This window comes from Bacillus cereus (assembly GCF_002577405.1).
Classification (GTDB): domain Bacteria; phylum Bacillota; class Bacilli; order Bacillales; family Bacillaceae_G; genus Bacillus_A; species Bacillus_A cereus_AU.
Genome location: NZ_NULR01000002.1, coordinates 115343 through 173013 on the forward strand (window position 1 = coordinate 115343; position 57671 = coordinate 173013).

The following is a 57671-nucleotide window of genomic DNA, read 5'->3' on the forward strand; positions in this document are numbered from 1 at the left end:
TTTTTTGATAGAATTGTTTCAGTAAATGCAAAAGCACCATTCTTTATCATTCAACAAGCACTACCACGTTTACGTGACAATAGCCGAATTATTAATATTTCATCAGCTGCAACACGCATTTCTTTACCTGATTTTGTTGCGTATAGTATGACGAAAGGCGCTATTAATACAATGACTTTTACGTTAGCAAAACAGCTCGGCGCACGAGGAATTACTGTGAATGCAATTCTTCCAGGCTTTATCAAAACAGATATGAACGCAGAACTCTTAAGCGATCCAATGATGAAACAGTATGCTACTAACATTTCCGCTTTCAATCGATTAGGTGAAGTAGAAGATATTGCCGATACCGCTGCATTTCTTGCTTCCCCTGATAGTCGCTGGGTTACTGGACAATTGATTGATGTGAGCGGAGGATCATGTTTATAAAAAACATATATTTTCAAATCTTTTTTATTGCGCAATAAAATAATTTATATAATACTATATAAAACATATATATTTAGGGGGATTACAGCAATGTCCGAAAAAACATACGAACTCGCAACCTTCGCAGGCGGTTGCTTTTGGTGCATGGTAAAACCATTTGATGAACTTCCTGGTATCCAAAAAGTTATTTCTGGCTATGCAGGCGGTCATATAGAAAATCCAACATACGAACAAGTAAAAGCTGGAACATCTGGACACTTAGAAGTTGTACAAATTACATTTGATCCTTCTATTTTCCCGTATGAAAAATTATTAGATTTATATTGGCCACAAATCGATCCAACTGATGATGACGGACAATTCTTTGATCGTGGTCCATCATACCGCACAGCTATTTTCTATCATAACGAAACACAAAAAGAGCTTGCAGAAAAATCGAAGCAAACTCTTTCAGAAAGCGGTATGTTTAAAGATCCTATCGTAACTGAAATTCGTCCTGCTGCACCTTTTTATGAGGCGGAGGACTATCACCAACATTTCTATAAAAAGAATCCAGAGAAATATGCTGCCGAGCAAAAAGAATCTGGCCGTGAAGATTTTATTAAAGAAAATTGGCAAAAAAAATAATAAAAACGCATCGTGCTTTCTTTTAAAAGTTCGATGCGTTTTTATTTCTCAAAAAAATACCATACAATTAAAAGTACAATTGCTGTTAATGTCCAAAGTACTATCTCGTTTTTCACTCTATTCTTTTTATTAGTCATTTCATTCTCTCCTTATAGCCATTAAACATATTCAAGATTTCTTTTGTTTGATTGTCCACTTGATGAATGTAAATAAATCCTTACTTATTCTTATAAGAAGGCCACCTATTATTCCGATTGCAATTGAAATTACTAACATCTGCCCAAAACTAAGAGAAGTTGTGTATGTTATGTAGAGAACGATACATACAAGTGAAAAATCTGGTAAAAAAAGCAAAATCTTTTTAAACATTTCTTCTCCTCTCCTAACTAGGTCGTCTACTGTAGCTTTGAAATAAAATTTGTTCAAAAATGTAACATATACCCTCATTTAATGAAAAAAGAATAAGAACCCATTTTGAAAAAGAATTCTTATTCAGCAGATATAAGCTTGATCATTTTATACATATCTTATTCCATAATTACTCTTGAAATAGAATAATATTACTGACGATTTATTGGAATTCACATATTTTTATTCCCCATCAACAACTATGTAAAAGAACAAAATGGTTGGATCATCCAGTCGTTAAAAACTAATTACCCGACAGTCGGATACCTCGCCAGCTCCCTACATCACATTGGCCATATTCATTATTACCCACTGCTACAACCGTTCCGTCTGATTTAAGACCGACTGTATGAGCACAACCCGCCGCTATCGCTACAATATCGCACCAATCACTTACATTACATTGGCCATACTCATTCCAACCCGTTGCTACAACCGTTCCGTCTGATTTAAGACCGATTGTATGATTCGTGCCAACCGCTATCGCCACAATACCGCGCCAGCCACTTACGTCGCATTGGTCATGTTTATTATTACCCACTGCCGTTACCGTGCCGTTTGGTTTAAGACCAACTGTATGAAGATAACCAGCCGCTATCGCCACAATATCGCGCCAGTCACTTACATTGCATTGGTTATACCGATTATTACCTACTGCTGTCACATTGCCGTCCAATTTAAGACCGACTGTATGCCAGTCACCCGCTGCGACCGCTACAATATCACGCCAGCTGTTTACATTGCATTCTCCTTCTTTGTTTCGCCCCACCGCTACTACCGTTCCATCCGATTTAAGGCCAATGGTACGACGCCACCCCGCCGCAACTGATTCAATATTATCCCATTCGTTTACATCACATTGGTCATGCTTATTCCAGCCCACTGCTATCACAGTACTGTCAGATTTTAGACCGATTGTATGAGCATTACCCGTGTTAGTCGCCATATGAACATTACCCGCTGTGACCGCTACAATATCACGCCAGCCACTTACATTGCATTCTCCTTCTTTATTTCGCCCCACCGCTACTACCGTTCCATCCGATTTAAGGCCAACAGTATGACAACGACCCGCCGCTATCATATCTTTAGGACACCGCTTCACTTTTAACACCACTTCTTTCAATAAAATGTAATCCATGTTTTGCTTTCTTGCGCATAAACAGCTGTATCATAATAGGTATTTTTATCAAATTTCATTATAAATGATCTGACTTTTTATAAATATATCTCTATAAAAAACCTATTACTATTTCTTCAAAAAATAAAAACCTCTAGCTTAAGCACTAGAGATTTTCTATTTATTTCTTCAATCTCTCAATAAAATCGTTCAATTTATCAAGCGATTTCATATTATGATTACAAGCTACACCATCTTTACAAATATAGTTTCCTTTTTTAACGAAAGTTCCTGGTACATCACCTTTAATTTCAACTAAAAACATTCCTACTTCTTCATGCCCGTGACATAATGAACAAATGCTTTTTTTATTTAAACTTTGAAATGTTCCTTGCAGACCAACAAACTTATTTTCATCATTTTTCGCTATAATAAATTTCCTGCTTGATCCTTTGTCAATCCAGCTTAAATAAGATAATTCTTTCATATCTAGTTCTTCCATATCAGGAAGCTTTAATTTTTTCGCCTTAGGAAATAATTTTTTTAACGTTTGTGCTGTAACTTCCTGAAACGGAATTACATACGGATTTATTTTCAGTAAAAACGATTCTGCATCTTCTCTATTTTTAACTGTTAATACCGTATCAATTAACTCTTTCTGTTCATCCGTTAAATTCTCAAATACATGTATTATTTTTTCAATTGCAAGTGATTTTAACGCTTGAATTACTCCTCTATCATTTGCCGTCGCATGTCCATTTGCTAAAATATAAGCTTGTGACTTTATAAAATTATATTGATCACTTCTAATAAAAGCTTCCATCTTTATCACTCCATACAAATTGTTGATCTAGTTTTATTGTATACAATGATTAAGTTTTTTGATATGTAAAAGATAACTTAGAAATGAAAATTACATACACTGATTATTTTCTACCGATTCATTTCCTGACAAAATAATCCATCATCTGCTTTCCATTCCGCATATAGTACATCCTCAAATTTAGTAATCCCTTTTTTCTTTATTTGTTTATAAAGCCACCCTTCATCAAAACCTGCTTCTCTCAAATTATCCTTAACAACTATCCCATCACTAATTAATGAAATCGGTAAGTATACAGGCTTATGTTTTAAACTTAAATCATTTATAGTGGGAGATTCGTATTTACTTTTTTTCAGAACACTTATGTTTCCATTAGGTTCCAAAACCATATATTCAACTTCTCGGATTGAAAATATATCTTTTTGTTGTCTTAGCATTTGTTGTAATTGGTTAATATCCAAATGATTTGAACTTAGTTGTTCCCGGTCAATATATCCGTTACGGATAATGATTGAAGGTGATCCTTCAAAAAAGCTTCTCGTTCCTCTAAATTTTTGCGTTATTACTTCTATTGCATAAATTAACACTACCCATACAAGTACTGCATATAAAATAGACCATATTTTTATTTCCGGATCATATATAGTATTTCCAACAAGTTCTCCAAGAACAATAGCAGAAATAAAATCAAAAGGCGTTAGCTGCGATATTTGTGTTTTCCCTAATATTTTAGTAGCAATCAATAGAATAAAAAAACCAAAAAACAGTTCTATCGTTATTTGTCCAAGATGATTCATAGTTGTTCACCTTTCTGTAATATGAAATATAACGTTTTAATCCCCATTCATACTTCTATACGATTCATTTTTGCTATTATCATGCCCATTCCTCCCCCATATATCCAATACGTACAAAACAAAAAGAGCCTGATTCAAAATAATATATGAACCAAACTCTTTTACTTTTGTTTATTTAGAATACACAATCTTTTTAATCGTTTCTCCAGAAAGAAAATATTCTTCTGCAAGTTGCTGAATGGCAGTTCCACTTTTAAAAGCATCTTTTATTGCTTTATTTCTTTCATCCAGATGTTTTCTTCCACCAGATCGCGTACCCCATTTATAATGTTGCGTTTCTTGTTTTGGAATGTAAATTGTTTCACCTTGTATATACTTTTGAATTTCAGCAATTAAACTTTCCGGTAAAACAGTCGCAGCTTTTACGTATTTCATTTCTGCTCGCCCCTTATTTTTTATGGTTCATTTCAATAAGGTGCAAAGCCAAATATAAAAAATGATACGAGCTCATTTTGGCGATTAATCGTATATTACTTGTCTACCTCACACAAAGTATCGCCATTTCCATACTTGGCTTTGCATGAGACGTTGCAGTGTCTGGCAATTGAATTGTAATCGCCATATAAACACCTCCTAATATACCTTTTGATTTCATTTTATTATATGATAAATTCCCACTACTTGCATCTTCATACTTTTTGAAGCAACAATTTACGCAGTTTGATATAATACTTTTTAGTTCAATCAAAAAGTATAGTGAGGTTGCATTATGAAGAAGAAATTAATCATTACAATAGTTACACTATTCATTATTACTATAACATTATTCGGAACATACAAATTAATGAACGCAAGAAGCTTTCAATTATTTGGTGAGCTGACAAATCGCATTGAAACGAACGAAAAGATAGTTGCCTTAACTTTTGATGATGGTCCTACAAAAAATATCGAACAAATATTACCGCTTTTAGGTAAGTACAATGCGAAAGCTACTTTCTTTGTTATCGGAAACGAATTAGAAAATAATTTATCATTAGGTAAAGCGATTGTTCAATCTGGACATCAACTTGGAAATCATACATATTCTCATAATAGAATGGTTTTCAAAACACCTTCTTTTATTAAAGAAGAAATAGAAAAAACGAATTCATTAATCCGTCAAACAGGATTTACAGACGAAATTGATTTTAGGCCACCTAACGGTAAGAAGCTAATAGGGCTACCATACTATTTAAATCAAAATAATATCGAAACGATTACATGGGACCTTGAACCTGATACTTTTTATAAATCTGCCGCTGATAAAATTGACTACGTCAATAAGAATATAAAACCTGGTTCTATTATTTTATTGCACTCTATGTATGGTGAATCTAATGAAAATTTACAGACCATTGAAGGTATTTTAGACTCTTTATCTAAAAAGGGTTATCAATTCGTAACAGTAAACGAATTGCAAAAAAGAGCAAAATAAAAAGGTAGCGTATCATACCACGATACGCTACCTTTCTTATTAAATAATTCCAAGTACATTTAGGAATACGATAATAATCGCAATTGGTGCAATATAGCGAAGTAAGAATAACCATAATACGAATAATTTATAGCCTTTATTTTTACTTATACCAAGCTCTTTCATTAATACATCTTTCTTCATTTTTAAAGGAACAAAGATGGAAACTAATAAAACTCCAAGTGGCATTAGTATGTTACTAACCGTATAATCTGCTAAATCAAAAATTGTTTTTCCAAATGGTTTCACATCGCTTAACAAACCGAATGATAATGCTGATGGTACCCCAACAACGAAGATTAATAATCCAACGATTAAAGCCATTTTTTCACGTTTCCCTTTACCTTTTGCAGTTAAAGATGCAACGCTAATTTCTAACATCGAAATTGCTGATGTAATAGTAGCAAAGAAGAATAGTAATAAGAAAACGATGAAGAATAATTTTCCGAACGCCATTTTACTGAAAATAGCTGGCAATACGATAAATAATAGCCCCGGCCCTTGAGATGGTTCCATTCCAAATGCGAATACAACTGGGAAGATCGCAAGTCCTGCAAGTAATGTAATAACAAGCGTTAAAGCTACGATTGAAAATGCCGAACGTGGTAAACTTTCTTCTTTCGGTAAGTATGAGCTATACGTTACCATTACTGCTACACCAACTGATAGTGAGAAGAACGATTGCCCCATTGCATATAAAATAATTTCTGACGTTACATTTGAGAAATCAGGTTGTAAGAAGAAACGAACTCCTTCTCCAGCACCGTCTAATGTAAGTGCACGAACGATTAATACAAAGAATAAAACGAATAGTGCTGGCATGAAATATTTATTTACTTTTTCAACACCATTTTGTACACCTTTACTTACGATAAAAATAGTAATAAGGATGAATAATAGCTGTGATCCAACTGCTAAATATGGATTGGAAATGATTTCACCAAACGTAGCTTCGTATGCCCCATTTCCTTCCCATAGTCTACCTGTAATTGCATTCCATAAATATAATAAAATCCAACCTCCTACAACGCTGTAGAAAGAAAGTAATATGAAACAAGTTACAATCCCCAATTTACCTAACCACGGCCATAACGTTTTAGGAGCAATCTCTCTGTACGCATCAACGGCCTCTTTTTGTGTACTTCTTCCAATAACGAATTCAGCTAATAATAGCGGTAATCCAATTAATAATGTGAAACCGATGAAAATAAGGAAGAACGCACCGCCCCCTCCAATGCCGGCCATATATGGGAATTTCCAAATCGCCCCAAGACCAATTGCTGAACCTGCTGCAGCTAATACGAAACCTAATTTCGATGTCCATTGCTGTGAATTCATCTTTTTATCTCCTCTCTTTTTCTATTTCTTTTTTCGTTATAATCTGTCTATGTTCATATCGTTCTATTACCACCCCGATCTAATACAACCACTTCCCTTCAACTAAAAAACGCCCCTACGTAAATACGTAGGGACGACAAAAATATCGCGGTACCACCCTAGTTATGAAGATACAACAAAAGTAAGACCTAAATAAAAAACGCCCCTACGCAAATACGTAGGGACGATAAAATATCGCGGTACCACCCTAGTTATGAAGCCACAACAAAGTTAGGACCTAAATAAAAAACGTCCCTACGTAAATACGTAGGGACGATATATATCGCGGTACCACCCTAGTTGTGAACAAAATCTTCACCACTTTATTTGATAACGGTATGCACTACCGTCTTTCATTTCCTCACGATGTGAGATTTATGAAAGATGCTCCAGGACGAACTTCATGAATAATCTATATACTGATTCACACCAACCATCAGCTCTCTGAAATAGGGAGATTTTCACTACTATACCCTTTCATTGCTCAAATATTATTTTCCGAATTGATTACTATCATTTTTATCATACATTAAAAATAGTGTCAACTGATATTTTGAATTTTTATGTAGTACATTCTATTTAATAATTCAAAATATGACTTTTAAATGAATAGTATTAGAACATTTATGGTTTATACTGTATTAACTTCTCTAACAGGTTTATAGTAGTATACGATAAATGCAAGGTAGCATGAGTAGGAGGAACAAATTTTGTCTACGTCAAAAGTTTTAAAAGGTACCGCTTTATTAAGCGGTGCCACAATGATTTCACGAATTTTAGGTTTTATATACTTCTTTCCTTTTCAATTATTGGTTGGAACGCAAGGGGTTGCTTTATATGGGTACGCATACTCTTGGTACGGTATTTTATTAAGCTTTTCAACAGCTGGTATTCCTATTGCCGTCTCCAAATTTGTTGCAAAACATAACGCGCTTGGTGATTATAGTACAAGTAAAAAATTGTATAACTCGAGCGTAAAATTGATGCTGTTTATGGGCTTTTTAGGATTTTTAATTTTATTTATTGGAGCACCATACATATCACAATTTATTATTCGCTCGAAAACGCCAGATCCACAATTTATCGCCGACGTAACACTTACGATGCGAGCATTAAGTTTCGCGCTTATTATCGTACCAGCTATGAGTGTTACACGTGGTTATTTCCAAGGTTTTCAACATATGAAACCGAGTGCTGTTTCTCAAGTCGTAGAACAAATCGCACGTGTCGTTTTCATTTTAGTTGGTAGCTTCATCGTCTCAAAAATATTAGGAGGTTCCGTAGCCTCTTCTGTTGCAGTTGCTACGTTTGGCGCTGTTATCGGGGCACTTGCCAGCGTCTCTATTTTAATGCTGTACTGGAAAAAGTATAACGGATTAAAGCCTCCCGAAAGTGAATTAAAGTCAAGGGCATCCGATATTCCATTAAAAAATATTTATATGGAATTACTTCGATATGCAATCCCAATTGTATTTGTCGGTATTGCAATTCCGCTCTATACGTTAGTAGATCAATATACCGTAGCTGATGTCCTTAGAGCGATGGGAGAGCCTTTAGAAACAGCGAATGCAGTTTTCGCTTATATAACGAACTATGCACAAAAATTGATTATGATTCCAGCTTCACTTGCAACTGGATTCTCGTTAACGATCATTCCGGCTATAACGAAATCTTACACAAGCGGGAAACTAGAAGAATTACAAGATCAAATTTCAAAGATATTCCAAGTATTGTTATTCTTCACTATCCCAGCCGCATTTGGTCTTGCTAGTATCGCTTACGATGCATTCCGCATGGTTTATGTAAATCCTGAAATTGCACTTGGTGGATCACAATATTTAATTTCATTTGCACCGTCTGCTATATTAAGTGCGATTTTCACAGTTTCAGCAGCTATATTACAAGGAATTGATTATCAAAGAAAAACAATGATTGCATTCTCAGCCGGTATTCTCGTTAAGATTTTAGTGAACACACCGCTCTTACATTTATTCGGTGGACATGGTGCTGTACTTGGAACAATTCTTGGATATCTCGTTTCAAATATTATTATGCTGTACTGCATCGTTAAGTTTGCGAAATTTAAAATTGGCGAAACAGCAAAAACAGTACTTCTTATTACAATTTACTCCGCAGCAATGTCTGCTGTTGTAATCGCATTAAGAATATTTATAAGTTGGATTATTCCTGGCCAATCTTATATAGAATCACTAATTATTGTATTTATATGCGCCGCAGCAGGAGGACTTGTTTATCTATTATTCGTATTAACGAGTGGACTTGCTTCGCATATTCTCGGTAATCGTATTCAACGTTTACCTGTATTAGGAAAGTTAGTAAAATAAAAAGAAGAGATGTNNACATCTCTTCTTTTTATTTTGCATATTGAATATGTTTTTGTTGCTCAGCAATATTTAGTTCTGGAGCATGGTGTTCTACTAAATGTAATGCCTCTTTTATTAACATTTCTAACTCCTGCACACTATACTCCGGTTTCTCTATCAACGTATTCGCCATACGCTCATATAAGTTTTCAGGCTTAATACTCATTCGTTCCACATTATGCGGCATCCATTTAAATGCAGGATGATGCACGTACATTCGGTTCATTCCAAACAAGACACCAAATATATTCCTTTGCACTTCACAAATAACATCATAAAGCATAAGCCAATCTTTTCGTTTCAAAAGTGCCTCTCGATTATGCCAACGATTGCTTAACCAAAGATTTTCTGAAATCATCCGTTTCGCTAGTTCTTCTGGATACACCGCCACTCTATCTTTTAATTCATTCACTTTCTTTTCTCCATACAAACTCACACCATCATGAACGGATGATACAATACATTGTTTCTCATAATTTATATCATAATGTTCTACAACTTCTGAAATAACCTTTTCTACGGTCACTGTTAAAAAATTACTGATCTCTAGTTTAATTCCTTCTTTCGTCAAATACGTTTCCGACCATTCTTCTTCTTCGTAAGGATGATATGACAAAATAGTGCCACCAATATAGTTAATAGGCCCTTTACGATCCTCATCCTCTGGCGGCGCTGACCATAAAATATGTAATTCGATATCTGAATGTTCATCTTCTAACTTTCTAGCTACTGAACCTGCTAAAATAATGGATTCGATTTTCGAGTTTTGTCTATAAATCTCTGAAATTTCAATCGCTTTCTCTTTTAATCCCATTTCATTCCCCCCTAATACCGCAGTACTCTCCTCGTTTTTCATTTATCTATTTCGATATTGCATATTATATTACCTTTTCAAATTCACACTTAATCAAATTTCTACCCAATAACGCTGAACAATTTCGCCGGTATGAGAAGAAACTACTTCATTCTCTAACACACCGTCAACCTTTTGAATCGTTTTAGCAGAACCAATATTAGACTTATCACAAGTTATTAACACTTTCTGCAATCCTAATTTTTGCGCCTCAGCCAATGAGAGTTGCAGTTGCCTCGTAGCGTAACCTTGGCGACGTTTATTCGGATGGACACTATAACCGATATGACCACTTTCCAGCAATAATTCTGGATTTAATCGATGTCTAATATTCACAAAGCCTATAAGTTCCCCATTTTCAAAACTTAAAAATTGACTAGATGGCACTCGATTGGGTGGTAAGTTTTCACCTTCTTCTTGCGTACACACCTTTTCAAACCATTCATCAAGAGTATCAAAATTCTGTAAAGAGCAGCTGCCGTGTGGTTGTTCATTCACATGTAAAAATGCCTCTCGGTACTCCATAATTTTTTTGCTATATTCATGTGTTGGTTTTAATAGTTTCATCGTGCTTCCCCTCTCTTAATAACCTACAACAAACCCCTTAATAGCTCTATTTCACCATTAAGGGGTTTCTATCATTTTCTATCATTTTCATTCAAATAATCCCATACTCAAATAACGCTCACCTGTATCAGGTGCAATACATAAAACTTTTTTACCAGCGCCTAATCGTTTTGCAATCATAATTGCTGCGTAAACAGAGGCCCCTGAAGACGGCCCAACTAATAACCCCTCTTGTCTAGCTAAGTTTCTCATTGTCGTTAAAGCCTCTTCGTCTGCAATTTGAATAATTTCGTTATACACTTCTGTATTTAAGTTTTTCGGGATAAAACCAGGGCTTGTTCCTACTAATTTATGAGGACCTGGAACACCGCCAGATAAAACGGGTGATCCTTTCGGTTCTACTACCGCAATATATAAGTTTGGTAGTTTCTCTTTTAACGTTTCACCGGTTCCTGTAATTGTCCCACCAGTTCCCGCCGTTGCTACAAATGCATCAAGCTCTCCATCCATCTGTTCATAAATTTCGCGCGCAGTCGTATAACGATGAATATTCGGATTAGCTGGGTTTTCAAATTGTTGCGGAATGAAACTATTCGGTATTTGTTTTTGTAGTTCTAACGCCTTCGCAATTGCTCCTGGCATTCTTTGTTCTGCCGGTGTTAAAACTACTTCTGCTCCGTATGCCTTTAATAAATTTATCCGTTCTTTTGACATATTATCTGGCATGATTAAAATCGCTTTATACCCTTTAGCAGCTGCATTCATTGCTAAACCTATTCCTGTATTTCCACTTGTTGGTTCAATAATTGTATCTCCTGGTTTGATAAGACCATTCTCCTCAGCAACGTGCAGTAAATTATATGCAGCACGATCTTTCACACTACGCGATGGATTAAACATTTCCAGTTTTACATACACATCTGCTGCGTCTTTTGGAATAAATTTAGATAATCTGACGACAGGTGTATCTCCTATTAATTCTGTAACATTTTCACATAATTTCATAGCGCATCCTCTATTCTATCGTTTTCTTATCACTTGGTAGTAACCAAGAAGTAAGTCCAATTAATGGTAGACAACTACATAGTAACATAATGAATTGTAGACTATATATGTCCGCCAATTTGCCAAGAACTACAGATCCTAAAGCTCCGAGTCCAAACGCAAGCCCTACAATTAATCCAGAAACCATTCCTACTTTTCCAGGAACAAGCTCTTGCGCATATACAACAATTACACTAAAACTACTTGAACTAATAAAACCGATACATAAAAATAACGGTACTACCCACACGAGCGAAACGTGAGGTAGTAAAAGTGCAAGCGGTGCCGAACCTAGCATTGAAAATACAATAATTTTTTTCTTTCCAAATCGATCTGCTAGCGGTCCACCAAAGAAAGTTCCTAATACACCGGCAATCATAAAAGCGAAAACGAAATACTGTGCATTTTTTATAGATAAACCGTAATGCTCAATTAAATAAAATTGATAAAAATTCCCGATACCCGCACCGTACCAAGAACGTACAAAAGTTAAAAAAACAAGAAGTATAATAACAAATTTAATGTGCGTACTTACAATTGCATTTTTCGCCTCAAGTGCAGCCCTCTTTTTCCTTCTTACAGCGCCAGTCGCTAATTCATTTTTATACCAATTTGAAACAAAAAGTAACAATACAATTCCTACCGCTGCGAAAGCAGTAAAACCTAGAGAACCAATTTGACCTAGTGAAACGAAAATGAGCGCTGTAAAAATAGGTGCTAGCGAATTCCCAGTATTTCCGCCCACTTGATAAATCGCTTGTGCTAAGCCACGTTTGGCACCTGCCGCCATATAAGCAACTCGGGCACCTTCTGGATGAAAGACTGCAGAACCTAATCCAATAAATAAAACAGAAATAATAACAATAATAAAATTCGGGGCAAACGCGAGCCCAATCATCCCAAGCATACTCGAAAACATACCGAGCGGTAACAAAAATGGTGACGGCTTTTTATCTGAGTACATACCAAAAACCGGTTGCATAATCGATGACGTCATATTTAACGCGAACGCAATCCACCCTACTTGCATATAGGATAAATTCATCGTTTTTTCCAAAATAGGAAACAACGCTGGCACAACCGCTTGCATCGAATCATTCAAAAAATGTCCGAAACTAATCGCAAACAATATTCGATATATCGTCGGTGTTTCTACTGTATTTTTTTGTGAAACTGCCTGCATATATGAATCGCTCCTTCCTGTACAAAATATATATTTATTACAGTAGGTGTAATAAATTCTGACTTTTGAAACATTTCTATTCTATACTGGTTTCATTTCTTTTTCCAGAAATACAACTTCATACAAAAATATATTTTTTCTATATGCTTTATCGGATTTATTTGTAGAAATTTTCTATATTTTCTTTTATACTAAATCAAAGATGAAGGGAAGGATGACAACTATGCAGAAAAAAACAAAAGGAATCGTTGCACTCTCTATTACATTATCTATGTTTTTGACAGCATGTGGTCAAAAACAAGAGGCAACAACTACTGGAGAAAAGAAAAAGGAATCTTCAAAACAAGTATTAAACATTGTAGAATCTGGGGAAATTTCTACACTTGATTCCTCTATCGCAACCGATGGGTTTTCTTACGCTGCTTTAAACAACGTAATGGAAGGATTATATATGCCTGGACCAGATAACAAACCCGTGCCAGGAGCAGCTGAATCATACAAACTGAGCGAAGACGGAAAAACATATACATTTACATTACACGATTCAAAATGGTCAAATGGTGATCCAGTTACTGCTCACGATTTTGAATATGCATGGAAACGTGCCGTAAATCCAGAAACTGCTTCTGAATACGCACATATTATGTTTGATATTAAAAACGCTGAAAAAATAAATAAAAAAGAATTACCAATCGACTCATTTGGTGTAAAAGCAATTGATGATAAAACGTTAGAAGTGCAGTTAGAGCATCCTGTACCATACTTTTTAGGTTTAATGGGATTCGCAACATTTTATCCTCAAAATCAAAAGGTTGTAGAAGCACAAGGGAAAAATTACGGACTTGAAGCTGCAAATGTAGTTTATAACGGACCGTTCCAATTAAGTGAATGGAAACATGATACAAGTTACAAAATGACGAAAAATCCGAACTACTGGGATAATAAAAATGTAAAATTGAATGAAATCAATGTAAATATCGTAAAAGATACTTCAACAGCTGTTAATTTATTCGAAAGTAAACAAGTAGACCGTATCACAATTAATTCAGAGTTTGTTGATAAATATCAAAAGGATCCGAGTTTAAAGAAAATGGAGCGCCCTTCTGTGACATTTTTCCGATTTAGTCAAAAGAATCCTTTATTAGCAAACAAAAACGCTCGAAAAGCTATTTCGCTTGCTTTTGATAAACAAGGAATCGCAACAACGATTTTAAATAATGGCTCTATACCTGCGAATGCATTTGTTCCAAAAGGATTCGTAAAAGGACCTGACAATAAAGATTTTCGCACGACAAGCAATGTAAAAGTAGAAACAAATGTGAAAGAAGCAAAAAAACTATGGGAAACTGCGAAAAAAGAAACTAATTTACAAAACGCTTCTCTTTCAATCATTACAACAGACGAGTCTAACGATAAAAAAATTAGTGAGTTTTTAAAAGGTGAACTTGAGAAAAACTTACCTGGATTAAAAATCACATTGCAACCACTTCCCGTAAAAGCATTCTTAGATCGTGAAGAAAATGGTGACTTTGAAATTTCACTTTCTACATGGGGACCAGACTATCCTGATCCTACAACATTTTTAAATATGTTTGTCACAGACGGACCGTTTAATAAGATGAGCTATTCAAACAAACAATACGACGAATTAATTGAGAAAACGAGTTCCACTTTAGCAACTGACTTACCAGCACGTTGGAAAGCGTTCCAAGATGCAGAGAAAATATTACTTGAAGATGATGCAGCTATCGCTCCAATCTTCCAATCAGGGCTTGTATATTTAGAACGCCCAACAGTAAAAGGTGTTGTTATTCGTCCATTTGCAGGAATTTATTCTTATAAGTGGGCCTCTATTAAAGAATAAGAAAAAGGCGATCCTAAAACAGATTAGGACCGCCTTTTCTATTAAATAGCAAAACGCTTATACTTTTCGTAATCACTCGTCTTACATTCTAGTTCAATTTTTGTACCTTCGTTTTCATAACTCGTAGACAAAACGTGCGCATGATTGTTGAAATACGAAACTACCTGTCCTTGATCATACGGAATTAACATTTCACACTTCGTATACTCTTTATAGATGTGTGAGCGAATCATTTCTACAAGCTCTTCAATTCCAACATGTTTCTTCGCAGATAAATACACGCGATCTTCTTGTACTTTCGGAATTTCAACATCTACCATATCTGATTTGTTATAGGCATAAATCGTCGGGATATTTTCTACTCCAATTTTCTTTAACGTTTCATTAGTAATATCAATTAACTGTTCATAATTTGGATTTGCATAATCTACAACGTGAATAAGTAAGTCTGCTTCCGCCACTTCTTCTAGCGTTGAACGGAATGCTTTCACAAGATGATGTGGCAATTTGCTTACAAATCCAACTGTATCTGTTAATAAAAACGATTTATTATCTGGCAAATCAATATTTCGCACAGATGTTTCTAACGTCGCGAATAACATATCTTTTTCAAATACTTGTTTTTCTACAGTACCATTAAAGATTTCAAGCATCGCATTCATCGTTGTTGATTTCCCTGCGTTTGTATATCCAACTAATGAAACAACAGGAATTTCATTTTTCTTTCGTTGCTTTCGCTGCGTTTGACGCTGGGCAACAAGCGCTTCTAAATCTTTATTTAAAACTGAAATTTGTTCTTCAATTTTACGACGGTCTAACTCTAATTTCTTCTCACCGACACCTTTATTTTTTGTACCAACGCCCCCACTCTGTCTTCCTAACGATTCACGAAGACCGATTAAGCGAGGCATCATGTACTGGAGATGAGCCACTTCTACTTGCAACTGCGCTTCTTTCGTTTTCGCACGTTGCGCAAAAATATCTAAAATTAAAATGGTACGATCAATAACTTTACAATCTAAATCTTCTTCTAAATTTCGGATTTGTGAAGGAGATAATTCATCATTAAAGATGACCATATTCGCATCTATTTCATTTACATAAGCTGCTACTTCTTCAATCTTTCCTTTTCCAATATAATGCGATGGATTTACTCGTTGTAAATTTTGCGTCACTTGCCCCATTACCTCTACATCACAAGCTTCTGCAAGATTTGTTAATTCTTCCATCGAATACGCAAAATCATCTTCATTACCTAAATTTACTCCAACTAAAACTGCTCTTTGTAATAATTCTTCCATATATTTATTCCTCCATTTCGATTACGCAAAATAAAAAACACAGGTCACTGCCTGTGTTTTCGTAAACGGATAAGGGTTCACCAAAGAAATAGAAGAAAGCTATGCTTTCATCCTATCTCATAGTCAAAAGTCCCAAGATAATATACGTATCCACAACAAGTGTGCACCTATACGATCCCATTCTATTAATAAAGGCAAAACAAAAAGAGGGCGTATTCGTCCCTCCCTCTTTTTCACATATAAGCTTAATAAAGGGTTCCTTTAAAATAGGCAGACCAATCCCGTTCACTCTGTACACAGACAGAGCCTTTGAGCGCTATTCAATTATTGGCACAAAGTATTGAGACGTAATCTGATTAAGATCAAAGGAAGCCCCTCCGTTCATTTTAAGTTACATAAAGTGTAGCATAAGTAATTTGCTTTCACAAGGTTTAACAACCTATATCACGCGAAAGAAAATCTTTATATTTTTACTTTAATCGTCATTTTTTGCGAGATCTTCTCACAATAAAAATAACAAAAGCAATGATCAATAACAGACCAATGGAAATGATAGAAACCTGCCACCAACTTAAACCGCCCACCATTTCACCTTTTAAATCCACTTTCTTCGTTGGAATAGACTCTTTTGCAATATGACCTAAAGCCACTTTGTCCACTTCTGCCTCATCTAACCTTTTCGTACCACTGCAACTATGTGTGAATAATTGTTTCTTTTCCCCTCTTTGAGAAGAAAACACTAAATATTCTCCTCCTTCTATAAAGTGATACACACAATCACCACCGTTTGTATATACAATAATTTGCGAAGAACTTGTCCCTTTCCAAATTTTCTTCACTTCAAATAATACTTCAGTTCCAATTCCCTCTTTCCTACCGACTTCAATTACTTTCCCCTCAAACACTACATCGTTTTTTTGAAATGCATCTTCTGCTGATACGTTAATACAATCACAAGCATAAGACTTATTTTGAAAAACAGTAAGAATAAAGCTACAAATAACGACAACAGGCAACATATGCAAAATTCTTTTCAAGGGGCTCAAATCCCTTCAGTATCAATTTTAAAAGCTCCCATATATTATTTTCACATCATTCATCAATTTCCTCTGTAGCAATTAAAATATTGTCGTTTCAATAAAATAAAGATCTGTATTGATATTAGTATCAAATTATAAAGATTAAGGGGATGTTCCTATGAATTCTAAATCACTTATTACCGCAATCGGTACTTATGTTCCAGATCAAATATTGTCTAATCACGATTTAGAAAAGATAGTCCATACAAATGATGAATAGATTGTACAAAGAACCGGAATGAAGGACCGAAATTTTCTTTTATACAACTAACATTACGGTAAATGAAATCATATCAACGATTTTCTGAATATATCTATCACAACTCACAATATATCAACGATTCCAGTTAAACTATTAGTTAATCGCAAAGAAGCTGCATTCAAAGATTGGTTACCTCTCTTTGAATGCAGCTTCTTTTATCTTAATTTTATTTACCTGTCCGAGACCATATCACAACAGGAATTAGCAATAATGTCAATACTCCTCCAGCTAATGACAATGCGGCATAACTGGAATTTGCTACTATCATGCCTGACATCGCTCCGCCTGAAGCTCCGGCTAGTGCAATAAAAACATCTATCTTCCCTTGTGTTTTTGCACGAGTAGAAGGAGTTGTGGAATCAACGATTTGTGCCGTACCACTAATCAATCCGAGGTTCCAGCCTAAGCCAAGCAAAGAAAGAGCAACGATTAATAGTATTAAAGAATCACTCGGTGCTATCGCAGCTATGACACCCGCTGCAAGTAAAATTACTCCACCAGCTATGCTCATCGTAGTTCGGCCAATTTTATCAATTAACATTCCTGTAACGAGAGATGGAAGGTACATTGCTCCTACATGAAAACCAATTACAAGACCTACTGCACTTAATCCATGGCCGTGGTGTCCCATATGAATTGGTGTCATTGTCATAATCGCAACCATCACTATTTGTGTAAGTATCATTACGATTGCTCCAACAGTAACACCCCGTTTATTTTCTATCATTTCTTCTGTTACTGGTTGCCCTTTATATGTATGTTCTTGTTTATATGTTTCTATCATGTTAGCAATAATTAACGGATCTGGACGAAGCATAACAAATAGGACAAGACCAGCAAGTATAAATGCTGCTGCCGATAATATAAATGGACCAGCAAGTTCAGGAATTCCAATTGAATGAGCAAACTCTCCCATTACTCCTACTAAGTTTGGACCTGCTACTGCACCGAAAGTCGTCATAACCATCGTAATACTAACAGCAGTTGCTCGTTGCTTCTTATTCGCTAAATCTGTACCTGCATAACGAGCTTGTAGATTTGTAGCTGTACCTGCACCATATATAAGTAAAGAAATAAGTAAAAGAATAATACTATTTGTTAAAGCAGCCAATACAACTCCAATTGCCCCAAGTCCACCTACTATAAATCCTGTTGCAAGTCCAATCCGGCGTCCATATCGCTGCGAAAGTTTCCCTACTATGAATGCAGCTAACGCAGATCCTAATGTAAACATGGCAGTCGGCAATCCTGCATATGCATCTGTTCCAAGCATTTGCTGCGCAAGAAGTGCACCTACCGTAATTCCAGCAGCTAAACCTGCCCCGCCGAACATTTGCGAAATACTTACGATTATTAATGTTCGTTTGTATAGTTTTTGTTGCTCTTCTTCTGTATACATACGATTGCTTATTAAAGCACTCGCTTTATCTAGCATTTCCTCACCCTCCTTTTGAAATTAAGCCCCTTTGTTAATGTACTATGTTTAACGTTACATATTCAATGTCATTTTTCATTCGTTCCTTTATATCTAAAAAACTAAAAATCTTTATCCATAGAAGAACCACAAGCCCCTATAAACTTAACACTACTAGAAAGATACAAAATTTAAAGACTTTCATCGGAATTGATTTTGTTGGTTTTTATAATAAAAGGCATTATAGTCATAAGTTTAATGAACTAAATCCAGATTATAACTCCATACTAGTGTAAATAAAAAGACTATCCGATAATTTGGTTTGACCAACTTATCGGATAGCTCTCCTTCATACATTACATAAAAGTCTTTTACTATTTAACTCCTACATCTTGCATAGATTCCACATTCTTTTTCTCGCCCTCTTTTATTTCATAATAATAAGTAGGTAATTCTATGTTATGCTCTATGAAATAATCCTCAATCAATGAAATAATTACTTTCAATGTCTTCAAACGAGCATATAATTTATCATTACTCGCGATAATATTCCATTTCGCATTTGACTTATTTGTTTTTTCAAACATGTCTTCCATTGCTTCAACATACTCGTCCCATTTTTCACGATTACGCCAATCTTCATCTGTAATTTTCCATCTTTTAAGAGGGTTGTTCTCTCTTTCTTTAAATCTCTTCAACTGTTCGTCTTTACTAATATGATAGAAAAACTTCCCTATTATGTAATGGTCATCTGTTAATAATTTTTCGAAATCATTAATTTCATCATACGCTCTCGTCCACTCTTCCTTTGTAGCAAAACCTTCCACGCGTTCAACTAATACACGACCGTACCATGAACGATCAAAAATAGTAATTTGCCCGTACTGAGGAAGTTTCCTCCAAAAACGCTGCAAATAATGGTAGCGTTTTTCATGAGGGGCAGGTGCTCCAATTGGAGTTACTCGGAAACCGCGTGGATCAAGATGCTCCGTCACTCGCTTAATTGCTCCACCTTTTCCAGCTGCATCCCAGCCTTCCATAACGAACATAACCGCAATTTTTTCTTCTTTTAAAATTTGCTGTAATGCTAATAAGCGTCTTTGATATTTTTCGAGTTTCTTATTGTACTTAAATTTCGATTCAATTTTTTTCGTTAAATCTACTTTAGCAAGATGTCCATTTTCCATAAAACAAATCCCCCTTGTTGTATGACAATAATATTTTAACATATTTTTGGTAATTTTTTCATATCCTAAAAAGCTGTGTAGAAAAATCTCTACACAGCTTCTTTCTCTAACTCTACATCTACTTCGATGTTCTCTTGTCTATTCCTTACAGCTTTCATAAAGAAAATAACCGTTAAAACAACTGTAATAATCGCACCTACAATATACGAAGTGTCTAACGGCATATTAAAGCCAATTTTTGCGTTTAAAATATAAATTACTGTCATGAGCGTCATAAATATTGCTGGAATTAATGAAACAATATACTGATTTCCTTTTCGTTGAACAAATTCTATCTCTCTAGCTAACTTATTTAAAGCATTTGATGACATATACCGTTGTAACTTTTTAGAAAACCATTGTAGTTCATCAGAAATCGATAAATTCATACTAAAAACGCCATCCTTTCTGTATATTTCTACAAATAGAATAGCGTTCTGTTTATTATATAGATACTAAATTATCTTAGCTCGATAGCGTTCCTTCAACAAGATAAAAATTTTAATCCCCTACATTTAATTAATTATAAGCATCTAACTTATTTCCTCTGTTTTTGATTTACATGTTACTCAATTCATATCACTACAATTCTTACATTTTTTTGTGTGCCAACATGTCCATTTAATACAGTATTTTATCTTTCATTAAGTTTATCTTTATCCAGTTGCAGCCAATCGTCAAATAGTTGATTATCCTTTAGTTTTAGATAATGCTTCAAAAATGTCACAAACTCTTGTGTATCAACTTCTTTATATTGGTAGGTTTCATAATATTGTTTTAATAAGTATTCAGCTGTCTTCTGTCCTCCATTTTTGTTAAAAACATTCCACAATCCACTTGCTGACTGACCATAGATGTAATTACTTTGCTCTTCTAACGGATATTTGTCCAATGGAAGATTCGATGGTCTTCTTTTCATATTTGGCAACAAATCTTGATGAAACATTTCATTTATGTTTCTGTTTTCTTGAGCTGAGAAAAACAGTCTTGTTGCCAACACCGCCAATCCTTCATCTAACCATGCATGATAGTAAGGATCACTACTTATTACTCCATAAAACCATTGATGAGCTATTTCGTGTACAATATAGTTTTCTAATACTTTAGTCGGTTGCGAAACGGATCCAACTGTTACAATTCCTGGATACTCCATTCCTTTTTCATCCAAGATAATATCCAATTGTTTAGACGGATACTTCCCTATAACTTGCTGAAAATAAGCTAAGGCTTTCGATGCGAACAAACTGGCTTCATTAAGGAGTTCTGGCTTATCTTCAACACTAAACACTCGTATGTTTACGCCGTTTTCTTCTTTTTCAATCATATGTGGTTCTTTCAAAACTGCCACAAACATTTCCTTCACATTCTTTACATACATTACGTTTGTATTATTAATAGGAAATGTATCACTTTCACTTGAAGTAACTACTGTATAATCTGGTGGCACTTTTAATTTAAGTGAGAAGTCACTAAACGAGGTATGATAAAACTCACCCTTGGCACGATATGCTTGTTTATTCCAGTCCTTCTGGAACGTTGGAACCATTGGATACCATTGAGCCAAGTAATAATTTTCACGGTTTTTTGAAAAACGATTCCCATGTTCGGGTAAACGAAAATCATAGGACACTCTAACATTTATGACGTTTCCAGGTGACACCTTTTCATTTAACGGTACAGTCAGAGTATCATCTGTGAGGTTGAAGGGATTGTTTTTTCCATTAACAGATAATTCCTTCATACGAACAGTTGCAGGCTTTTCCAATTGAGGGGCATATTCCTTCGTAAAAATATTAGGGATAAAATAAAACAAGAGTTTACACCAATCTTTGTCAGATTGATTTTGGATTGAAATTGAAGCTTCTACATTAAAAAGGCCATCTGTATTCATTTCAAGCTGAAGATCATATGCACTTTTGCTACCTGGCTTTATATCTTGTGGGATAAACTCCTTTACATTCTCTTTAACGGGAACTTTTCTAGAATACTTGCTCCATATTCCGTAAATACAAATCATAAAAACGAGAGAAGAACAAATAACAATTTGAATTCTTAATGTATTTCTTTTCATATTACCTCCTTACATAAACTGTAATTTGATGGACATATTCGTCTATGACCATCTCTTTCCCTTGTATCTAGAGCATTCTTTTCAATTTCTGTTTACGTCAAATCTAATTAACAGAGATATAGACCAAAACACACATATTTACACTATTTTGATTTATATACAAACTACATTTTAATGTTTTGGGGTATTTGCTTTTCTTAGGTTGTTAGGCATGTATATTCACCCCTAAAAAGAGAACAATAACAAATACATCCAGTACAGAATGGGAGTTCTCTAAAGATGAAACGAAAAATAGTCTCTCTCCTTACGTTTATTTGTGTGGCACTACCAATGCACGCCAGTGCCTACACATTTCAGTCACTACCAATTGCATCGCAGTCTAAACAATGGTATGTCGAAATTGATAAATCTCATAACTCAAACAAACAAGCAATCCAGCCAAAACAAGGTGTATATGATACGTATAGTTTACTCGTAAAAAACATCGGTCATGATGTATCAAACGTATCAGTAGAAATACTGGATAGCAGCCCTACCTCTAAAGCTACCTTTAAGCCTACTACACCTAATGAAAACATTTCTAAAAGTCATACAAGCTTTGACTACATGGTATTCCCATTAGATTTTAATAGCCATAATTTTAAAGTCGTGATTACTTGGGAAGAAAAGAATTTCTCTTACAACGGCCATCCGGTAAATGAAGGTAAAAAGATAAAGCAAACATTTGTATTTAATGAAGACTAAGCCCTAATTTCTTTAAGGCTTAGTCTTTCCTTTTGAAACCAGTTTGTATCGCTTCCGTCACTTTTTTTGTGATCTCCAATTCTGTTGCTTCCATACTAATTTTCTTGTACCAAATATGTACAGACGATTTTTCATTATAAAGATGTTTTATTAATATGAGTTGATTATATACTGGCCTATTTTCTATATGGGTAGCGATATAGACTGTAAAATTTTTCGCCTCAAAGACCTTTCCTTGCAAAATATATTTACTTTCTAATTGCCTTACTACTATATCTTCCAAGTTTTCTATAGTCATGCATGTCGCCCTCTTTTCCCATATAATTAATCAAATCGACGAATACTCGGTACAGACAATGCTATTCCAATTGTTAAGATTACTAAAATAGCTAGTGTTATAATAGTTATCTCACCACCTATGACAGTAGCTAACCAACCTACAACTACGTATCCTAATGGCAATAGAGCAAAAGAACCTAACATATCAAGGCTTGCCACTCTTCCGAATGCTTCTTCTGGTACAAGTTCCTGTAAACTCGTTTCCCAAATGAGTCCAAATATCATCATGCCGAATCCTTCAATTGCCATTAACACTATTAAAGCAGGTGCCCAAGAAATGAATGGCATAATTAATAAAGCAATGCCACTAATTAAAACACCTCCATAAGCCAGTAATCCTCTCTTCTGCCACCGCTCTTTCCCACCAAATATTAATGCAGCAATTACAGCTCCACCACCTGAAAATGCCATACCAAGTCCATACACGTAAGCTTCAAAATGATGATGAACATTAAATAACCATGGAATTAATACGACGATAATGCCGGCATAACAAATATTTATAAAAGAAAAAACTAAAATTGTAATCCACAGCCACGGATGACTTTTTAAAACTACAACACCTTCCATAAATTCTTGTTTGTAATCGATCTTACTCTTTTCAATCGATTTTACTTTCTTAAATTTAATTTCTTTTAAAAATAATAAACATAAAAATGATAATAAGTACGTTACTGCATCTAATCCGAAACCTATCCCTGCAGACGCAACCGATACTATTAGCCCACCAAGCGCTGGTCCAATTAATCGTATGCCTTGATTACTCATTTGAGTGAGTGCGTTAGCTGCATTTCGAATTTCTGGTACAAATACTTTTGCTCGTACAGCTGAATATGCCGGCTGAAATATCCCTTCCATAAGCCCATATACCGCAACAAGCACATATAATAGTGTAATTGTTAACACGTCCATAAATATAAATGTTGCAATTAATAGCATTAAGACGCAACGAATGATGTCTGTAAATAACATCAATTTCACCCGGTCAATCCGATCTACTACTAATCCAGCAAACGGCAAAGCAAGTATATTAGGAAGCATGTACATTGCCATAGTCATCCCCATTACAATTGTTGAACCAGTTAATGAATACACAACAACTGGTAGAATAACCATCGTTATGGAACTACCTAAGGTCGAAAGTAATTGGCCAATCCATAAAAATTTAAAGTGTCGCGATGCTTTAACCGGTAATAATAATTTCCCCACATACCCCAAACTTTTCTCTCTTTGTACTTCTCCTTGCACCTCTCTCACCTCTTTTCAAATTAAAATACAGAATATTCTTTTTAATTATATATGAAACTAGTAACCTTATGGTAAAATTATCAAAATCATATAGGAGAATATAAATAAAAGAGGTGTTTNNAAACACCTCTTTTATTTATAATTTTAAGTTTTTCTTCAATGTCCAATATTTTTCTGGAGCATTTTCAAGTGAGAATTCTACCCAACCGTTTGGATCTTCACGATATACATTTACTTTTGTACCATTTTCTAATTTTCCAACTTCATTTTGTGTCACATTTGGTACACTCTTAATTGGATTGTTAAACGGGAATGGAACTTGATAGTAAGATCCTACCGATTGAACAGTAGCTTTTGCATCTTTTGCATAATCTGTATAAGGAATTGCTTCACTTAATACTTCTACATTTAATGTATTAGGGTTTTTCGGTAGTCGTTTTGCATTTTTGTAATCTGCTTTATTAAAAGGCTTAATGCGTTCCATGATGTTAGCGATTTTTCCAGCCCATTCTGTATCCGTTGAATACATAACATTCATTGCTGGCAATGTGTAACCTTTGAAATATCTTGCACCATCTTCTAAGTAGTTCTTTTTTACATAATCAGCGTTATATGAAATACTTAGTCCGTAAGACGGTAAATATTTTGCATATGCAAATGGATCACGATCATATGCTCTTAAACCAAATAAATTATGTTTACGATATGCAATTTCTGATTTACCGTAACCAGATTCTAAGATTGCATGTGCAGCTAAGTATAGTGCGTTCACACCATACTCATTTTGCGCTTTAATAAAGTCTTGTCCAATTCCAACTAACGGGCTATCTGGATGGAATCTTTGAATATAATTATCAATCTCTTGCGCAGTTACATTAGATGGTAACGTTACATCTAGATTGATATACGATGCCATAGCGTTATATAAAAATTGTGCATATTCTTCACGTGTTACAATACCAGATGGATTAAATGCACCTGCTCCATTACCTGACGCAATGCCGTTAGATTCTAATGCACTGATTGCATCATTTGCCCAATGCTTGCTCGGTACATCATTAAACGTATGTTGAGCCTTTACTTTCAATTTATAAGCATTCTGGATAATTACTGCCATTTCAGCACGAGTTAAAGATTCTTTCGGTCTAAATGTTCCCTTACCATCACCTACAAAAATCCCCATATCTGTTAAAGCTAAAATTTCTTTTTGAAACATTGTTGTTCCTTCACTAATATCAGAATATGGGTTTTTATATTCGCTTTTTTCTTCCGGTTTTAATGCACGATACATTAATGCTGCCACTTGTTCACGAGTTACAACATCCCCAAATCCAAACTTACCATTATCATATCCTGCAATAACTCCGTTTGACGTTAAATTAGTAACTGCTTCAAATGACCAATGATCTTTCGGAACGTCTGGAAATTCTTTTGTAGATGCAAACGAAGTTGCTGGAGCCATCACTACTTGAAGTGCGACTGTCACTGCTAACACATTAGAAATAACTTTTTTCATAAATTTTTTAACACGTTATGTATATGTTTGCCCCGTGTTAACTTGCCTCCCTTTATCATATAATTTTCCCTATCAAACTAACAAACTCTTAATTAGTCAACAGTAAAAGTATACGTGATAAAAATAAACTAATCTACCATTATTTTATTTATAATCGGCATAATACGATATATCTTTTTATTCCGATACAAAATTACACAAACTTATATAAATTGAAACTTTAATCAGTCCTCACCAATCGGGCTTTTACGGGCTGCCCGGCAAATAGCCGATAAAAAGCCCACCTCTATATAGACGATGGGCTCAGCAATCAATATTGTTATTTCGTTAAACGAGATTTTGAAACATCAAAACCTTTCCACTCATAATAATCTAAAATACCCGCATAAATTGCCTCAGCAGCTATTTGTCTTCCAGATTCTGAAGCTAACTTCTCATAATCCGCGCTGTTATCTAAAAATGCTAGCTCAGTTAGTACTGCAGGCATCTCATTTTCTCTTAATACATAAAGATCTCCTTCTTTCACACCACGATCTCTTGTATCTAGAGCTTTAACTAATCTTTTTTGTATTTTATCAGCTAACATATAACTATCCTTTTCACGCTCAGTTAATTCTTTCTTTTCAGATCCTTTATAATAAAAAGTTTCCGTTCCATATCCATCATGTTTTTGAGAAGCATTTGCATGAATACTTACAAAAACATCTCCATTATGCTCTTTCGCGAAATTCACACGATTTTTAAGGTCTTCTCCTTGATTTTCACCAAGACGAATATCTGTTTCACGTGTTAACATCACACGGAATGGAGTATTTTTCTCTAGTAAACTTTGTAATCTTTTAGATGTATCTAATACAATATCACTTTCATGTAATCCTTGTGTTGCCTTCCCAGGATCTGTTCCTCCATGACCTGGATCAATAATGATCACCTGTTCTACTAGAGGATTACCTATTTTAAGTGAATCCGTCTTTGCAATAAACTGCGCAGCTTCTGCTTTCGTTACAGTTTTATTAGGTAACCAAGCTGTACTAGTTACACCTTGTGAAATATTCAATTCTACTAAAATGTTAGCTTTATCTTTCCCCCAACTATCATTTAAATCAGCAAATTTTGTTTGTAATGGCTGTTTTACTTTTGCATCTAATTTATATGCTTCAACAAGCATCGATGCCATTGAAACGCGGTCGATTTTTCCGTTTGGTTCGAATACGCCTGCTCTTTTACCTTTAACAACGCCAGCTTTTTCTACAGCTGCGATGTATGGGGTGTACCATTCGTTTTGAGAGTCACCAAAAGATGGTTTAGCATCTTTATCGAATGGTAAATTTAAGATTTGAGCCATCATTGTTGCTGCTTCTGCACGAGTGATTTCTTTTCCAGGCTCGAACATTCCTGCACCATTACCTTTAACTGCACCTTTCTCTACTAAATAGTAAATAGAATCTTCTGCCCAATATTTAGCTGGGACATCTGGAAATGTTTTTGTTTGTGCGAAACTGCTAGATGAATAAGATAATATACTAGCTGCTAATACTCCTGCTGCAATTATTCTATTTTTCATAGAATATATTCCCCTCTCAAGTACAATATTTTTTTTTATAACAGAGTAATTATAGTTCTGAAAATTAGTAATAGTCAAATGAAATTTGTATAATTTTGTATTATTATTGTATTTTTTGGAACAGATAACTATAGTTAAACTATAAAATAATCATTACCCATACATAAAAAAGCTTGGAATTTCTCCAAGCTTTTCTTACTTCTCCTCTATTTTCTTAATCTCATAATCAATTTCTAAAAACTTAACTCCGAATATCCACATTTTATGGTGAGCAGTTAGCAGTTGACCCTTTCTCTCTTTAATAATAAAAGTCTCTGCTAGTGGTAAACGTATTGTAAAGTAGCGAGTGTGTAAATAAATCCCTTCATCACCCTTACTATTTTCTCTTAACTTACTAGTAATGATTAAATCATTACTATCATTACATAATTTCAAAATACCCGTCATATTCGAATATGGTAAAGGCAATGCAATATTCATATATGTCTCGTTCTTATGTGTATGCTTTGAATAAAGAGCTAAAAAAATAGACTCTCCTGCTTCATTTTTTCTTAACCAAGCCCTTACGTTCTCTCTTCCATCTTTTTCATCTATTACACCAACGATAGAGCTATGCATCGTTTCCCACTTGCCGCCCATTCCTAAATGTATTTGTCCTACACGCTTACTCATTTTCTCATAGCAAAGTGCAAACGGACGGAACCAACGAGCCCATTTAATATTCGATTGTAACTGGTACTCTGTTGTATTTTCATAAAAGCGAATAATACCCATAGGAACCTTCGTCGCGTCAAATACTTCACTATGAAAATCATTCATTTTGTCAACTAGACCATCGTATTCCTTACTATTCACTAAATTTCTACTATGTAAAAATGCCCCACCAATCGTCACTTTTCCTCTTAATTGACTCATTGGTTTTCCGTAGTATTTATAATTCGGAACACTCTTTTCAATCATCCAGCCAACAAATGCTGGTAACGCTACTCCAATCCCATTTACAACACCGTGAATCCAAACCATTTGAGCAATTGTAATCGTCATTACTTGTTTCAAATTTCCGTATGAGTATATAAGTGAGAACATAATTGTTACCATGAGCGTACTAGACGAAATAATTAAGAGAACCTTTGCAGTGATAGAATTAAATTTCACTTTCCAAACGTAAATGCCATATCCATAAATAGCACATAAATATATGAACACTGCAAAAAATTCAAATATCCTTGAATATGTAATTCCTATCGCAACTGTCATAGGTGAAATAACTATGATAAACATAATTGCATCATATACTTTACTTCTCTTTTCTCTTTTCCTTCTTACTAAACCAGCTGATAAGGGCAATAGAAACGCCGAATAATGAAAGTGGGCAGCTGTGAGTAAAACAATATCAGAACTAAACTGCATAATCGAAATGTTTGCTACTGAAGCAAAAAACCAAAAACCACCAAGAAACAAATAAATATACGCACTATCTATAGCCGTTTCTTCTAATGGTTTCCATCCTCTTTCTAGCAACCTACTAACGCCAAATAACGCAATAATCCCTGTGTATATAAACCAAATAAGAGAAAAAATAAAATGGTTTGTTACGAAAGCTAGCATTGCACAAATCGCTGCGATTGGATATAAAAACGATACGGATTTATAAAATAATAAATACGATCCATTTCTTGTTCTTTTATCGATAATACAAAAAGACATTGGTATAAATAATAAAACAGATAATAATATAATTGCTTCAACAGGATTTACATCGGGCCACTCACATATTAGAAAAACAATATAACAAGCAAGCCCAAATATTATATTTCTCATATCGTTTATTTCCTTTCCACAAATGTTCCCTTATATGCAAATAGCGAACCAATTAACGGATTTCGTACTTGTACATGAATTCGAAAACATTGTAATTCATCATCATAACTTTCAACAATTTTTGCCTCTCCATATAAAAATTTCGGTAAAGAGATTTTTCTTCCAAACATAAAAAACCATTGTTTCTTTGAAGAAATATGCATTGCTCCCATCTCATCAATATGAAAATTCAACGTAGAAACGAGTATATGCGGCTCACCAAAATAATCTACAAGTTCATTTTCTGTTTCATCCAACTGCATAACCGCGTTAAAATATCTTTTCTTATTATGAAAATAAAAAGTGCGATTCCACCGTACAAGTTCATTTCCATGTTCATCCCGCTCAGCAGTATTATGTATCGTAAATGGAACTTCCTTTCCCCGCTCTGAGAAAAACATTCGAAACTTCGATGCAATTTTCAATATCAATTTAACAAAAAAAGAGCCACCGTAAATTTCATCCATCTTTCCTTCCCCTGTAAAACTATTTTCTTCTGTAATCGCATACCGCTTCTGTAATTCTGGATGCAGTTTTTTATAGGTATCCCCTAATAATCGCTCATAAATATTAACCATACACTTATCCCTTTCTCGTCCTCTTGCAATTTTTTGCACTTGGCAAATCAAAGCTATTTATATAACCGACAATTGATAATCCTATTAGAAGGATATTTAATGTAATTGGATTAAACGGCTCTGTAAAGCTTGTTATATTCGTAAAAACTGCTGCGGTTCTCCTTCTTTTTTCTCTAAATACGAAATTTCAGTAAAGCGAGCATCCCACTCTGTATGTATGTCTGGTTCTTGCGTATATTTCCATAGTTTTTCCATTGTTGTTTTCATTTCTGTTGCAACATAAATAGGCTTTTTCTTACTCATTCTCCACCTCCTAAGTACTATATTTTTAATGTACATGCAATGAATTTATTTTGCTACATTTTTCACAAACTTCTTTGTGAAAAAGAAAGAATAAAAAAAATATATAAAACACTTGATTCCTCAAAAAATTTGAATTATTATAAAACAAATGTTACCAACAACTTCATAATTCAAACACTCTCGCCTAAAACGTGAGATAGAGGTTGCAATACTTATGAGTATTCTAATGGAGACACAGAGATGTCTATGAAATTAGAGGAAAGGAAGTGTTGCCGAAATCGATAAATTTCTCTGTATTTATCAATTGGGGCTGTTTTCGAATAGAAACAGAACTGTCATATGTACAAACGTGTATGTATGAAGAGCTATCTACAAAAAAGAGATATCATTTTTTATGATATTCCTTTTTTGGCGGTTTTTTTATTAGCTCCGTTTTCTGTTTCCCTTTTCCTGTAACAGCACCATCCTCACTTATTTGAGATGGTGTTTTTTGTTTTTTCTCTGGTAACTACAGGAATATTGGGATTTATATATGTCCTAATCTATTCTTAAAAATGGACGAAAGAAGGAATTCGTAATGGAAACGATTGTACAAAAATTTGGTGGTACTTCTGTCGGAAGTGTTGAACGCATTCAACATGTAGCAAATTTAATTATTGAAGAATACGAACGAGGACATAGTGTTGTCTCTGTCGTTTCAGCGATGGGCAAAAGTACAGACGATCTTGTAGCACTTGCTAACGCTATTACAGAAAATCCAAGTAAACGTGAAATGGATATGCTGCTATCTACAGGAGAACAAGTAACTATTTCATTATTAACAATGGCTCTACAAACAAAAGGCTATAGTGCAATTTCATTAACAGGATGGCAAGCTGGTATCACAACAGAATCTGTACATAGTAGTGCACGGATTACTGACATTAATACAGATCGTATTCAGTCTTATCTTGCTGAAGGCACAATTGTTATCGTAGCTGGTTTTCAAGGAGTAAGTGAAGAAAATGAAATTACAACGCTTGGACGAGGTGGTTCTGATACGACTGCTGTCGCATTAGCTGCGGCACTAAAAGCAAAAAAATGTGATATTTATACGGATGTGACCGGCGTATATACGACTGATCCACGAGTTGTACAAGATGCTTATAAATTAGATGAAATTTCTTATGACGAAATGTTAGAACTTGCCAACCTTGGCGCTGGCGTATTACACCCACGCGCTGTCGAATTTGCTAAAAATCATAACGTAGTTTTAGAAGTTCGTTCAAGTATGGAACAAGAAAACGGAACAATTGTAAGGGGAGAATGTAACATGGAACAACAATCAATCGTTAAAGGTATTGCATTTGAAGATAATATTACACGTGTCACAATTAAAGGACTAGAACAAAGTTCACTTTCAACAGTTTTCTCTACATTAGCAGCAGCACATATTAATGTAGATATTATTATTCAAAGTATTACTAATGAAGGAACTGTACATCTCTCCTTCTCGATTCACTCCAATGATTTAAGAGAGACTTTAGAAGCGTTGGAACGAAATCAAGAAACTCTTCACTATGAGTCTGTAGAACATGAAAATCATTTAGCAAAAGTATCAATTGTAGGATCAGGTATGGTATCTAATCCGGGGGTTGCTGCGAATATGTTCACTACTTTAAAAGAAGAAGGTATTCATATTAAAATGGTAAGTACATCTGAAATTAAAGTATCGGTTGTCATTGACCGAATTCACCTAGTAGATGGCGTTGAAGCACTCCATCAATCATTTATGGCGAAAATTGAGCCTTTAGTGCAAATGATTTAATTTCCGCCAATAAAACTTACAACAAATTATATTAATCTATTTTCTTCCTATATAAATAGAAAGCTATCTACATAGATTTCAAAACTCTATGTGGATAGCTTTTAACTTGTTATACTTATCAAAAAAATCATTATAAAGCAATTGAAATATTCGTTATACCCTTTCCTAGGAAATATAACCGACTCTTCTCACTTCTTATCATATATATCTTTTCGCTCTCTCCCTCGAAAAAACGATCTGCATTCATTTAAAATAACTTTCTTCACGTCAGAGTCAAAAACCATCATGAATAGTGCAATTCCTAACAATATCTCTTGAATTCCTTTATAATCAATGAAAGCACTCATAATTAAAAAACCGCAGCCAATATAAAAACCAAACTCATTCTCTTTCTAAAAATCCTCATCTTCTTCATCCATATGTATTTTTTCTTTAAAGTTTTGATTCCCTTTTATTAGCTCATCTAACGTTACGTTATACATTTCGCTAAGTAAAATCAAATTTTCAATGTCAGGACAGCTATTATCATTCTCCTATTTGTATACTTCCTGTCTCGTTACACCAATCTTTTTAGCGACATCTTCTTGCGAAAACCCTTTTGTTTCTCGTAATTTTTTTAGTTGTTCTCCCAAGTTCATAACGTTCCCTCATTTAACGAATTATTACATAAAAGGAACTATAAAAGAAAGAAACTGTTAGTAGAACTTACTGTAAACCATTCGTTTACATAATTAAAAAAAGGGAGAATAGCTCCATATTTGAGCTACTCTCCCTCTCGCTTCTATTAAAACAGATGAATGTTTTCTTTCTTACAAGCTTCACGTAAATCGTCAGGCCATACAGAAGATTGAACTTCACCGATATGCGCTTTACGTAAGAAGTACATGCACATTCTTGATTGTCCAATACCACCGCCAATTGTTAATGGTAGTACATCTTCTAATATACCTTTATGGAAATCAAACTCACGTTTAAAGTCATCACCAGTTTTCGTTAACTGCTCATCAAGTGATTTACTATCAACACGAATTCCCATTGATGATAATTCGAACGAAGCTTGTAGTACTGGGTGCCAGAATAAAATGTCACCGTTTAGTTTCCAATCATCATAGTCAGCTGCACGTCCATCGTGTTTTTCACCTGAACGGAGTGCATCACCAATTCCGATAATAAAGACTGCACCGTGTTCTTTCGCAATTGCATGCTCACGATCTTTCGGAGTTAATTCTGGATATTTATCTTCTAGCTCTTGGGAAGTAATGAAAACAACATCTTCTGGTAAATACTTTCCAAGGAACGGATACTTTTCAAATAAGTGATCTTCTAAATCTTTGAATATTCCATAAATTGTTCGTACTGTTTCTTGCAAGTATTCTACAGTGCGCCATTCTTTTTGAACAATTTTTTCCCAATCCCATTGGTCAACGTAAATGGAATGTGTTGCATCTAGTTCTTCATCACGACGAATCGCGTTCATGTTTGTATATAAACCTTCACCAGCTTCATATCCATACTCATGTAATGCAAACCTTTTCCACTTCGCTAGTGAATGAACAATTTCTAACTCTTCTCCTGAATGTAACATATCAAATTCAATTGGACGTTCTACACCGTTTAAGTGATCGTTTAATCCTGATTTCTTCGTTACGAATAATGGTGCAGATACGCGGAATAGTTCAAGGCGTTTTGCTAACTGGTCCTCGAAAAATGTTTTAACTTCCTTAATTGCGATTTGAGTCTCTCTTACTGTCATTAATGATTGATACATGGTGGTTTCCTCCTAAAATGTTTGGATGTTGTGAAAAGAAGCCAACAAAAAAAGCCCTTCTTCCCCAAAAAACTGGGACGAAAGGCTTTGGTTCCGCGGTACCACCCAAATTAGCAACAGAGGTTGCTCACTTATACAATACGGAGATGCAATATCTCGATACTGTTCTTCTTGTAACGGCGAAGTTCCCGGCTAAGTCTACTTTCCTATAAAGGATTTCGGTTAGCGACTCCAGGAGGTTCTTCATAATAGGCTTCGTATCAGGCTCACACCATCCCTGACTCGCTTGAACTACATCCTACTACTACTCGTCCTTTCATAGTCGTTTTGTTGTCACATCTCTGAAACATTTTATTAATGATTATTCTATACAAAAAAACGAGAAAGTCAACAAAAAGTTTTAAAATATTTTGCAATTCTTTATTTTACAGCTTTATTGATTGTTTCTAATTTTAGCACCTTTACTTCTTTTGCCTCGTCAATCCAAAAAATGTTTCACTAACCGAAACTAACATATACACAACCACTAATGTGATCGTTCGAAAAATTGAATCAGCAGTATTTCTTATTATTTTCATTTTCTTTGTAATTCCTTTCAGTTTACTCACCATTTCATGATATACTATAGCATTCAAGCAGTTTGTTTTTACTTAAAGCAAACATAGTCATTTATCGGGAGTATTTTTCTAAAACATTGGCTATTATCAAATAAGATTTTTTATATAACGGAGTGATTATATGAGTAAAACGAAAGCAAAACCAAAAAAAGGTGTAGGACAAGGTACAGGAAGTAAAGGATGGAACCGTTGGCAATCTAGTGCAAAGAAAAAGAAAGCTGCAAAACCATACAAAAGTAAAGGCACAAAGAAGTAAAATAAATAGTGTCTTATTTCTTTACTTTGTTCAAAACAAAATATAATTATTACAACAAAAAAGCTATGCTTTCATATAGGTGAAAGCATAGCTTTTTTCATTTCAAATCATCAGTATATTCCTTATTTCTTCCTCCGTAATAGAAGATAACTTCTCTTCTCCCGGCTCAATCACTTCAGCAATTAAATTTTTCTTACTCTCTTGGAGCTCATGCATCTTTTCTTCAATCGTTCCGTGAGCTACTAACTTAATCACTTGCACTGTATTTTTTTGCCCCATTCGATATGCTCTATCTGCCGCTTGTTGCTCAACTGCTGGATTCCACCATAAATCGTATAATATTACCGTATCTGCACCCGTCAAGTTAAGGCCCGTACCGCCAGCTTTTAAAGAAATAAGAAATAGGTCCCCTTCTCCTTCATTAAATCGATTGCATAGCTCTACACGCTCCTGCGAAGGTGTACTACCGTCTAAATAAAAGTATGGAATTGCTTGACGATTTAGCTCGCGACCAATAATGGAAAGCATCTTCGTAAATTGAGAAAAAATTAATATTCTCTTCCCTGTACTTCTACATTCCTCTAATATCTCTAACAGCTGTTCAAATTTAGCTGAACTGCCCTTATAATCATCGACAAATAAAGCAGGATGATTACAAATTTGGCGCAGTCTCGTTAAACCAGCTAAAATTCTAATTTTATTTTTGCGTAACGTATCCTTGTCTAAATGTTTTAACGTTTCTTCTCTTAACTTCGCTAAATAAGCAGCATAAAGTCTCTTTTGATCGGGTAACAACTCCGATGATTGTAAGTGCTCTATTTTGTCTGGTAACTCATTTAATACGTCGCCTTTTAATCGTCTTAATACGAATGGTTTTACGCGTTTCGCTATATCTTCGCGCCTTAAATCACCGAATTCTTTTCTTCCTGGTAATAATTCTGGGAAGACGACATGGAAGATAGACCATAGCTCTTCTAATGAATTCTCTACAGGTGTTCCCGTTAATCCAAAACGGTACTCTGCCTGAATCGTTTTCACTGCTCTTGCTGTTTGCGTCGTATGATTTTTAAACGCTTGTGCTTCATCAAGAAATAACGTATGAAACGGCCTTGCATACAACCTTATATCCCTTCTCAGTAATGGATATGACGTAATTACGACATCAAATTCCGCTATATCTTTTAAAATATTCCGGCGCTCTGCTTGACTTCCATCTGCAATAACCGCTCTAATATGCGGGGCGAATTTTTTCAATTCACTAAGCCAGTTATAAACAAGTGATGACGGTGAAACGACTAATATCGGCATTTTCTTCTCTCGAATTTCAGGCAAGACAGAATCTATAAAAGCAATACTCTGCAACGTCTTTCCAAGCCCCATATCGTCTGCTAAAATACCCCCAAAACGGTAATAGGCGAGTGTTTTCATCCACTCGAATCCATACACTTGATACCCTCTCATCACAGCATGTAAAGTATTTGGCACAGCAAACTTTAATTTTTTCGGATTTTGAATGTTTTCCACTAACTCTTGAACAGACTCATCTAAACTTAAAACGTTTCCTTCGTGAAGTCCGTTCATCCATTTTACACTCCGAATAAGCGGTACATTTACTTCTTCCCCATGTAAAAACTCTTTCCGAATACCCGATTCTTTTACAAATTGATTAATTTCATTAAACTCTTTACTCTCTAGTGATAATAACGAACCGTTCGCTAATCGGTAATATTTACGTTTCTCTTCAAGAGCCGCTAATACACCTTTAATTTCTGCTTCCGGTATTCCTTTTATATCAAAACGAAATGACAACCAATCAATTCTTTCTTTTCTTCTCACTCTAATAAGAGGAGCTGTATCACCTTTATGAATTCTTAATTTGATTGCTGTTGTCGCATAAATATCAACTAAGCCTTTTAACGTTGGAACGACGTGATATAAAAAATTGTACTCAGCTTCTTCATTATGCATAAAGTAACCGCCTTCCGTTTTCGCGAAGGCACTTTCACTCATCATTTCTAAAATCTCTTTTTCCTTTTTCTCATCACGATTAAAAACAGACGGTTGCCCGTCTTCTTCTAGCGGATTAATCACGACATTTCCATAGTGGAATTCGAGACCGGCTAACAAACGATTTTTCACTCGATCTAAATACAATTTCGCTTTTAGCAAAGGCGTTTCAACACGATCAGATATTATTTCATCAATTTTTACAGTACCAAGCTTCATTAACCCAGGCACAACTTTCGCTACGAAATGTTCCATCTTATTTTCTGGAATGTAAAACTGATTGCTATTTGAACGATTCATCATCTTTTGTAATTCAATAAGCCGCATACACTCTTCCATATGTAAATGATATAGTTTCCCGTCATAAAGTGCATTGTTATACATATCCATAACTTGTACACGGTTTAGTCCGTCTATATGAAGTGTAAATCCGCCATTATTCCCTTTCGTAAACTCAAAATGTAATGGCAATAAACCTTTAGAAACTTGTAAACCATGAAACAGTTGTTCATTTTGTTTCAGCTGTACATACTCAACTCTAGAAAGTAAAGAGAGCATATCATTCCATGAAGCTGGCGGTATTAATATCAAACTTTCATCTTGTTTTGCATGTACTTCTAGCGCATCCTCATACATTTTTTCATTATGATGAATTTTAATAAGTTGCTGAATAATTGCGTCCGTCTCTTGTTTAAAACTATGTACATCTGGTGTATATGTAAATTCATTTGAACAATGAAAAGACTCTCTTTTCTCCACTTTAAAAAGAAAATCTCTAATATGATTTATAAAATGTGATTTCGCAAGTTTCAACTGCATTCCAAGAAGAGCCCCACCATTTTTCATAGCTACCGGTGTACATATAAACGCAACATCTAATATTTCACGTGTATCAAAACGGTGTTGTTTACTTTTGGGTTTCAGTGGTTTGTCTGCAAACAACTGAAACATCCCGCTCGTTAATTGATCATTTTCATTCTTAATCGTTTGCTGATTATAGTTTATATACAATAAGACAGCAGCAACATGTTGACAGTACGTTTGAAAAGACGCTAACGAAGGACAACTACATCTCGCAACAACATCACCTTTTTTAGCTTTTTCTACTGTAACATGAAAATCTTCGTTCCCTTTTACCGTCGCCTCGCAAATCTCTTTAACTTCATCATATTGATTCACTATCACTTTATTTGCTTTATAATAAGCTTCGCCTCTTTTATATGAGGTTTCTCCGCATACTTCTTTAATAATTGATTTATTTAATGTAAAACTCATTGTTTTGACACTTCCTTAATGTAAAACCATTTTCTCTTACTTAACATTTTACATGCTCCACGAGAAAATATAAAATGTTGATTTAACAAAAAAAGATGCTTATTTATAAGCACCTTTTCACTCTATCTCCATCAACCGCTTCGCCTCAAAATACAACACTTGAATAAATTTCTTCGTATTAATACGTATATGCCCAGAAGCAGCTACTTCATCCTTCGTCATTTCTGTCATCCGTTTTCTAACTACAGTAAAATCAAAAAATTTCGGCGCATAGCTTTCAAATTTTGGATTTGAAAAGTCTGTTAGTCCAAGAGAAGCTAAATGGTTTAACGATTGATAAATCGCTCTTCTTACCCTTTGTTCAGATGCTTTTTTCTCTTTATCAATATCCGCATCTAAAGCTATATCTCCTAATTTTCTTATCGTAATATGATGGAAAATTTCTTTTAACGCTGGAAATCCAAATTCAAATGTCTGCGCTTTTTCTTGTCCATTTAAATATTCCAGCATACTAAGTAAATCTTTACTTCCATTCTCTCCTGCAATACCGAGCTCTGATAGTAAGAAGCGTCCTGAATCTGCTATCTTTTTTGCTTCTTGCACTGGTTCACTACGCATTTGCGGCTGCTCCCACTGAAACACATTGTTCAATGATTTTCGAATATCATATATGGAACGCTCTAAGCGAATCCGTTCCATTACTTTTCGTACGACAGATTCAACTTCAATTTTGTTTAGTGGTTTCGTAATATAATATTCCACACCAAGTGTATACGCCTCACCAATGAGTTGTTTCGATTCAACTTGGGAAATCATAATAATTTTACCAGTGAAAGAAGACGCTATATGGCGAACTGTTTCAATCCCATCTCTCATCGGCATTAGTAAATCAATAAATAAAATGTCCACTTTTTTATAATTTAACTGTTCCGCTTCAATAAACGCTCCATCTTCCGATTCTCCAATTACTTCCCCAAGGTCGCCATCTTCAATAATTTGCGAAAGCATCGAACGAAAAACTTCATCATCATCTACGATATAATAAAACAACTCTATTCCCCTTCCCGCTTTAAACTACACTCCGGTAAACAAACGACAAACTTACACCCTCTGCCAGTTTCTCTATCTTCTAACCTCACTTCTCCGCCAAGCTCTGTTACCATTTCGTTTATGTAAGAAAGTCCAATTCCTGTGGACGGTGTTCCCGTTTGATCATACTTTGAAGTAAACCCGGGCTTAAATACTAATTTCTTATATTTTTGTGCAATACCGGGACCATCGTCAATTACTTCAAAGAATATATGTTCATCTCGTTTATATAGCTTAATCATAATGAGACCTCTCCCCTCAATTGCTTCAACTGCATTTGCAACTAAGTTATTAAAAATCGATAAGGCCGTATACACATGATATTCTGCATGCGCACCTTCTATATGTTCCGAAAAACGTATATCTTTTCCCAACATTTCAGCGTACTTCTCATTTATCCTTACAATCATTTCCACAAGCTCGTGTCCCTCTACATACTCAGCCACATTTTTATCTAATAACAGTTTAGATAATCCTGCAAAAATTCTTTGATTATCTTTTTTTATTTCATGTACTTCCCCCGCTATTTTCAATGCTGTTTTACCATTCGAATCATCGATTACTTGCAAGTTCCGATATAATTGATATGCTTCTTGTGTAATTAACTCCGCATTTTGTAACGTTTTTTTCAAATGAACAGATTCTACATATAAATTAGAAAGATGCATTAACATATTTTCATTTTCTTTTCGCACTTGTGATTCTTTTAATTTCGTTTCATATAAGTTCATCATATTTAAAAAACCGAGTGCAAAGAAACTACGAAAAATAGCAATAATAATTAACTTATTTACTTCAGAAACCGTTATTGTTGTACCGAGCACTACCATATGATAAATCGCAAGTTCTGACATACTTGCGATAATTTCAATTGTAATTCCAAGGCACCCAATAACTATTGGCTTCTGATGAAACTTATTCACCCTACAAAGCGAAAAAAGACTTCCATAAATAAAATAATAGAAAAATACAGGATAGCGCAAATAAAATGATTCCGTCATATGAAATGAACCTTGCATGATCCAGTCAAGGCATACGCGGAATAAGACTACACATATACCGACAAGAATACCTGCAGCTGCTGCTGGTACTCTTCTTAAAAATAGTAATAAAAAGAAGAATAGCGGTGTCCCAAAGCTAACACGAAACATATCGTTAAAAGGATGAAAATTCAGCTCTCCAGCAATCGGAACAACGATCATTAATATAATTAAAAGGGACATATCATTCTTCCATAATTGATTCCAATTCAACAGTGCCACTTCCTATGCATTTTTTCAATAGTACAAATGAAAGCCCGCTTATAATTATAAACGGGCTTTATTTCTATATTCTAACCTTTTCTACCGCTTTTATTTGGCGATACTCTGGCTTCCACATTGCTTCTTTCACTGCAATCTTGATATCGTTATCACTTAATTTCTCTCTAGCAACACCTTCTGCAACTGCAACTTTTGCTACTTCAATTGCAACCATTTCGGAGATATTACGTAACTCTTCAACTTCTGGCAAAATAGGTGCTCCTGGCTGACTTGTATCTACCATGCTTGCAACTGCTTCTGCAGCTGCTGCGAACATTCCATCCGTCATGACGCTAGCACGTACAACAATTGTTCCAAGTCCTAGCCCTGGGAAAATAAGTGCGTTATTTGATTGCCCGATCACGTACGTTACACCGTTATACGTAACTGGTTCAAATGGACTACCTGTTGCAACTAACGCTCTTCCTTCTGTCCATTCAATTAAATCTGCTGGTTTTGCTTCAGCAAGTGGCGTCGGATTCGACATTGGTAAAATGATTGGTCTTTCTACATGAGAAGCCATTTCTTTAATAATCTCTTCTTTAAATGCGCCCGCAACAGTAGATGTACCAATTAAAATTGTCGGTTTTACATGTTTCACAACTTCAGCAAGTCCGATCACATCATTTTCTTTCCAGTCACTTACTTCCGCTTCTTTTCTTGCATATGGAATTTGGAAATCAAGCAGATCTTCCATATTATCTGTAACTAACCCGTTTCGGTCAATACACCAGAAACGATTATGTGATTCTTCTTCTGATAGGCCAGCGCGGACCATTGCATCTCTTACTTGATCTGCGATACCGATTCCAGCTGTACCAGCGCCAAACACAACAACGCGGTGTTCGCTTAAAGGTACACCAGAAACCTTCACTGCCGATAATACCGCAGCAAGTGAAACTGCACCTGTACCTTGAATATCATCATTAAACGTACATACGTCATGACGGTATTTATCTAAAATTTTTCGTGCATTTCGAGAACTGAAGTCTTCCCAATGTAAAAGCGCTTTCGGGAATTGTTTATTTACCGCTTGAACAAATGTATCAATAAATTCATCGTAAGCTTCACCTGTTATACGAGGATGACGATTTCCAATATAAAATGGATTGTTTAATAGTTCCTCACGGTTTGTACCTACATCTAAAATTACTGGTAATACACGGCTAGGATCGATTCCAACTGCGGCCGTATAAACAGCTAATTTCCCGATTGCGATGTTAATGCCACCAACGCCCCAGTCACCAATTCCTAATATACCTTCTCCATCTGTTACAACGACTAAATCAATGTTTTCAGCTGTTGCACCGATATTATTGAATGCTTCTTCAATACCTGATGGATCGTTAATTGATAAATAAACACCACGTGGTTTACGGTATTCATGACTATATCTTTGAATTGCTACACCGACAGTTGGTGTATATACAATTGGTAACATTTCACGTAAATGATCTGTTAGAATGCGATAAAATAACACTTCATTTCGATCATGCAACGCTGTTAAGTATACATTCTTTAATAAATCATCTGGCTGAGAACAAAATTGTTCATATGCTCGGCGTGCTTGTTCATCTAATGTTAAAACCGCTGGCGGTAATAACCCTTTTAAACCTAACTCTTCTCTTTCTTCTTGCGTGAAAGCGACCCCTTTATTTAAAAGTGGTGTTGATAATACTTCTACTCCTCTTAATGCTGTTTCTAATGCCCCATTAGAAGCCACTGTAAACTTACTCATAACATCCCTACCTCTATTCATATATAACATTTCTATATTGTAAACAAAAAAGAGGGGCTTGTCCCCCCTCTTCTTTTAATTTTTCTTTAAAAGAGTTGCTCCTGCAATCCCTGGATGAGTCATTTCAAACGGATCTAAAATTAACTCCAAGTCTTCTTGTGACAATACACCATTTTTCATACAAAGTTCTCGAACGGATTGACCTGTTGCAATTGCTTCTTTCGCAACGCGAGCTGCTGCTTCATAACCGATATGAGGGTTCACGGCTGTAATAATTCCTACACTCTTCTCAACATACTCTTTTAAGCGATCTTCATTCGCTTCAATTCCTTTTAAGCAATTATCTGTAAAGGCACGGAAACCGTTATTCATAATGCTAATAGATTGAAGTAAGTTGAAAACAAGTACTGGTTCCATAACGTTTAATTCTAATTGTCCTGCTTCTGAAGCAAGGCAAATTGTATGGTCGTTACCAATTACTTGGAACGCAATTTGGTTAATCACTTCTGGCATAACAGGGTTTACTTTCCCTGGCATAATAGATGAACCTGGTTGACGAGCTGGTAGCATAATTTCTGCTAATCCAACACGTGGACCTGATGCCATTAGACGAAGGTCATTCGCAATTTTAGACATGTTCATCATACATACTTTTAGTGCTGCAGATACTTCAGTATAAGCATCCGTATTTTGCGTCGCATCTACTAAGTCTTCAGCACCAACAAGTGGTAGTTCACTAATTGTAGCTAAATGTTTTACAACTGCTTCAATATATTCTGGATCTGCATTTAAGCCTGTACCTACTGCAGTTGCTCCCATGTTTACTTCATATAAATGTTGACGTGATTGCTGAATTCGTTTCATATCACGTCCAAGTACGCGAGAGTATGCTTTGAATTCTTGTCCAAGACGAATTGGTACAGCATCTTGTAAATGTGTACGACCCATTTTAATAACATGATCGAACTGTTCTGCTTTTAATTCAAATACATCATGCATATAACCCATCGTTTGTAATAAGACTTCTAATGCATTTAATGTTGCGATATGAATCGCTGTTGGGAATGCATCGTTTGTTGATTGCGCCATATTTACATGACTGTTTGGACTAATATAATGATAGTCTCCCTTTTCCATTCCTAATAATTCAAGAGCACGATTGGCAATGACTTCATTTGCGTTCATGTTCATTGAAGTACCTGCACCGCCCTGAATTGGATCGACGATGAAATGATCATGCCATTTTCCTTCTAAAATTTCTTGAGCAGCTTCTGCGATTGCGCCACCCTTGTTCAATTCCAATCTTCCTACATCTGTGTTAGCAAGTGCTGCTGCTTTTTTCACAATTGCAAACGCTTTAATTAAACCTTCATGAATTTTGTATCCTGTAATCGGAAAATTCTCTACTGCACGCATTGTTTGTACGCCGTAGTATGCAGAATTTGGTACTTCTTTTTCACCTAAAAAATCTTTTTCAACTCGCACGCCATTTTTAACTTCAGTTAATGTTGCCATCATTATTTCACTCCTTAACGATTTCTTATGCTGCTTTTGCTTGTTTGACTGTTTCTACATATTGTTTTGCTTTCTCATTATCGAATTCGCCTTCCCACTTCGACATAACAATGGCCGCTAATGCATTTCCTAATACATTGACAGATGAGCGAATCATATCTAAAATACGGTCAATTCCCGCAATTAACGCGATACCTTCTAGCGGTAAGCCCATTGATCCTAACGTTGCTAATACAACAACGAACGATGCACCTGGAACCCCTGCCATACCTTTGGATGTTAACATGAGAACGAATAATAACGTAATTTGCTCCGTCAGTGACATGTGTACACCGTACATTTGTGCAACAAACAATGCCGCTAACGCTTGATAAATAGCTGACCCAGTCAAGTTAAATGTATAACCTGTCGGAATTACGAAAGAGGCAACTGCCTTTGGACAACCGAACTCTTCCATCTTTCTCATTATATTAGGTAAAACAGCTTCTGAACTTGCTGTCGTAAATGAAAGAATAAGTTCTTCTTTTAAAATTTTCATTAGTGTAAAAATGTTTACTCCAACCATTCGCGCATTAATACCTAATACAATCACAACGAATAGTATAACAGTTACATATACAGCTAGCACTAGTTTTCCTAAAGGAAGTAGTGTAGCTACCCCAAATTTTGCAACCGTAACAGCAATTAATGCGAATACACCAAATGGTGCAAATTTCATAACTTGATTTGTGACCCAAAACATCGCTTCGAGCACACCTTCAAAGAAGTTAAAGACAGGCTTTCCTTTTTCTCCAATTGCCGCAACTCCTAAACCGAATAACACTGAGAAGAATATAATCGGTAATAAGTCACCTTGTGCGATAGATTCAAATACGTTTTTCGGTACAATGTGAACAATCGTTTCAGCAAAACCTTTCTTCTCTGTGGCATCTGCCGTTTCTTTATAAGAAGAAATATCACTTTGCTGTAAATTATTCATATCAACGCCAGTACCTGGCTGGAATATATTCGCTGCAATTAATCCCATCAAAAGAGCAATAGTCGTAATAATTTCGAAATAAAGAATTGTTTTCCCGCCTAGTTTCCCAAGCTTTTTCATATCTCCTACACCAGCTACTGCAACAATTAGTGCTGAAATAACAATCGGTACTACAATCATTTTAATTAAGTGAATAAATATATCCCCAACTGGTGTGATATAAGAAATCGCCGTTTTATTTCCATAAAAGATTGCCCCTACCACAATCCCTAAAACGAGCGCGACAAAAATTTGTGTTGCTAATCCGAATTTTTTCATTTATGTTCATCCCCTTTATGCGAACGCTTTCATTTCGTATTTATAAAAGCTACTCACACATCATATAAGCGAACCTACAAAATCAGACAAAAACCTACAAGTTCGTCACAAAAAATTCAAATTTTTTTCTTACTATATTCATTGACACATATTCCGTAAAAAGAAATAAAATATACTTGATAAAACATCAGATTATTTCGTATAATCTAAAAGATGTATGTATTCAAACTAAAAAGGATGAAAAGGAGTGGATGTTATGAAAAATCACGCGAAAAAATTCATTATATCTATTTCTTTTCTATTTCATTTTCATAAAAAGGAGCAAGGGCATTCGCCTTTGTTCCTTTTTTATTGCTATCTATAGGGGGAATTGTTATGAAGCCATATAAACGAGTCTTAATTAAATTAAGCGGCGGCGCACTTGCTGATCAATCTGGAAATAGCTTTAACTCGAAACGATTAGAACATATCGCAAACGAAATTTTATCCATCGTTGATTTAGGCATCGAAGTCTCCATCGTAATTGGTGGTGGTAACATATTCAGAGGTCATTTAGCTGAAGAATGGGGCATTGATCGCGTAGAAGCTGATAATATAGGCACGTTAGGAACGATAATTAACAGCTTAATGCTTCGCGGCGTTCTAACTAGCAAAACCGATAAAGAAGTACGCGTTATGACTTCCATCCCTTTTAATGCGGTAGCTGAGCCATATATTCGCTTGCGTGCAGTCCACCATTTAGATAACGGATATATCATCATTTTTGGAGGCGGTAACGGGCAGCCATTCGTTACGACAGATTACCCAAGTGTACAAAGAGCCATTGAAATGAATAGTGACGCCATATTAGTTGCAAAACAAGGAGTAGATGGCGTCTTTACAAGTGATCCAAAACATAACAAATCAGCGAAAATGTATAAAAAACTAAACTATAACGATATTGTTAGGCAAAACATACAAGTAATGGATCAAGCGGCTTTACTGCTTGCCCGGGACTATAACTTACCAGCACACGTCTTTAACTTTGATGAGCCTGGTGTGATGAAAAGAATTTGTTTAGGTGAACATGTTGGAACGTTGATTAATGATGATGTTTCGATGCTTGTTCATGAAAAATAGTTATTCCCATCAAAAAGGGTGTCTTTTATAGACACCCTTTCCTCCTTTCTCATCACAAATAAAAATCAACCAATCCCCCCACCTTCTCCTTACAACGCTCCCAAAAAGATAAGTTATCAAAAAACTCTTTCGTCATTTCTTTCGAATCATGAAAATCTTGCGCTAATGCCTTATTCACTTCTGATACGATAGTTCCACCATGAATATACAAATTCATCTCATCATTTATATAGAAGCTACGTGCAGTTATGTTCGTTGTACCGATAACGGTTAATTCATTATCAATCAGCATTAACTTTCCATGAAACATCCCTTTTTTATAACCGTATACAGTAATCCCATTATTAACAGCTTGACGTATGTAAGGATATGCCGCCTCTTTAATAAGAGGAATGTCTGGTTTATATGACCAAAGTATTTTTACTGTGACGCCACGTTTTTGTGCCGCGATTAAAGCGTTCATTAATCCTTTATTTTTCGCTATAAAATACGGCGTCGTAACGACAACCGAATGCTTCGCTTGGTTTATTAACTCAACATATTTTTCAGCGACGTGATGCCCATTGTAACTAGCCATCGTATGTAACGTGTCCCCTTTACTAGCTTTATTCGTACTTCTCTTTATATGTTCTTTCGTATCTCGTTTCCAATCTAAAGCGAATTGCTCTTCTAAATCTTTCGCTCCTTCTCCTTTTATCCGCACATGATAGTCACGCCAATATCCAAATCGCTTATCTTTTCCTAAGTACTCATCTCCTATATTAAAACCACCTGTATATCCAATCTCCCCATCAATCGTTGTAATACGGCGATGATTACGGTGATGTAGTGAATAAAATCCAAATGGCAATTCGGGTTTTCTACTATATGTAAAATGTACACCACTTTCCCGCAATTCATTTATCATTTTTTTTTCAAATGATAAATCATTAATGCGATCAACTGATAAATATACGTTTACTCCTTCTTTTGCCCTCTCTTTTAATAAGTTTAAAAAAGTATAGCTACTTTTATCATCCGACAAAATAAAAAAATACGTGTAAATAGAACTTTTCGCTTCTTTTATATCCGTAAATAACTGTTTATAAAAAGGCTTTCCTTCTACATATAATTGAAAGTCACTATAATGAGGCGCATACTCTGTCGGCATATTTTTCCCGGCTTCCATTTTCCTGCCGAGGGTAACATCTATATGCATCCAAATTAAAATAAAAACGCAAATAGCAATAATAATAGAAGTAACTCGCAATATTTTTTTAATCATTTTGATTTCCTTCCGCTTATTTTCTTTCCACCCTTCTATTTTGTCATTCAAATTTAGATTTCATGCTTCATACAAAAAGGATGTGACTTAGCGTCACACCCTTTTTTATATTAAACAAAATTCCTTGCATCATTATTTCTTCCAAACTTATAAATGGCAATTAGGAAGAATGCAATCGCGAATGCGAATAAAATTAGAATGTTTAAATACAACTCCGAGAGCGGTATTCCTTGTTGTAGTTTTGATACTGTGTCTAACAACCATCGTTGTGGAAGAAAGTCAGCTACTTTTTGTACCGCTTTTGGCATAATGTCATACGGAAAATAGCATCCAGCAAGTAAACATGTTGGTACAATGACCATATTTTGCATCGTATTTGCAGTTGCTGAATTTTTCGAAAAAGCGACAATTACTAATGACATTCCAACCGCTACTAAAGCAAATATCATTAGTACACCAATCATCACTATGAAAGGCATATTGATATTCGTATGAAAAACATTCGTTAGAAATAGGATTGTGATCATAATTTGCACTGTTAATATCATCATATTTACCCCGACATTAGATAATATAAATTTCTTCCCATCTATCGGCGTCGATAATAATCTAAAATACGTTCTATTCTCTTTTTCTTTTAAAATATAACCTGATAAGTTCGCTGCTGAAAATAGCATAAACATAATAAGATAGCCCATCGTTTGATTTGTCATATCTTTATTTTTTGAAGTATCTTCAAGCGTCTCAGACTTTACTTTAAATGAACTTTTTTGATAACCGGCGTACATAGTATCAAATGTACTTTGATCCGCCCCTGCCACTTTACTAATCGCAGAGATGTTATCAACATAGTTATATAAATATGATTTTATAAATCCCGTTACTTGATCGCCTTTAATCGATGAAATCTCAATGTGACTCGGCTTCCCTTCCCGAACACTTTCGGAAAAACCAGACTCTAATGTAATCACACCATCAAGTTTTTTTGAGGTGAGTTTATCTTCTATTTCAGATTCTTTAATCTTACTCACATTTACATGATTTAACCCTTCTAAAAATTTCACTGTGTCATTTGCTATCGGCTGATTTTCTTTATTTATAACCCCAATATTTAACGTTCCTTGCCCTACATTTCCGTATATCGAAAAGGAGAGGAGCGTCCCTATTATCGGCAAGCTAATAATAATGAGTAAACTTTTTTTATTTTTCAAAAGTACAGATAACGTTTTTTGTATGAGCCATAAAATATCTTTCATACTATAGCCCCTCCCGTCTACGTAATGCAATAATCGCAATGATTAAAAAGAGTGCTGAAATCCCAAGGTTTAAACATATTACCGGCAATGCTGCCCCTACATCATTCGCATAAATAATTTTCATAACAGCTGTATTTGCCCACGTTAATGGTGATAAGTTCGTAACGACATTTTCTTCTACTACGAAGTATGCTCCGCCAAAAATAGAAGCTAATTGCACTACTACAAGAATAATTGCTCTCGATGATTCAGCTGTTTTTGTAATATATCCAATCCCTAAACCGAAGCTAATTGCTAGAAAGACTTGTGTTAATAAAATAATAAATATGATTCCAAGATGGTCGCCCCAATTCGCTTGAAAAACAAATTTGCTAAATAAAATGACAAGTAATATACACAGTGCGTTCGCTACTAGACTGCCTAGCACTTTTCCAATGAAAATTTCAGCCTTACTTATTGGCGCTGCAATCAATCGATCTCCTGTTTTACGTACTCGTTCTCCTCTAATTAAAGAACTCGCTCCCATTGCAGCATACAATGCTATCATCGTCGTCATTACAACTGCATAGTAATCCATAGAACCTGGTTTTTTAGCAGCTTGTAAGGATGTTTCTTTTATATAATCGTTATGATTTCCGTTTGAAATAACTGCGTTAACCTTACTTGGATCTACTTTCGCAACTTCGATCGCTACATTGTACTTATCAACAAATGTTGTAAGTATTCCTTCCACTATACTTCCCTCAATACTACTTCTTTCGCTTCCATAAAATTTCGCACCATCTTTATTTAGTTCTATATAGGCAGCATATTTATTTTGCTTCACTTCTTCTTTCCCATCTATGCCCTCAGAAACCTTTTTAAAATGAATACCTGATTTATCGACTTCTTTCGTAAATGCTTCAAACGATTGAGAAAACGTACTACTTGCTTCATCTTTGTATAGCACTTGTATATCCTTAATCGATTGACTATCGCTATTAAACGCGTTACTTAACGCTGTTCCTAACACAAGCATAAGCACAATCGGAAATGCTAACATAAAAACTAAAGTTCTTATGTCCCTGAAATCTCTTTTAATATGCATAACTGCAATATTGAAGATGTTCAATTGATGAACCTCCCTTTACCTTTTCTTCATTTCCCTTTATTTATCTCGTAAATTTCTTCCAGTCAACGTAAGGAATACTGTTTCTAAGTTCGGAGCCTGCTCCTCTAACGAACGAATTTCAATATCGTGATTAATACAATGTTGAATAATTTTATTTAAATTATTTAATCCTGCATCAGAATTCACTTTAATTACGTTCTCTTCGATTTGAACAGCTTTCACACCACTTATCTCTTTTAATTTTTCTACATCTAAGTTTTCTACTGACTTCACTTCGATCCAAATATCTTTCGTATCGGTAATAATCGCTTTTAACTGTTCTTTTGTGCCTTCTGCAATTACTTTACCGTGATCTACAATTGCTATTTTCGTACAAATCTCCTCTACCTCTTCCATGTAGTGACTCGTATAAATAATCGTACTCCCCATTTCATTTAGTTTTCGGACAGATTGGAGAATATAGTTTCTTGACTGCGGATCAATTCCAACTGTCGGTTCATCCATAATAATTAACTTTGGTCTATGGGCAATTGCACAAGCGATATTCAATCTTCTCTTCATTCCGCCAGAAAAGTTTTTCGGATAGCTTTTATGTTTATCACTTAGACCTACAAATTGAAGTGCTTCCTCTACTCTCGCCTTTAGTTCAGCCCCTCTTAATCCGTACAATCCAGCAAAGAATTTCACATTTTCATAGGCGGTTAGCTCTTCATAAATCGCAATATCTTGCGGAACAATACCGATGTTCATTTTCGCAAATCGATTATGTTTCTTTATATTTTTTCCTAGTATGCTAATTTCACCTTCATTACTTCTTAACAAGCCAGCAATCATATTAATTGTTGTGCTTTTACCAGCACCATTTGATCCTAAAAAGCCAAATATTTCTCCTTCTTTAATAGATAAAGACATATTATCTACCGCGATGAAATCACCAAATTTTTTCGTTAAATTTTTAATTTCTAATGTATTCATCATTTCACCCCTATTTCGGTTTCTCTGCTATCAGTATAAACAAAAAGAATGAACCTGCTCAGTGCAGAACTTCATTCTTTTCACATGAGAATATTCACTTTTTTCATATGAGATGATTCATCCTCATCACACTTTCCTATATTGGTAACAACATCGTTACTGAAAAACCACTTGTCCCATCTACAATAATTTTGCCGTTTACAGACGCTGTTCTCTCCTCCATACCCATAATACCGAGACCTTTTTTCACAAGCACTGCACCTTTTCCATTATCCTTCACTTGCACTTTAACCATCTTGTTAAGCACATGAATATCTATAGAAATAACTGTCGCATCAGCGTATTTCATTGCATTTGTTAACGCCTCCGTAACGTTTTCACCGATAATCTTCCACTGAATCGGAGAAATCATCTCTAAGTTGCCTTTATAAACGAAAGGAATGTTCACATCATGCTTACCTGCAAATTCCTCTATGAATAATTTCATACGATGAATGCCAATTTGCTCTGTTGGTGGCTTCATGTTTTTTAATGTAACCCGAATGCTTTCAATGCCATCTTTCGAAATGTGAATGGCATTTTGTAATAACTCCGCAGATTTTACTTTATCTATTTCCATTAATCTCTTCGCTGCTTCCATTTGAATAAGTGCACCTGTCATCGAGTGACCGATTTTATCATGAATTTCTTGTGATAACCGATTTCTCTCTTCTAACTTAAACGTGTACTCTGATTGCCTTATGTACTCTTTATTTTCATGTAAACTTTTCGTCAGTCGTTGCATATCTTTTCGCATCTTATCATTTTGTGATTCAAGCTTTAATACTCGAGCGATATAACGATCTGCCATAGTTAAAATGAGAAAAGAAAATGCAACAATTAATCCATACGTCATTCGAATATTTTCATCTGTAATAGTAATTGGGAGCATCATAATGAAAAAGAGCTGCCATTTCCCCTCTATATAATTTGATGTAATTTCGTATAAGTTCAAAGGTAAAAACAAAATAAAAAACGGATGCACCTTCCATGTAAATAAAATTACTACACCAATTGACACACAAATTAAAACCCTTTTGTATGTATCTTTTTTTAATATAGAGATCATTACGTTTACTGAAAGGTATATAAGCAGTGTAAATATAATCCATGGTAAGTTTGCAACATTTGCGTAAATATAACTACACACAATATATATAAATACAATTAATTTACTTATAGTTAACCAAAATTCCATAACATTAATCTACTTTCCCTGTTAAGTAATAAATCGCAATTTGCGTGCGATGTTCTAGTCCAGTTTTCCCTAAAACTGATGTAATATAATTTGCGATTGTTCCTTCCGATATGAAAAGTTGCTTCGAAATTTCTTTATTCGAAAATCCTTTTGCAATTAATGCAATAATACTAAGCTCTCTTTCTGTGAAAAGGCTCTTATCAATTTTAGATTCTTCCTCTTTATTTTCCATTAAATTAGACTTAATTTTATCAAGAACGACATCTTGCATAACAGTTTGACCGTTGTATACTCCTTTTATTGCATCACGAATACGCTCTGGATCATTATTTTTTAATAAATAACCTTTCGCTCCGTTTTTTACTGCATCCAAAATATATTCATCATCATCAAACGTCGTTAAAATAAGCGGCTTTGTTTTCGTCTCTTCACAAATGAATTTCGTCGCCTCTACCCCATTCATGTTCGGCATACGAACATCTAAAAGTGCAATATCAACTTCATTCTTCTTGCAATATTCCACTGCTTCTTTCCCATCATTCACAGTATCTACTACTTCGAATTCTTCGTATGTATTTAAAATAATTTTCATGCCTTCTCTAATAAAAGAATTATCATCTGCTATTAATATTTTAATTTTCATGTTTGTTAGTATGGGCCTTCCCTACTAACATTCACATCCTTTCTCCGCGTAACATTTCCTACTTGCTCATTATATACTTCTCTCTACCATTTTTTCACACCTTTTTCATATAGCCCCATCTCTAAAAATATATTATTCTTTTTTTACAACATGTGTAGGGTGACTTCTCGTTTCTTACGTCTATATAATTGAATGCGTCAAAAAGGAGGGAGAGCACAATTGAAGAAAAACAGTTAATTGAAAAAGCACAGCAAGGTAGTGAGCATGCTTTTCGCACCCTTGTCCAAACATATCGTCATTATATTTTCCAAATTATTTTTGCTATTTTAAGACATGAAGAAGATGCGAAAGATGTGACACAAGAAGTATTCGTAAAAGTTCATGCTTCTCTCCCTAATTATCAATTTCGCGGATTAAAAACGTGGATGGCGCGTATTGCCACCAATCACGCTATTGATTATAAGAGAAAGAAAGCTAAAGAAAACGAAGAACTCTCCTTATGTAAAGAAACTGAGGAAAATATAAAATCCTCTCATAATATTGAGGCTTTATTATTGACGAAAGAGCAAAAATTACTCATTGCTCAAAAGCTGAGAGAACTCCCGGAAAATTACCGTGACGTCGTTCTCGCACATTACTTAGAAGAAAAAAGCTATCAAGAAATTGCTTTACAGGAAAACATTGAAGTGAAAACAGTCGAAATGAAACTGTATCGGGCAAGAAAATGGATTAAAAAACATTGGAAGGAGGAAGAGTTTCTATGATGCATTATTCAAAAGAAGATTGGCGCAATTATACATTAGATACTTTAGCAAACAATGAACATGAATCTATGGAAGCACACCTTTATGAATGTGATCATTGTTTAGCACTTTATATGGAAAGTATTGATGAGCAACATGAAAACCTTCCAATGATAAATGATGATTCATTTACAAACGAAGTTATGACGCAAATACATTTTGAAACGTTACAACCTAATGAAAATATAAAAACAAACTCACTAAAGCGCACGATTATTCATTACATAATTGCGACTGCGGCTACCATTATTTTTATGGTAAGTGGTTTATTCCAATATATTTTCACAGCGACATCAAATTTCGAGAAATCTTCCAAAGAAAATGAAACTTCTATTTCACAACAAATTGTAAACAAAGCAGCGCACACATCAAAGCAGGACGGAGGTTCAAAGCATGAATAAAAATCCCTTTTTAGCACTTGTATTAGGGCTAATTCCTGGGCTTGGTCATTTATATTTAAAGAAAATTGGAGGTTTTATTTTATATAGCGGAGGAGCTTTATTACTATTTACCTTTGCAGTGGTTTGGACGACACAATTAGGAGAGCATGAGATTACCTTTCTCTCCCTATTTTTACTAGTAGTGTTATGGATAATCAATTTACTAGATTTAGTTATCACGATTGTAAATCAATCGAAAAAACAAGCAGCTGGAGAATTGACAGGGTCCTCTAAAGAGAGCGAACGATTTTATATCATTCTCCTATCAATTATCCCTGGACTTGGACATTTCCAACTAGGACTTATGCAACGCGGTCTTACATTTTTAGTCGCTTGCGCAGGGCTAGGCAGTATGATTATATTTGTTACATTATTAACTAACCAAGGTAGTTTTCTTATATTCCTTGTTACGTTACCTGTTTTATGGATTTACAACTTCTTTGATGTTGTTCAACAACTCCAGAAAAAAGAACGTGGTGAGCAACTAGTTGATCGTACTATTTTTGAAGAATTTGAAGAACATCGAGAACAAGGAAAGAAAAGTAAAACATTCGCTTCCATTTTAGCAATGTTTCCTGGAGCAGGACATATGTATTTAGGCTTACAGCGCCGTGGTCTTCAGCTTATGGTAGCTTTTTTACTATCAATTTATTTACTCGACTTATTAAGACTTTCTGCGTTCTTATTTTTAGTACCAATCATTTGGTTTTATAGCTTTTTTGATGCGTTACAACAAACTGCAAAATACGGAAAAGAACGCGTACATGACGAACCTATCATCGATTATTTTATAAATCATCAAAGATGGATCGGTATCGGATTAATTGCATTAGGTAGTTATCAATTATTAGATCAAACACTCCTTCCTATTTTGGACGATTATTTTGCAACTATATTTAACATTCATCTTAGCGAACTATATTATCGCTATTTCCAAACATCTATTGTTGCACTCCTCTTAATTGGTGGCGGCTTTAAATTGCTACTTGGAAATAAAGAAAACAAAGGTGGGACAAAAGAATGAGGACTTGGCGTGTTGGAACATTCTCAATGGGTATTTCCATTATATTGTTAGGGTGCTTTTTACTATATTCAGTCGTAAAAGGAGTTCAAGTATTAGATACACTTACAGCGTGGTGGCCTGTTTTACTTATCATACTTGGCGCTGAAATTTTACTATACCTTCTACTTTCTAAGAAGGAACAATCTTTTATTAAATATGATATTTTTAGTATTTTCTTTATCGGAGTTTTAGGAAGCGTTGGAATTGCTTTTTACTGTTTATTATCAACTGGATTACTAGAAGAAGTTCGTTACGCCTTTAATACAACTAGACAAACGAACACGATTCCAGAAAGTAAACTTGATATTCCTGAATCTATCAATAAAATTGTCGTGGATGCAGGTACAGACAACCATCCCCTAACGATAGACGGAAGGAATTCAAATGAAGTTAGCCTTCTTGGAACATATGAAATGACGACAAAAGGAAATGAAAAACTCAATTTAAAACAAGAAGATTTTCTTTCCGTTCAAACAACTGGAGAAACGATGTATATAACATTAAAGTCATTACCGTTTCATCAAAGACTGTTTGGTCAGGAACCACGAGTAAAACCGACGCTTGTACTCCCACAAACGAAACATGTAGAAATTCGTGCGTCTAATCGAGATCTATCTCTTTATCCAGGTCAATTACAAAACAATTGGTTTGTACAAGAAAGCTCAGGTGTATCTGTTCATTTAATAAAAGAAAGTGACGTATCTCTAACAGCAGTAACAAATCAAAAAGAAGCTATCGGAAATACACCTTGGGAACAAGTAGAAGATTTAACGAAAAAAGAAAATAATTCTCCAGAAGAAAATCCAGAATTGGACAAGCAAGAACATTGGTATAAAAGTTCAATTAAAACTGGAAATGGGACGTACAAGCTAAACATTGAGAAAGCTTACAATTTAAATATGAGTGTTATTGAAAAATAAAAAACCTTCCACAATTGTGGAAGGTTTTTCTCATATAATCGCTTTAATTCCTTCTAATACTAATCCAATCATAAATCCGCAAACAGCACCGTTTACTCGAATCCACTGTAAATCTTTACCTACATTATTTTCAATCATTTCGATTAATGTTTTATCGTCTAACTTATCAAGGTTTTCTTGCACAAGCTTTCCGATTTTCGAATGATTCTTTTCAACGAGTGTAACAACTTGATTTTGTAACCACTCTTCTATTTTTTGAACAGTCATTTCGTCTTCTTTTATTTTATTCATTTGTTTTTGTAAAAATGGAAGAACATATTTATCAGCAAATTCTTCATTGTTGACAAAGGCAACTGCTCTTTGTTTTACTTGCTCAAGCATCTCTTTTATTTTGTCAGTACCATCCCAATTTGCAATCCACTTTTCTTTCCAATTTTCTAATTCCTGTAGTAAAGCTTCATTTTCTTTTACATTTATAATTTCTTGACGAATTTTTGCTAATATAAGTTGTCTTGTGCTATTATCAGCATCTTGTAAGCTGTTAATATTACTAATGATAAACTTCTGCAAAATGCCTCCAATTTTATCTTCATCTACGATATTCATAAATGATTTTAAAGTAAACTGCAAGAATCCATCTACTTTTATATTTTCCATCGCCTTCATACCTAAGCTTCCGAGCTGGTAACGTGCTTCATCTTGCGCTGTCCAATCTTTTACTTTTACTAATATGTAATCAAGTGTCTTTTCATCATATTCTTGCACAACTAATTGATCAACAAGCACTTGTAAGATGTTACTTGTATTAATTGTATGCAAATACGTTTTTAATTCTTTTTCAATAATAACAGCTAACTTTTCCGTATCTATTGTAACAATCGCTTTCTCCGCAATCGTTACAATCCCCTTTTTCACAGCATCAGACTGCATTTCTCTCTCAGCAATTTGCAGCACCATTTGCGCTAGCTGCATTTCTTTTACTTTATTCGTAATACTTTCTTTCGTCAGCCACTCATTTTCTAACGTATTGATGAGTCCTTTCGTTACCCGTTTACGATTTTTAGGTAATAATGCTGTATGCGGGATTGGAATTCCCATCGGATGACGGAATAATGCTGTAACTGCGAACCAATCCGCAAGTCCACCAACTAATCCAGCTTCAAATCCCCCTTGTATAATCTCTCCAGCTACCGTTCCTTGAAAAGGGATAGAAGCCGCAAAGCCTACTCCCATAACCCCAAGCGAAATACCCGCTATATATTTAGTCTGTAATGACATCGTATACACATCCTCTTATTATGTAAAATAAAGCTTTTTTATTATATTTATTCAATATTAGTTATCCTCTATATATACTATAAAGAACTATTGTGAAAATAACAAAGATTTTTATGTACATGAAAAAATGAGGCTACAATTAGCCTCATTTTTCTTATAATGTTAATTCTAAACCTTTCTTATAATACCCATTCATCACGTCTTTTGGAACCATACTACCACCCGTTCCCCACACAATATGAGTACCTTTCTTCACTTTCTCTGTTAACTGTTGCTTTTGTAAATACTCATCTTCTTTACATACTTTTACCGGCCCAACCATACCTGCTAACGCAGAAGGTTCTAAATAAATATTTTCCGTATCAGCTAGTTCTTTTAACAATCTATATAACTCTTCA

The 57671-nt window shown here is 34.9% G+C and carries 50 protein-coding genes, 3 pseudogenes, 1 riboswitch and 2 other annotated features (2 of these 56 running past the window's edge); of the genes and pseudogenes, 14 read left to right on the plus strand and 39 right to left on the minus strand.

The window, feature by feature from the left end; genetic code table 11:
* Both COC96_RS03720 and msrA read left to right on the plus strand, forming a co-directional pair.
* Positions 1-429: the 3' portion of an SDR family oxidoreductase gene (locus COC96_RS03720; protein ID WP_098768330.1), read on the plus strand. Its footprint begins 330 nt before the window's first position; only the last 429 of its 759 coding nucleotides appear in the window; its start codon lies beyond the left edge, outside the window; it ends in the stop codon at positions 427-429.
* Positions 430-519: 90 nt separating this feature from the next.
* Positions 520-1056: a peptide-methionine (S)-S-oxide reductase MsrA gene (gene msrA, locus COC96_RS03725; RefSeq protein WP_098768331.1), complete on the plus strand. Its 537-nt coding sequence runs from the start codon at positions 520-522 to the stop codon at positions 1054-1056.
* A gap of 168 nt (positions 1057-1224) precedes the next feature.
* On the opposite strand, the gene COC96_RS03735 is transcribed toward msrA, so the two are convergent.
* The 5 genes from COC96_RS03735 to COC96_RS03760 all read right to left on the minus strand — a co-directional run bounded on the left by COC96_RS03735 (position 1225) and on the right by COC96_RS03760 (position 4639).
* Positions 1225-1425 (minus strand): hypothetical protein, encoded by a 201-nt coding sequence (locus tag COC96_RS03735; RefSeq protein ID WP_098768333.1) that lies wholly within the window; start codon positions 1423-1425, stop codon positions 1225-1227.
* A gap of 283 nt (positions 1426-1708) precedes the next feature.
* A complete protein-coding gene (locus COC96_RS03740) occupies positions 1709-2605 on the minus strand; it encodes an RCC1 domain-containing protein (protein WP_098768334.1) in 897 nt (298 codons plus the stop codon).
* Between the two features lie 160 nt (positions 2606-2765).
* Positions 2766-3407: a FusB/FusC family EF-G-binding protein gene (locus tag COC96_RS03745; RefSeq protein WP_098768335.1), complete on the minus strand. Its 642-nt coding sequence runs from the start codon at positions 3405-3407 to the stop codon at positions 2766-2768.
* A gap of 110 nt (positions 3408-3517) precedes the next feature.
* Positions 3518-4204, minus strand: a complete 687-nt coding sequence (locus tag COC96_RS03755) for a DUF421 domain-containing protein (RefSeq protein ID WP_098768336.1) — start codon at positions 4202-4204, stop codon at positions 3518-3520.
* A gap of 171 nt (positions 4205-4375) precedes the next feature.
* A complete protein-coding gene (locus COC96_RS03760; protein WP_097902149.1) occupies positions 4376-4639 on the minus strand; it encodes a CD3324 family protein in 264 nt (87 codons plus the stop codon).
* Between the two features lie 334 nt (positions 4640-4973).
* Here COC96_RS03760 and COC96_RS03765 point away from each other — a divergent pair, with 334 nt between their 5' ends.
* Positions 4974-5678: a polysaccharide deacetylase family protein gene (locus tag COC96_RS03765; protein WP_098768337.1), complete on the plus strand. Its 705-nt coding sequence runs from the start codon at positions 4974-4976 to the stop codon at positions 5676-5678.
* A gap of 39 nt (positions 5679-5717) precedes the next feature.
* On the opposite strand, the gene COC96_RS03770 is transcribed toward COC96_RS03765, so the two are convergent.
* Entirely contained in the window at positions 5718-7055 is a 1338-nt protein-coding gene (locus COC96_RS03770) for a sodium-dependent transporter (protein ID WP_098768338.1), read from the minus strand.
* A gap of 305 nt (positions 7056-7360) precedes the next feature.
* Positions 7361-7584: a binding site (T-box leader), on the minus strand.
* A gap of 220 nt (positions 7585-7804) precedes the next feature.
* Between COC96_RS03770 and COC96_RS03775 the strand changes: the two genes are divergently transcribed.
* A complete protein-coding gene (locus tag COC96_RS03775; protein WP_098768339.1) occupies positions 7805-9439 on the plus strand; it encodes a putative polysaccharide biosynthesis protein in 1635 nt (544 codons plus the stop codon).
* A 28-nt stretch (positions 9440-9467) separates the two neighbouring features.
* Here COC96_RS03775 and COC96_RS03780 read toward each other — a convergent pair whose 3' ends face one another.
* From COC96_RS03780 to COC96_RS03795, 4 genes are all read right to left on the minus strand, one after another.
* Positions 9468-10292, minus strand: coding sequence for a DUF4037 domain-containing protein (locus COC96_RS03780; protein ID WP_098768340.1), 825 nt, complete (start codon positions 10290-10292; stop codon positions 9468-9470).
* Positions 10293-10385: 93 nt separating this feature from the next.
* Positions 10386-10898 (minus strand): GNAT family N-acetyltransferase, encoded by a 513-nt coding sequence (locus tag COC96_RS03785; protein ID WP_098267420.1) that lies wholly within the window; start codon positions 10896-10898, stop codon positions 10386-10388.
* Positions 10899-10985: 87 nt separating this feature from the next.
* Complete coding sequence (gene cysK, locus COC96_RS03790) at positions 10986-11903, minus strand: cysteine synthase A (protein ID WP_098267419.1); 918 nt, start codon at positions 11901-11903, stop codon at positions 10986-10988.
* 10 nt (positions 11904-11913) lie between these two features.
* Positions 11914-13125, minus strand: coding sequence for an MFS transporter (locus tag COC96_RS03795; protein ID WP_098768341.1), 1212 nt, complete (start codon positions 13123-13125; stop codon positions 11914-11916).
* Positions 13126-13348: 223 nt separating this feature from the next.
* Here COC96_RS03795 and COC96_RS03800 point away from each other — a divergent pair, with 223 nt between their 5' ends.
* Complete coding sequence (locus tag COC96_RS03800) at positions 13349-14989, plus strand: peptide ABC transporter substrate-binding protein (RefSeq protein ID WP_098768342.1); 1641 nt, start codon at positions 13349-13351, stop codon at positions 14987-14989.
* A 41-nt stretch (positions 14990-15030) separates the two neighbouring features.
* On the opposite strand, the gene hflX is transcribed toward COC96_RS03800, so the two are convergent.
* Both hflX and COC96_RS03815 read right to left on the minus strand, forming a co-directional pair.
* Entirely contained in the window at positions 15031-16290 is a 1260-nt protein-coding gene (gene hflX / locus COC96_RS03805) for a GTPase HflX (RefSeq protein WP_098768343.1), read from the minus strand.
* Between the two features lie 482 nt (positions 16291-16772).
* Positions 16773-17327 (minus strand): cobalamin biosynthesis protein CbiN, encoded by a 555-nt coding sequence (locus tag COC96_RS03815; RefSeq protein WP_098768344.1) that lies wholly within the window; start codon positions 17325-17327, stop codon positions 16773-16775.
* Positions 17328-17487: 160 nt separating this feature from the next.
* On the opposite strand from COC96_RS03815, the pseudogene COC96_RS03820 reads away from it, so the two are divergent.
* Positions 17488-17586, plus strand: a pseudogene (locus tag COC96_RS03820) (ketoacyl-ACP synthase III); the annotation flags it as partial.
* A gap of 211 nt (positions 17587-17797) precedes the next feature.
* On the opposite strand, the gene COC96_RS03825 reads toward COC96_RS03820, so the two are convergent.
* From COC96_RS03825 to COC96_RS03845, 4 genes and pseudogenes are all read right to left on the minus strand, one after another.
* Entirely contained in the window at positions 17798-19066 is a 1269-nt protein-coding gene (locus COC96_RS03825; RefSeq protein WP_098768345.1) for an MFS transporter, read from the minus strand.
* A 353-nt stretch (positions 19067-19419) separates the two neighbouring features.
* Complete coding sequence (locus COC96_RS03835; RefSeq protein ID WP_098768346.1) at positions 19420-20232, minus strand: polyphosphate kinase 2 family protein; 813 nt, start codon at positions 20230-20232, stop codon at positions 19420-19422.
* Positions 20233-20321: 89 nt separating this feature from the next.
* Positions 20322-20549, minus strand: a pseudogene (locus tag COC96_RS03840) (carbon starvation CstA family protein); the annotation flags it as partial.
* Between the two features lie 356 nt (positions 20550-20905).
* Positions 20906-22342 carry a M1 family metallopeptidase gene (locus tag COC96_RS03845; protein ID WP_098768347.1) on the minus strand — a complete coding sequence of 479 codons (1437 nt, stop codon included), beginning with the start codon at positions 22340-22342 and terminating at the stop codon, positions 20906-20908.
* Positions 22343-22621: 279 nt separating this feature from the next.
* Between COC96_RS03845 and COC96_RS03850 the strand changes: the two genes are divergently transcribed.
* Positions 22622-23086, plus strand: coding sequence for a hypothetical protein (locus COC96_RS03850; protein WP_098768348.1), 465 nt, complete (start codon positions 22622-22624; stop codon positions 23084-23086).
* Positions 23087-23105: 19 nt separating this feature from the next.
* Here the strand turns inward: COC96_RS03850 and COC96_RS03855 are convergent, their stop codons facing one another.
* The 7 genes from COC96_RS03855 to COC96_RS28435 form a co-directional block, all read right to left on the minus strand.
* Entirely contained in the window at positions 23106-23384 is a 279-nt protein-coding gene (locus COC96_RS03855) for a hypothetical protein (protein WP_098768349.1), read from the minus strand.
* Between the two features lie 26 nt (positions 23385-23410).
* Entirely contained in the window at positions 23411-24673 is a 1263-nt protein-coding gene (locus tag COC96_RS03860; RefSeq protein WP_098768350.1) for an MFS transporter, read from the minus strand.
* A 136-nt stretch (positions 24674-24809) separates the two neighbouring features.
* A complete protein-coding gene (locus tag COC96_RS03865) occupies positions 24810-26189 on the minus strand; it encodes an S-layer homology domain-containing protein (protein WP_098768351.1) in 1380 nt (459 codons plus the stop codon).
* A gap of 319 nt (positions 26190-26508) precedes the next feature.
* Complete coding sequence (locus COC96_RS03870) at positions 26509-27753, minus strand: N-acetylmuramoyl-L-alanine amidase (RefSeq protein WP_098267406.1); 1245 nt, start codon at positions 27751-27753, stop codon at positions 26509-26511.
* Between the two features lie 195 nt (positions 27754-27948).
* Entirely contained in the window at positions 27949-29574 is a 1626-nt protein-coding gene (locus COC96_RS03875; RefSeq protein WP_098768352.1) for a YndJ family protein, read from the minus strand.
* 5 nt (positions 29575-29579) lie between these two features.
* A complete protein-coding gene (locus tag COC96_RS03880) occupies positions 29580-30191 on the minus strand; it encodes a DUF4166 domain-containing protein (RefSeq protein ID WP_098267404.1) in 612 nt (203 codons plus the stop codon).
* A gap of 132 nt (positions 30192-30323) precedes the next feature.
* A complete protein-coding gene (locus COC96_RS28435) occupies positions 30324-30494 on the minus strand; it encodes a hypothetical protein (protein ID WP_373604881.1) in 171 nt (56 codons plus the stop codon).
* A gap of 189 nt (positions 30495-30683) precedes the next feature.
* Positions 30684-30870: riboswitch (Lysine riboswitch) on the plus strand.
* Positions 30871-31071: 201 nt separating this feature from the next.
* Between COC96_RS28435 and COC96_RS03895 the strand changes: the two genes are divergently transcribed.
* A complete protein-coding gene (locus tag COC96_RS03895; RefSeq protein WP_098768353.1) occupies positions 31072-32301 on the plus strand; it encodes an aspartate kinase in 1230 nt (409 codons plus the stop codon).
* A 188-nt stretch (positions 32302-32489) separates the two neighbouring features.
* Here COC96_RS03895 and COC96_RS03900 read toward each other — a convergent pair.
* Both COC96_RS03900 and asnA read right to left on the minus strand, forming a co-directional pair.
* Positions 32490-32939: pseudogene (locus tag COC96_RS03900) on the minus strand (helix-turn-helix domain-containing protein).
* Positions 32940-33085: 146 nt separating this feature from the next.
* Entirely contained in the window at positions 33086-34069 is a 984-nt protein-coding gene (asnA, locus tag COC96_RS03905; RefSeq protein WP_097902169.1) for an aspartate--ammonia ligase, read from the minus strand.
* A 70-nt stretch (positions 34070-34139) separates the two neighbouring features.
* Positions 34140-34398, minus strand: a binding site (T-box leader).
* A 409-nt stretch (positions 34399-34807) separates the two neighbouring features.
* Here asnA and COC96_RS03920 point away from each other — a divergent pair.
* Positions 34808-34942 carry a DUF3934 domain-containing protein gene (locus COC96_RS03920; RefSeq protein WP_000047591.1) on the plus strand — a complete coding sequence of 45 codons (135 nt, stop codon included), beginning with the start codon at positions 34808-34810 and terminating at the stop codon, positions 34940-34942.
* Positions 34943-35044: 102 nt separating this feature from the next.
* Here the strand turns inward: COC96_RS03920 and COC96_RS03925 are convergent, their stop codons facing one another.
* The 6 genes from COC96_RS03925 to COC96_RS03950 form a co-directional block, all read right to left on the minus strand.
* Positions 35045-38224, minus strand: coding sequence for a DEAD/DEAH box helicase (locus COC96_RS03925; protein ID WP_098768354.1), 3180 nt, complete (start codon positions 38222-38224; stop codon positions 35045-35047).
* Positions 38225-38341: 117 nt separating this feature from the next.
* Positions 38342-39274, minus strand: a complete 933-nt coding sequence (locus COC96_RS03930) for a response regulator (protein ID WP_098267399.1) — start codon at positions 39272-39274, stop codon at positions 38342-38344.
* 2 nt (positions 39275-39276) lie between these two features.
* Positions 39277-40575 carry a sensor histidine kinase gene (locus COC96_RS03935; protein WP_097902173.1) on the minus strand — a complete coding sequence of 433 codons (1299 nt, stop codon included), beginning with the start codon at positions 40573-40575 and terminating at the stop codon, positions 39277-39279.
* Positions 40576-40639: 64 nt separating this feature from the next.
* A complete protein-coding gene (malS, locus tag COC96_RS03940) occupies positions 40640-42352 on the minus strand; it encodes an oxaloacetate-decarboxylating malate dehydrogenase (protein ID WP_141536168.1) in 1713 nt (570 codons plus the stop codon).
* A 75-nt stretch (positions 42353-42427) separates the two neighbouring features.
* Positions 42428-43867: an aspartate ammonia-lyase gene (aspA, locus tag COC96_RS03945; protein WP_098768383.1), complete on the minus strand. Its 1440-nt coding sequence runs from the start codon at positions 43865-43867 to the stop codon at positions 42428-42430.
* Positions 43868-43892: 25 nt separating this feature from the next.
* On the minus strand, positions 43893-45164 hold the full coding sequence (locus COC96_RS03950) for a cation:dicarboxylate symporter family transporter (protein ID WP_098267397.1): 1272 nt from the start codon (positions 45162-45164) through the stop codon (positions 43893-43895).
* Between the two features lie 375 nt (positions 45165-45539).
* Here COC96_RS03950 and pyrH point away from each other — a divergent pair, with 375 nt between their 5' ends.
* Positions 45540-46283, plus strand: coding sequence for a UMP kinase (pyrH, locus tag COC96_RS03955; RefSeq protein WP_000806137.1), 744 nt, complete (start codon positions 45540-45542; stop codon positions 46281-46283).
* Between the two features lie 52 nt (positions 46284-46335).
* Here pyrH and cls read toward each other — a convergent pair whose 3' ends face one another.
* The 6 genes from cls to COC96_RS03985 all read right to left on the minus strand — a co-directional run bounded on the left by cls (position 46336) and on the right by COC96_RS03985 (position 52769).
* Positions 46336-47547, minus strand: a complete 1212-nt coding sequence (gene cls, locus COC96_RS03960) for a cardiolipin synthase (RefSeq protein ID WP_142339949.1) — start codon at positions 47545-47547, stop codon at positions 46336-46338.
* A gap of 110 nt (positions 47548-47657) precedes the next feature.
* Positions 47658-48803 carry an ABC transporter permease gene (locus tag COC96_RS03965; protein ID WP_098267396.1) on the minus strand — a complete coding sequence of 382 codons (1146 nt, stop codon included), beginning with the start codon at positions 48801-48803 and terminating at the stop codon, positions 47658-47660.
* Between the two features lies 1 nt (position 48804).
* Positions 48805-49914, minus strand: a complete 1110-nt coding sequence (locus COC96_RS03970; protein WP_098267395.1) for an ABC transporter permease — start codon at positions 49912-49914, stop codon at positions 48805-48807.
* Positions 49915-49950: 36 nt separating this feature from the next.
* A complete protein-coding gene (locus tag COC96_RS03975) occupies positions 49951-50889 on the minus strand; it encodes an ABC transporter ATP-binding protein (protein ID WP_098267394.1) in 939 nt (312 codons plus the stop codon).
* A gap of 136 nt (positions 50890-51025) precedes the next feature.
* Positions 51026-52126 carry a sensor histidine kinase gene (locus COC96_RS03980; protein WP_098267393.1) on the minus strand — a complete coding sequence of 367 codons (1101 nt, stop codon included), beginning with the start codon at positions 52124-52126 and terminating at the stop codon, positions 51026-51028.
* Positions 52127-52130: 4 nt separating this feature from the next.
* A complete protein-coding gene (locus COC96_RS03985) occupies positions 52131-52769 on the minus strand; it encodes a response regulator transcription factor (protein ID WP_098267392.1) in 639 nt (212 codons plus the stop codon).
* A gap of 188 nt (positions 52770-52957) precedes the next feature.
* Between COC96_RS03985 and COC96_RS03995 the strand changes: the two genes are divergently transcribed.
* Genes COC96_RS03995 through exsE form a run of 4 tightly spaced genes read left to right on the plus strand, consistent with a single transcriptional unit; the run spans position 52958 to position 55995 of the window.
* On the plus strand, positions 52958-53533 hold the full coding sequence (locus tag COC96_RS03995) for an RNA polymerase sigma factor (RefSeq protein WP_257201474.1): 576 nt from the start codon (positions 52958-52960) through the stop codon (positions 53531-53533).
* Positions 53530-53973 (plus strand): hypothetical protein, encoded by a 444-nt coding sequence (locus tag COC96_RS04000; protein ID WP_098768355.1) that lies wholly within the window; start codon positions 53530-53532, stop codon positions 53971-53973. The genes COC96_RS03995 and COC96_RS04000 overlap by 4 nt, the downstream gene beginning before the upstream one ends.
* Entirely contained in the window at positions 53966-55036 is a 1071-nt protein-coding gene (locus COC96_RS04005; protein ID WP_098267390.1) for a hypothetical protein, read from the plus strand. Before COC96_RS04000 ends, COC96_RS04005 begins: the two co-directional genes overlap by 8 nt.
* Complete coding sequence (gene exsE / locus COC96_RS04010) at positions 55033-55995, plus strand: exosporium protein ExsE (protein WP_098768356.1); 963 nt, start codon at positions 55033-55035, stop codon at positions 55993-55995. Before COC96_RS04005 ends, exsE begins: the two co-directional genes overlap by 4 nt.
* A gap of 30 nt (positions 55996-56025) precedes the next feature.
* On the opposite strand, the gene COC96_RS04015 is transcribed toward exsE, so the two are convergent.
* Together COC96_RS04015 and COC96_RS04020 are read right to left on the minus strand one after the other, a co-directional pair.
* Positions 56026-57273, minus strand: a complete 1248-nt coding sequence (locus tag COC96_RS04015) for a DUF445 domain-containing protein (RefSeq protein WP_098267388.1) — start codon at positions 57271-57273, stop codon at positions 56026-56028.
* Positions 57274-57427: 154 nt separating this feature from the next.
* Positions 57428-57671: the 3' portion of a D-serine ammonia-lyase gene (locus COC96_RS04020; RefSeq protein WP_098768357.1), read on the minus strand. 1088 nt of this gene lie beyond the right edge of the window; only the last 244 of its 1332 coding nucleotides appear in the window; its start codon lies beyond the right edge, outside the window; the stop codon is at positions 57428-57430.

Excerpts from the sequence above, each read along its gene's own strand:
- COC96_RS03845 (WP_098768347.1), bottom strand. The coding sequence starts at position 22,342 with ATGAAAAGAAATACATTAAGAATTCAAATTGTTATTTGTTCTTCTCTC.
- exsE (WP_098768356.1), top strand. The coding sequence starts at position 55,033 with ATGAGGACTTGGCGTGTTGGAACATTCTCAATGGGTATTTCCATTATA.
- COC96_RS03950 (WP_098267397.1), bottom strand. The coding sequence starts at position 45,164 with ATGAAAAAATTCGGATTAGCAACACAAATTTTTGTCGCGCTCGTTTTA.
- COC96_RS03870 (WP_098267406.1), bottom strand. The coding sequence starts at position 27,753 with ATGAAAAATAGAATAATTGCAGCAGGAGTATTAGCAGCTAGTATATTA.
- COC96_RS04000 (WP_098768355.1), top strand. The coding sequence starts at position 53,530 with ATGATGCATTATTCAAAAGAAGATTGGCGCAATTATACATTAGATACT.
- msrA (WP_098768331.1), top strand. The coding sequence starts at position 520 with ATGTCCGAAAAAACATACGAACTCGCAACCTTCGCAGGCGGTTGCTTT.
- malS (WP_141536168.1), bottom strand. The coding sequence starts at position 42,352 with ATGAGTAAGTTTACAGTGGCTTCTAATGGGGCATTAGAAACAGCATTA.
- cysK (WP_098267419.1), bottom strand. The coding sequence starts at position 11,903 with ATGAAATTATGTGAAAATGTTACAGAATTAATAGGAGATACACCTGTC.
- COC96_RS03755 (WP_098768336.1), bottom strand. The coding sequence starts at position 4,204 with ATGAATCATCTTGGACAAATAACGATAGAACTGTTTTTTGGTTTTTTT.
- hflX (WP_098768343.1), bottom strand. The coding sequence starts at position 16,290 with ATGGAAGAATTATTACAAAGAGCAGTTTTAGTTGGAGTAAATTTAGGT.
- pyrH (WP_000806137.1), top strand. The coding sequence starts at position 45,540 with ATGAAGCCATATAAACGAGTCTTAATTAAATTAAGCGGCGGCGCACTT.
- COC96_RS03920 (WP_000047591.1), top strand. The coding sequence starts at position 34,808 with ATGAGTAAAACGAAAGCAAAACCAAAAAAAGGTGTAGGACAAGGTACA.
- COC96_RS03880 (WP_098267404.1), bottom strand. The coding sequence starts at position 30,191 with ATGGTTAATATTTATGAGCGATTATTAGGGGATACCTATAAAAAACTG.
- COC96_RS04015 (WP_098267388.1), bottom strand. The coding sequence starts at position 57,273 with ATGTCATTACAGACTAAATATATAGCGGGTATTTCGCTTGGGGTTATG.
- COC96_RS03825 (WP_098768345.1), bottom strand. The coding sequence starts at position 19,066 with ATGCTAGATAAAGCGAGTGCTTTAATAAGCAATCGTATGTATACAGAA.
- COC96_RS03855 (WP_098768349.1), bottom strand. The coding sequence starts at position 23,384 with ATGACTATAGAAAACTTGGAAGATATAGTAGTAAGGCAATTAGAAAGT.
- COC96_RS03800 (WP_098768342.1), top strand. The coding sequence starts at position 13,349 with ATGCAGAAAAAAACAAAAGGAATCGTTGCACTCTCTATTACATTATCT.
- COC96_RS03760 (WP_097902149.1), bottom strand. The coding sequence starts at position 4,639 with ATGAAATACGTAAAAGCTGCGACTGTTTTACCGGAAAGTTTAATTGCT.
- COC96_RS03785 (WP_098267420.1), bottom strand. The coding sequence starts at position 10,898 with ATGAAACTATTAAAACCAACACATGAATATAGCAAAAAAATTATGGAG.
- COC96_RS03780 (WP_098768340.1), bottom strand. The coding sequence starts at position 10,292 with ATGGGATTAAAAGAGAAAGCGATTGAAATTTCAGAGATTTATAGACAA.
- asnA (WP_097902169.1), bottom strand. The coding sequence starts at position 34,069 with ATGTATCAATCATTAATGACAGTAAGAGAGACTCAAATCGCAATTAAG.
- COC96_RS03770 (WP_098768338.1), bottom strand. The coding sequence starts at position 7,055 with ATGAATTCACAGCAATGGACATCGAAATTAGGTTTCGTATTAGCTGCA.
- cls (WP_142339949.1), bottom strand. The coding sequence starts at position 47,547 with ATGATTAAAAAAATATTGCGAGTTACTTCTATTATTATTGCTATTTGC.
- COC96_RS03895 (WP_098768353.1), top strand. The coding sequence starts at position 31,072 with ATGGAAACGATTGTACAAAAATTTGGTGGTACTTCTGTCGGAAGTGTT.
- COC96_RS03980 (WP_098267393.1), bottom strand. The coding sequence starts at position 52,126 with ATGGAATTTTGGTTAACTATAAGTAAATTAATTGTATTTATATATATT.
- COC96_RS03765 (WP_098768337.1), top strand. The coding sequence starts at position 4,974 with ATGAAGAAGAAATTAATCATTACAATAGTTACACTATTCATTATTACT.
- COC96_RS03985 (WP_098267392.1), bottom strand. The coding sequence starts at position 52,769 with ATGAAAATTAAAATATTAATAGCAGATGATAATTCTTTTATTAGAGAA.
- COC96_RS03795 (WP_098768341.1), bottom strand. The coding sequence starts at position 13,125 with ATGCAGGCAGTTTCACAAAAAAATACAGTAGAAACACCGACGATATAT.
- COC96_RS03850 (WP_098768348.1), top strand. The coding sequence starts at position 22,622 with ATGAAACGAAAAATAGTCTCTCTCCTTACGTTTATTTGTGTGGCACTA.
- COC96_RS03745 (WP_098768335.1), bottom strand. The coding sequence starts at position 3,407 with ATGGAAGCTTTTATTAGAAGTGATCAATATAATTTTATAAAGTCACAA.
- COC96_RS03925 (WP_098768354.1), bottom strand. The coding sequence starts at position 38,224 with ATGAGTTTTACATTAAATAAATCAATTATTAAAGAAGTATGCGGAGAA.
- COC96_RS04005 (WP_098267390.1), top strand. The coding sequence starts at position 53,966 with ATGAATAAAAATCCCTTTTTAGCACTTGTATTAGGGCTAATTCCTGGG.
- COC96_RS28435 (WP_373604881.1), bottom strand. The coding sequence starts at position 30,494 with ATGAGTAAGAAAAAGCCTATTTATGTTGCAACAGAAATGAAAACAACA.
- COC96_RS03835 (WP_098768346.1), bottom strand. The coding sequence starts at position 20,232 with ATGGAAAATGGACATCTTGCTAAAGTAGATTTAACGAAAAAAATTGAA.
- COC96_RS03975 (WP_098267394.1), bottom strand. The coding sequence starts at position 50,889 with ATGAATACATTAGAAATTAAAAATTTAACGAAAAAATTTGGTGATTTC.
- COC96_RS03965 (WP_098267396.1), bottom strand. The coding sequence starts at position 48,803 with ATGAAAGATATTTTATGGCTCATACAAAAAACGTTATCTGTACTTTTG.
- COC96_RS03865 (WP_098768351.1), bottom strand. The coding sequence starts at position 26,189 with ATGAAAAAAGTTATTTCTAATGTGTTAGCAGTGACAGTCGCACTTCAA.
- COC96_RS03735 (WP_098768333.1), bottom strand. The coding sequence starts at position 1,425 with ATGTTTAAAAAGATTTTGCTTTTTTTACCAGATTTTTCACTTGTATGT.
- COC96_RS03875 (WP_098768352.1), bottom strand. The coding sequence starts at position 29,574 with ATGAGAAATATAATATTTGGGCTTGCTTGTTATATTGTTTTTCTAATA.
- COC96_RS03740 (WP_098768334.1), bottom strand. The coding sequence starts at position 2,605 with ATGGATTACATTTTATTGAAAGAAGTGGTGTTAAAAGTGAAGCGGTGT.
- aspA (WP_098768383.1), bottom strand. The coding sequence starts at position 43,867 with ATGGCAACATTAACTGAAGTTAAAAATGGCGTGCGAGTTGAAAAAGAT.